This window comes from Clostridium sp. MSTE9, from assembly GCF_000277625.1.
GTDB classification, from domain to species: Bacteria; Bacillota; Clostridia; order Oscillospirales; family Acutalibacteraceae; genus Faecalispora; species Faecalispora jeddahensis.
On sequence record NZ_AKFU01000035.1, the window covers coordinates 1 to 57,671 of the forward strand.

General features: G+C 54.4%; 52 protein-coding genes (1 of these 52 running past the window's edge). 37 read left to right on the top strand and 15 right to left on the bottom strand.

The window, feature by feature from the left end:
• Positions 1-190: transposase (locus tag HMPREF1141_RS17105; protein ID WP_155863572.1), on the bottom strand; the 190-nt coding region annotated here is incomplete at its 3' end.
• A gap of 292 nt (positions 191-482) precedes the next feature.
• Between HMPREF1141_RS17105 and HMPREF1141_RS08870 the strand changes: the two genes are divergently transcribed.
• From HMPREF1141_RS08870 to HMPREF1141_RS08885, 4 genes are read left to right on the top strand one after another with little or no spacing between them, the layout of a single operon-like run.
• Positions 483-836: a CidA/LrgA family protein gene (locus tag HMPREF1141_RS08870; protein ID WP_009063610.1), complete on the top strand. Its 354-nt coding sequence runs from the start codon at positions 483-485 to the stop codon at positions 834-836.
• Entirely contained in the window at positions 829-1,533 is a 705-nt protein-coding gene (locus HMPREF1141_RS08875) for an LrgB family protein (protein WP_009063843.1), read from the top strand. Before HMPREF1141_RS08870 ends, HMPREF1141_RS08875 begins: the two co-directional genes overlap by 8 nt.
• 3 nt (positions 1,534-1,536) lie before the next feature.
• A complete protein-coding gene (locus HMPREF1141_RS08880) occupies positions 1,537-2,211 on the top strand; it encodes an HAD family hydrolase (protein WP_242824579.1) in 675 nt (224 codons plus the stop codon).
• A gap of 38 nt (positions 2,212-2,249) precedes the next feature.
• On the top strand, positions 2,250-2,966 hold the full coding sequence (locus tag HMPREF1141_RS08885; RefSeq protein ID WP_035316849.1) for a FadR/GntR family transcriptional regulator: 717 nt from the start codon (positions 2,250-2,252) through the stop codon (positions 2,964-2,966).
• Between the two features lie 102 nt (positions 2,967-3,068).
• On the opposite strand, the gene HMPREF1141_RS08890 is transcribed toward HMPREF1141_RS08885, so the two are convergent.
• The 11 genes from HMPREF1141_RS08890 to HMPREF1141_RS08940 form a co-directional block, all read right to left on the bottom strand.
• Positions 3,069-3,683 carry a V-type ATP synthase subunit D gene (locus HMPREF1141_RS08890; RefSeq protein WP_009064266.1) on the bottom strand — a complete coding sequence of 205 codons (615 nt, stop codon included), beginning with the start codon at positions 3,681-3,683 and terminating at the stop codon, positions 3,069-3,071.
• Positions 3,684-3,699: 16 nt separating this feature from the next.
• Positions 3,700-5,133, bottom strand: a complete 1,434-nt coding sequence (locus tag HMPREF1141_RS08895) for a V-type ATP synthase subunit B (protein WP_009063715.1) — start codon at positions 5,131-5,133, stop codon at positions 3,700-3,702.
• A gap of 31 nt (positions 5,134-5,164) precedes the next feature.
• Complete coding sequence (locus tag HMPREF1141_RS08900; protein WP_009063727.1) at positions 5,165-6,928, bottom strand: V-type ATP synthase subunit A; 1,764 nt, start codon at positions 6,926-6,928, stop codon at positions 5,165-5,167.
• A gap of 34 nt (positions 6,929-6,962) precedes the next feature.
• Positions 6,963-7,559: a V-type ATP synthase subunit E family protein gene (locus HMPREF1141_RS08905; protein ID WP_009064034.1), complete on the bottom strand. Its 597-nt coding sequence runs from the start codon at positions 7,557-7,559 to the stop codon at positions 6,963-6,965.
• Positions 7,560-7,589: 30 nt separating this feature from the next.
• Complete coding sequence (locus HMPREF1141_RS08910) at positions 7,590-7,898, bottom strand: V-type ATP synthase subunit F (RefSeq protein ID WP_009064315.1); 309 nt, start codon at positions 7,896-7,898, stop codon at positions 7,590-7,592.
• A 43-nt stretch (positions 7,899-7,941) separates the two neighbouring features.
• Positions 7,942-8,388 carry an ATP synthase subunit C gene (locus HMPREF1141_RS08915; RefSeq protein ID WP_009064131.1) on the bottom strand — a complete coding sequence of 149 codons (447 nt, stop codon included), beginning with the start codon at positions 8,386-8,388 and terminating at the stop codon, positions 7,942-7,944.
• 61 nt (positions 8,389-8,449) lie between these two features.
• Positions 8,450-10,402, bottom strand: coding sequence for a V-type ATPase 116kDa subunit family protein (locus HMPREF1141_RS08920; RefSeq protein WP_009063420.1), 1,953 nt, complete (start codon positions 10,400-10,402; stop codon positions 8,450-8,452).
• An 18-nt stretch (positions 10,403-10,420) separates the two neighbouring features.
• A complete protein-coding gene (locus tag HMPREF1141_RS08925) occupies positions 10,421-11,467 on the bottom strand; it encodes a V-type ATPase subunit (RefSeq protein ID WP_009063619.1) in 1,047 nt (348 codons plus the stop codon).
• 4 nt (positions 11,468-11,471) lie between these two features.
• Positions 11,472-11,783: a hypothetical protein gene (locus tag HMPREF1141_RS08930; RefSeq protein WP_009063877.1), complete on the bottom strand. Its 312-nt coding sequence runs from the start codon at positions 11,781-11,783 to the stop codon at positions 11,472-11,474.
• A 173-nt stretch (positions 11,784-11,956) separates the two neighbouring features.
• Positions 11,957-13,315 (bottom strand): PFL family protein, encoded by a 1,359-nt coding sequence (locus tag HMPREF1141_RS08935; protein WP_009064059.1) that lies wholly within the window; start codon positions 13,313-13,315, stop codon positions 11,957-11,959.
• Positions 13,316-13,388: 73 nt separating this feature from the next.
• Positions 13,389-13,658: an ACT domain-containing protein gene (locus tag HMPREF1141_RS08940; protein WP_009064282.1), complete on the bottom strand. Its 270-nt coding sequence runs from the start codon at positions 13,656-13,658 to the stop codon at positions 13,389-13,391.
• A 353-nt stretch (positions 13,659-14,011) separates the two neighbouring features.
• Here HMPREF1141_RS08940 and HMPREF1141_RS08945 point away from each other — a divergent pair, with 353 nt between their 5' ends.
• The 5 genes from HMPREF1141_RS08945 (at position 14,012) to spoIIR (ending at position 18,271) form a co-directional block, all read left to right on the top strand.
• Positions 14,012-14,827 (top strand): histidinol-phosphatase HisJ family protein, encoded by an 816-nt coding sequence (locus HMPREF1141_RS08945; RefSeq protein ID WP_009063495.1) that lies wholly within the window; start codon positions 14,012-14,014, stop codon positions 14,825-14,827.
• A gap of 53 nt (positions 14,828-14,880) precedes the next feature.
• On the top strand, positions 14,881-15,363 hold the full coding sequence (locus HMPREF1141_RS08950) for an Lrp/AsnC family transcriptional regulator (protein WP_009063729.1): 483 nt from the start codon (positions 14,881-14,883) through the stop codon (positions 15,361-15,363).
• On the top strand, positions 15,357-16,532 hold the full coding sequence (locus HMPREF1141_RS08955) for an aminotransferase class I/II-fold pyridoxal phosphate-dependent enzyme (RefSeq protein WP_009063808.1): 1,176 nt from the start codon (positions 15,357-15,359) through the stop codon (positions 16,530-16,532). The genes HMPREF1141_RS08950 and HMPREF1141_RS08955 overlap by 7 nt, the downstream gene beginning before the upstream one ends.
• Before the next feature lie 103 nt (positions 16,533-16,635).
• Positions 16,636-17,505, top strand: a complete 870-nt coding sequence (gene ispE / locus HMPREF1141_RS08960) for a 4-(cytidine 5'-diphospho)-2-C-methyl-D-erythritol kinase (protein ID WP_035316850.1) — start codon at positions 16,636-16,638, stop codon at positions 17,503-17,505.
• A gap of 133 nt (positions 17,506-17,638) precedes the next feature.
• Positions 17,639-18,271, top strand: coding sequence for a stage II sporulation protein R (spoIIR, locus tag HMPREF1141_RS08965; protein WP_009063502.1), 633 nt, complete (start codon positions 17,639-17,641; stop codon positions 18,269-18,271).
• 165 nt (positions 18,272-18,436) lie between these two features.
• Here the strand turns inward: spoIIR and HMPREF1141_RS08970 are convergent, their stop codons facing one another.
• Positions 18,437-19,144, bottom strand: a complete 708-nt coding sequence (locus tag HMPREF1141_RS08970; RefSeq protein ID WP_009064225.1) for a class I SAM-dependent methyltransferase — start codon at positions 19,142-19,144, stop codon at positions 18,437-18,439.
• Between the two features lie 387 nt (positions 19,145-19,531).
• Here HMPREF1141_RS08970 and HMPREF1141_RS08975 point away from each other — a divergent pair, with 387 nt between their 5' ends.
• The 24 genes from HMPREF1141_RS08975 (at position 19,532) to brnQ (ending at position 50,954) form a co-directional block, all read left to right on the top strand.
• Positions 19,532-22,882, top strand: a complete 3,351-nt coding sequence (locus tag HMPREF1141_RS08975) for a PD-(D/E)XK nuclease family protein (RefSeq protein WP_009063821.1) — start codon at positions 19,532-19,534, stop codon at positions 22,880-22,882.
• Positions 22,875-26,444 carry a helicase-exonuclease AddAB subunit AddA gene (addA, locus tag HMPREF1141_RS08980; RefSeq protein ID WP_009063474.1) on the top strand — a complete coding sequence of 1,190 codons (3,570 nt, stop codon included), beginning with the start codon at positions 22,875-22,877 and terminating at the stop codon, positions 26,442-26,444. The genes HMPREF1141_RS08975 and addA overlap by 8 nt, the downstream gene beginning before the upstream one ends.
• Positions 26,445-26,712: 268 nt before the next feature.
• The gene (gene infC / locus HMPREF1141_RS08985) at positions 26,713-27,183 is read left to right on the top strand and encodes a translation initiation factor IF-3 (RefSeq protein WP_020073183.1); all 471 of its coding nucleotides are present in this window, start codon (positions 26,713-26,715) and stop codon (positions 27,181-27,183) included.
• A 24-nt stretch (positions 27,184-27,207) separates the two neighbouring features.
• Positions 27,208-27,405, top strand: a complete 198-nt coding sequence (rpmI, locus tag HMPREF1141_RS08990) for a 50S ribosomal protein L35 (RefSeq protein ID WP_009063558.1) — start codon at positions 27,208-27,210, stop codon at positions 27,403-27,405.
• 57 nt (positions 27,406-27,462) lie between these two features.
• Entirely contained in the window at positions 27,463-27,816 is a 354-nt protein-coding gene (rplT, locus tag HMPREF1141_RS08995) for a 50S ribosomal protein L20 (protein WP_009063772.1), read from the top strand.
• A gap of 75 nt (positions 27,817-27,891) precedes the next feature.
• A complete protein-coding gene (locus tag HMPREF1141_RS09000; RefSeq protein WP_009064268.1) occupies positions 27,892-28,704 on the top strand; it encodes an RNA methyltransferase in 813 nt (270 codons plus the stop codon).
• Positions 28,701-29,999 (top strand): DNA-processing protein DprA, encoded by a 1,299-nt coding sequence (gene dprA / locus HMPREF1141_RS09005; protein ID WP_009064347.1) that lies wholly within the window; start codon positions 28,701-28,703, stop codon positions 29,997-29,999. Before HMPREF1141_RS09000 ends, dprA begins: the two co-directional genes overlap by 4 nt.
• A 167-nt stretch (positions 30,000-30,166) precedes the next feature.
• Positions 30,167-32,248: a type I DNA topoisomerase gene (topA, locus tag HMPREF1141_RS09010; protein WP_009064086.1), complete on the top strand. Its 2,082-nt coding sequence runs from the start codon at positions 30,167-30,169 to the stop codon at positions 32,246-32,248.
• Complete coding sequence (gene trmFO, locus HMPREF1141_RS09015; RefSeq protein ID WP_009063439.1) at positions 32,245-33,591, top strand: methylenetetrahydrofolate--tRNA-(uracil(54)-C(5))-methyltransferase (FADH(2)-oxidizing) TrmFO; 1,347 nt, start codon at positions 32,245-32,247, stop codon at positions 33,589-33,591. The genes topA and trmFO overlap by 4 nt, the downstream gene beginning before the upstream one ends.
• Positions 33,575-34,567 carry a phosphate acyltransferase PlsX gene (gene plsX, locus HMPREF1141_RS09020; protein ID WP_009064203.1) on the top strand — a complete coding sequence of 331 codons (993 nt, stop codon included), beginning with the start codon at positions 33,575-33,577 and terminating at the stop codon, positions 34,565-34,567. Before trmFO ends, plsX begins: the two co-directional genes overlap by 17 nt.
• Before the next feature lie 39 nt (positions 34,568-34,606).
• Positions 34,607-35,296: a ribonuclease III gene (gene rnc, locus HMPREF1141_RS09025; protein WP_009064051.1), complete on the top strand. Its 690-nt coding sequence runs from the start codon at positions 34,607-34,609 to the stop codon at positions 35,294-35,296.
• Positions 35,293-36,321, top strand: coding sequence for a radical SAM protein (locus HMPREF1141_RS09030; RefSeq protein ID WP_009063587.1), 1,029 nt, complete (start codon positions 35,293-35,295; stop codon positions 36,319-36,321). Before rnc ends, HMPREF1141_RS09030 begins: the two co-directional genes overlap by 4 nt.
• Before the next feature lie 206 nt (positions 36,322-36,527).
• Positions 36,528-40,103 (top strand): chromosome segregation protein SMC, encoded by a 3,576-nt coding sequence (gene smc / locus HMPREF1141_RS09035; protein WP_009063825.1) that lies wholly within the window; start codon positions 36,528-36,530, stop codon positions 40,101-40,103.
• A gap of 122 nt (positions 40,104-40,225) precedes the next feature.
• Positions 40,226-41,143, top strand: coding sequence for a signal recognition particle-docking protein FtsY (ftsY, locus tag HMPREF1141_RS09040; RefSeq protein WP_035316853.1), 918 nt, complete (start codon positions 40,226-40,228; stop codon positions 41,141-41,143).
• Positions 41,140-41,724, top strand: coding sequence for an XTP/dITP diphosphatase (locus HMPREF1141_RS09045; RefSeq protein WP_009063487.1), 585 nt, complete (start codon positions 41,140-41,142; stop codon positions 41,722-41,724). The genes ftsY and HMPREF1141_RS09045 overlap by 4 nt, the downstream gene beginning before the upstream one ends.
• Positions 41,725-41,742: 18 nt before the next feature.
• Positions 41,743-42,048 (top strand): YhbY family RNA-binding protein, encoded by a 306-nt coding sequence (locus HMPREF1141_RS09050; protein WP_009064123.1) that lies wholly within the window; start codon positions 41,743-41,745, stop codon positions 42,046-42,048.
• A 128-nt stretch (positions 42,049-42,176) separates the two neighbouring features.
• Positions 42,177-42,788 carry a nicotinate-nucleotide adenylyltransferase gene (gene nadD, locus HMPREF1141_RS09055; protein ID WP_009063878.1) on the top strand — a complete coding sequence of 204 codons (612 nt, stop codon included), beginning with the start codon at positions 42,177-42,179 and terminating at the stop codon, positions 42,786-42,788.
• Positions 42,781-43,353 (top strand): bis(5'-nucleosyl)-tetraphosphatase (symmetrical) YqeK, encoded by a 573-nt coding sequence (gene yqeK, locus HMPREF1141_RS09060; RefSeq protein WP_009063761.1) that lies wholly within the window; start codon positions 42,781-42,783, stop codon positions 43,351-43,353. Before nadD ends, yqeK begins: the two co-directional genes overlap by 8 nt.
• Before the next feature lie 35 nt (positions 43,354-43,388).
• Positions 43,389-43,748, top strand: a complete 360-nt coding sequence (rsfS, locus tag HMPREF1141_RS09065) for a ribosome silencing factor (protein WP_009063675.1) — start codon at positions 43,389-43,391, stop codon at positions 43,746-43,748.
• A gap of 12 nt (positions 43,749-43,760) precedes the next feature.
• Positions 43,761-46,169: a leucine--tRNA ligase gene (leuS, locus tag HMPREF1141_RS09070; protein WP_009064323.1), complete on the top strand. Its 2,409-nt coding sequence runs from the start codon at positions 43,761-43,763 to the stop codon at positions 46,167-46,169.
• A gap of 410 nt (positions 46,170-46,579) precedes the next feature.
• A complete protein-coding gene (locus tag HMPREF1141_RS09080; protein WP_009063872.1) occupies positions 46,580-47,890 on the top strand; it encodes an amino acid permease in 1,311 nt (436 codons plus the stop codon).
• A 332-nt stretch (positions 47,891-48,222) separates the two neighbouring features.
• The gene (locus HMPREF1141_RS09085; protein WP_009063548.1) at positions 48,223-49,029 is read left to right on the top strand and encodes an ADP-ribosylglycohydrolase family protein; all 807 of its coding nucleotides are present in this window, start codon (positions 48,223-48,225) and stop codon (positions 49,027-49,029) included.
• A complete protein-coding gene (locus tag HMPREF1141_RS09090) occupies positions 49,026-49,493 on the top strand; it encodes a hypothetical protein (protein WP_009063626.1) in 468 nt (155 codons plus the stop codon). Before HMPREF1141_RS09085 ends, HMPREF1141_RS09090 begins: the two co-directional genes overlap by 4 nt.
• A gap of 96 nt (positions 49,494-49,589) precedes the next feature.
• Positions 49,590-50,954: a branched-chain amino acid transport system II carrier protein gene (brnQ, locus tag HMPREF1141_RS09095; protein WP_035316856.1), complete on the top strand. Its 1,365-nt coding sequence runs from the start codon at positions 49,590-49,592 to the stop codon at positions 50,952-50,954.
• A 102-nt stretch (positions 50,955-51,056) separates the two neighbouring features.
• Here the strand turns inward: brnQ and HMPREF1141_RS09100 are convergent, their stop codons facing one another.
• On the bottom strand, positions 51,057-51,929 hold the full coding sequence (locus tag HMPREF1141_RS09100) for a DegV family protein (RefSeq protein WP_009063506.1): 873 nt from the start codon (positions 51,927-51,929) through the stop codon (positions 51,057-51,059).
• A 212-nt stretch (positions 51,930-52,141) separates the two neighbouring features.
• Here HMPREF1141_RS09100 and HMPREF1141_RS09105 point away from each other — a divergent pair, with 212 nt between their 5' ends.
• The 4 genes from HMPREF1141_RS09105 (at position 52,142) to HMPREF1141_RS09120 (ending at position 57,460) form a co-directional block, all read left to right on the top strand.
• Positions 52,142-52,510, top strand: a complete 369-nt coding sequence (locus tag HMPREF1141_RS09105; RefSeq protein WP_009063831.1) for a GntR family transcriptional regulator — start codon at positions 52,142-52,144, stop codon at positions 52,508-52,510.
• Entirely contained in the window at positions 52,510-53,208 is a 699-nt protein-coding gene (locus HMPREF1141_RS09110; protein ID WP_009063993.1) for an ABC transporter ATP-binding protein, read from the top strand. The genes HMPREF1141_RS09105 and HMPREF1141_RS09110 overlap by 1 nt, the downstream gene beginning before the upstream one ends.
• Complete coding sequence (locus HMPREF1141_RS09115) at positions 53,202-54,002, top strand: hypothetical protein (protein ID WP_009063819.1); 801 nt, start codon at positions 53,202-53,204, stop codon at positions 54,000-54,002. The genes HMPREF1141_RS09110 and HMPREF1141_RS09115 overlap by 7 nt, the downstream gene beginning before the upstream one ends.
• 299 nt (positions 54,003-54,301) lie before the next feature.
• Positions 54,302-57,460 carry an SH3 domain-containing protein gene (locus HMPREF1141_RS09120; RefSeq protein WP_009063617.1) on the top strand — a complete coding sequence of 1,053 codons (3,159 nt, stop codon included), beginning with the start codon at positions 54,302-54,304 and terminating at the stop codon, positions 57,458-57,460.
• 120 nt (positions 57,461-57,580) lie between these two features.
• Here the strand turns inward: HMPREF1141_RS09120 and HMPREF1141_RS17355 are convergent, their stop codons facing one another.
• Positions 57,581-57,671: the 3' portion of a hypothetical protein gene (locus HMPREF1141_RS17355; protein ID WP_009064021.1), read on the bottom strand. Its footprint extends 53 nt past the window's final position; the window shows 91 of its 144 coding nt (coding positions 54-144); its start codon lies beyond the right edge, outside the window — the gene reads right to left on this strand; the stop codon is at positions 57,581-57,583.

Sequence of the window (57,671 nt, forward strand, 5' to 3'; positions counted from 1 at the left end):
GGCATCCTGTGCGTAATACGTAAAAAATCCCTTCCAGCACTTTCCTTGGCGGTATCGGAGGACGGCCTTGTCCGGGTGCGTGTTTATACTTTTTCTGCGGGTCCCGCTTTTTTACTGGTATCTTATCCTTGATTTCTTCCCAAAACTCATCCGATATTGTCCATGACTGATAAGATTTCTTCTCTTTCATTCTTCTCTCACCAGTCCCTATTTTACACCTTGTTTTAATTTATGGATAGGCTCTAAGTCGGCGGCTGTTTTGTAATAAAAGGGCGGATATTCTCATTGAGTCCGGTCATATTCTTAGCTGAAACGCTTCCATAATGATTCAGAAAAGCGCTGGAATCGCCAAAAAACAGGATGCTTTTCAGGGAACGTTGTCTGTCCATGTCAATTGAAATAATTAGTAAAAAATGATATAGTAATTACTGGTATGACCATAATACCAATTTATTCTATCCAAAGAGGAGCGCAAATTTCCAATGAAGTATTTAAAACAATTGATGATCATCTTAGTTACCTATTTTGCAGGACAAGTGTTACAGACCCTGCTTCATCTGCCGGTTCCGGGCTCTGTTATCGGTTTGGTCCTGCTTTTTCTGGCGCTCCGCAAAGGAATTATCAAGGTAGAAATGATTGAGGATGTATGCGAATTTCTGCTGTCGAATATGTCTTTTTTCTTTATTCCGGCCGGAGTGGGCCTGATCACCTCATTTGCTGCCTTAAAGGGAAATTGGTTCGGTTTTATCACCATTTTGATCACTTCAACAGCAGTGGTTTGGATCATAACAGCATCTGTCATTCAATTATTCAGAAAAGGAAACTCCCATGAATGAAATTACCCACTCCCCGGTATTCGGCGTGTTACTGTCGTTAATCGCTTATGAAATAGGAATTTATATCAATCGAAAAATAAAGCTTTCCATCTTTAATCCTTTGCTGATTGCCATCGTGATCGTGATCGTTTTACTGACGAAGCTGGATATCAACTATGAAAGCTTTAATGCGGGCGGCCAATTCATCTCATTCTTTCTATATCCGGCGACGGTCGCTTTGGCCTTACCCATGTATAAAAGATTTGCTTTATTTCAAGAAAATGCCCTGCCGATCCTTACAAGCGTTCTATGCAGCAATATCTGCGGAATGACTTTTGTTATCCTGGGCTCAAAATTTTTGGGGATATCGGATGTACTGATCAGATCACTGATTCCAAAATCCATTACGACACCGATTGGAATCGCTGTTTCACAGCAGCTGGAAGGAATCCAGTCGGTCACCGTTGCGGCGATTATTCTTACCGGTATCATAGGCTCGATCTTAAGCCCTATTTTATATAAATTTTTCAAAATGGACGATAAAATTGCGTTTGGAATTGCCATAGGGGCGTCTTCCCATGCGATCGGCACGGCAAAGGCAATGGAATTGGGAGAAATTGAAGGGGCAATGAGCAGTCTGACGATGGCGGTTTCGGGAATTACCACTGTGTTTTTAGCTCCGGTCATATGGAATGTCTTTGTTGTATTCTTTCATTAAACCATGCGGAGGAATTTTAATATGAGTTACTCTGGAATTATTTTTGATGTAGACGGCACTTTGCTGGATAGCATTCAGGATCTGGCCGATTCTATGAATTTTGTATTGAGCAGACATGGATTCCCTGTACACGCCATAGAAAAATACAAGCAGTTTGTCGGGAACGGAATGAGAGTCCTGGCGATATCCGCTTTACCGGAAGAAGAACGCGATGAAGAAAAAGTAAACCGGTATTTGGATGAGCTTGAAAAGCAATATGAAAAAAGATGGAATCAGGCCACAAAGCCTTATCCGGGAATCGAGGAATTGCTCCGCCGTTTGGAGGAATCGGGAATACGGATGTTTGTGCTTTCCAATAAGCCGCATCACTTTACCAAAGAAGTGATTGATGAGTTTTTCGGATTAAAGCGTTTTGAACTGGTTTACGGCGCCAGAACAGGCATACCGAAAAAACCGGATCCATACTCTGCGCTTGAAATATCGAAGCTTTCCGGAATCCCTGTTTCCGATTTCCTGTATCTTGGTGATTCGGGGGTCGATATGAAAACGGCTGATGCGGCTGGCATGTATGCGGTCGGTGCAGCATGGGGATTCCGAAAAGCGGACGAACTATGGAAGAATGGAGCTAAAGCAGTGATTCAAGATCCTTTGGAGCTGATTGAAATCATGAAATTGTGAGCGAAATCCATAAAACTGATTTTCGGGAGGATTTTAAAATGTTTCGTGAAATTAAACCGACAAAGGTTTTCGAACAGGTGATAGAGCAGATAAAAGAGATCATTCAAAACGGGGAATTGAGATGCGGCGATCAATTGCCTTCGGAAAGAGATTTGTGTGAACAGCTCAATGTCAGCAGGACATCGATCAGAGAGGCCTTAAGGTCTTTAGAGATGCTGGGCATCATTGAGTGCAGACAAGGGGAAGGGAATTTTATCAAAGAATCCTTTGAGGACAGTCTTCTGGAACCTATTTCAATGACATTTATGCTGCATGGAAGCAAGACAAATGAAATTCTGGAATTGAGAAAAATCATTGAACCGGAAACAGCCGCTTTGGCGGCAAAGAACATCAGCGACGCCGAGCTTCAGGAAATAAAGGAACTGATGAGCTTACTCAATCATGAGGATGATTCCGCAAAGAGCGCTGAAATCGATAAAAAAATACACTATAAAATTGTACAGGCCTCGGGAAATGATCTTATCACCAATGTGATGTATGCGGTTTCCAATCTGATAGACAGGTACATTGAAGACGTGGTGAGCAATCTGTTCCAGAGTCCGGAGAACAGAAATATCGTCAAGGAGCAGCATGAAGCGGTTGTCAGGGCAATTGAAGCCCACGATGCTTTGAAGGCCGCTGCAGCAATGCGAAAGCATCTGGACTATACAAATGATTTTATCAGCAGCTCGATCATTAAAAAGCAAGGCGATTAAAATGAAAAAAAAAGAGCCGTAGGATTTTAAAATCCTACGGCTCTTTTTTCTTACAGGGAAAGACATTCTGATAGGAAATGACCCATCTGGAAAGTGTTTCGGTCAGCCGGCAGTTTTCTGCCGCTTGATTACCTTCAGGCGAGAGAATTCCTCTCTGTCCTTTTCTTCCAGCGCGTCGGTAATGAACTTCACGGTTTCCTCAAAACGCGGAATCATGATGTTCTTCAGCGCGTTTGCGCGCTTCTGTGTCTTTTTCACATTGTCGGCCAGGCGGTAAACGCTGTTTTCCACCTCGGCCAGCTCTGCGGTAAGATACTTTACCTCCCGGAATTTCAGGTAGGCGTCATCCATCATAGCGTTTGTGTCCATCAGGCCGTAGCTGAGCGTGGGAGGCGTACGTTCCAGAGACACCATGGGGATTTCTACACCCATAACGCTGCGGTACGCCACATTCAGGTTGTCGTCGTAGGGAACGGTCTCCGCGATCTTATCACAGATACCCAGCGTAACGTTGGCCATCTGCAAAGCTGCGTAGGCTGCGTCATACGTTCTGTCGATCTTATCCTGAAGCTCGTTGGCCCGCTCGATCAAAGCCATCATTTCGCGGATCAGAATGTTGCGCTTACGGTCCATCAGCTCAAAGCCGGTGCGGGCCAGACTAAGCGATTTCTTGGTGGCAAGAAGATTGCCCTTGGTTGGTACGATTTGAATCGCCAATGCCGCTCACCTCGCCTTAGTTATTGGTGGTTCCGTCTGCTTCTTCGTCCAGTTCATCTGAATCCTTCGCTGCGGTTTCCGGCTTGTAGAACTGGCTCAGAACCGCATCGTCCACACGATCCAGCTCAGAACGGGGCAGGGTAGACAGCAGTCTCCAGCCCAGATCCAGGCTCTGGTCGATGGTTCTGTTTTCGTTGTGCCGCTGGGTCAGGAACTGCTGCTCAAACAGCTTGCCAAAGTGCAGATACTGTTTGTCCACAGGGGAGAGCTCTTCCTCGCCGATAACAGAGGCCAGTGAACGTGCGTCCATTACCTTCGCATAAGAGGCGAACAGCTGGTTCGAGAGCGCGGAGTGATCCGCGCGGGTAAAGCCTTCGCCGATACCGTCCTTCATCAAACGGGACAGAGAGGGCAGAACGCCGACGGGCGGGTAAATCCCCATGCTGTCGAGCGTACGGTCCAGAACGATCTGGCCCTCGGTGATGTAGCCGGTCAGGTCAGGCACGGGGTGCGTTACGTCGTCGTTGGGCATGGTCAGAATCGGGATCTGCGTGACAGAACCGGTTTTGCCCTCTACCATGCCGGCGCGCTCATACAGAGAGGCAAAGTCCGAATACAAGTATCCGGGGAAGCCCTTTCTGCCGGGAATTTCGCCCTTGGAGGAACTGAATTCGCGCAGCGCTTCCGCATAAGAGGTCATGTCGGTCATGATGACCAGAATGTGCATGTTCAGCTCGAATGCCAGGTATTCCGCGGTGGTCAGCGCGCAGCGGGGAGTCAGGGTACGTTCAATAATCGGGTCGTTCGCCAGATTGACGAACATGACAACCTTCTGCAGAACGCCGGATTCATCGAACGAGCGGCGGAAATATTCCGCAACGTCGTTCTTAACGCCCATAGCGGCGAACACGATCGCAAAGTTATCGCCCTCCGCGCCGGTGATCTTTGCCTGGCGGGCGATCTGCACGGCCAGCTCATTGTGAGACATACCGGAACCGGAGAAGATCGGCAGCTTTTGTCCGCGAATCAGAGTCATCAGCGTATCGATGCTGGAAACGCCGGTGTTGATGTAGTTGACCGGGTATACGCGCGACACCGGGTTGATCGGGGTGCCGTTGATATTCATGCGCTTCTGCGGGAAGATGTTGCCCAAACCGTCGATCGGCCGGCCGGAGCCGTCGAACACACGGCCCAGAATCTCGGGGGAAAGGGGCATCTCCATGGGGCGGCCGCGCAGACGTGTACGGGTATTGCCCAAAGAAATGCCGCGGGTTCCGTCAAAAACCTGAATGACCACGCGCTTGCCGTCCATCTGAACGATTCGGCCCTGGCGCATGGTGCCGTTGTCCAGACGAATGTCAACAATTTCTTCAAAAGAGGCATTTTCCACATCGTCCAGCACAATCAGCGACCCGTTTATTTCTTTGACGCCAATATAATCAAGAATCATAAAAAAACCGCCTTCTTTCCGTGGGGCTCAATCAGTTGTTGATGATATCCGCCACGGTGTTATCAATTTCTGCAATATAGTCATCAAACAAGTCCAGCTTGTCGTTCGGTACATCGTACTTGATCTTCACCAGCTTGTCAAACAGACCGGCCTGCATAATGCTGGAAATGGGAACGGACGCTGCGATGAGCTGCCGCGCTTTCTGGTACAGGTGCAAAATGACCTTCATCATCAGCTTCTGCTTCTCCAGCGGCACGAAGGTATCTTCGGCGTGGAACGCATTCTGCTGCAAAAAGCCAACGCGGATCAGACGCGCAATTTCGATGACGAGCTTCTGATCGTCGGGCAGAACGTCCGAACCGATCAGCTTTACAATTTCCATCAACTTGCTTTCTTCCTGAAGAAGATTGTTGGTCTGTCTGCGGTACTCCAGGAATTCCTCGCCCACATTCTCTTTGAACCAATCCTGCAGGTCGGCGGAATATTCGCTGTAGCTGGTCATCCAGTTGATCGCCGGATAATGTCTTGCGTAGGCAAGGTTTTTATCCAAAGCCCAGAAGCAGCGGGTAAAACGCTTGGTGTTTTGGGTAACAGGCTCGGAGAAGTCCGCGCCTGCCGGGGAAACCGCGCCGATGATCGTAATGGAGCCATCGGTGCCGTTCAGGTTTTTCGTATAGCTGGCACGCTCGTAGAATTCCGCCAGACGAGAGGGCAGATACGCCGGGAAGCCTTCTTCTGCGGGCATCTCTTCCAAACGGCCGGAAATTTCACGCAGAGCCTCCGCCCAGCGGGAGGTGGAGTCAGCCATCATGGCCACGTGGTAGCCCATGTCGCGGTAATACTCAGCCAGGGTAATGCCGGTGTAGATGGACGCTTCACGAGCGGCCACAGGCATGTTCGAGGTGTTCGCGATCAGGGTGGTACGGTCGGTCATAGGCCGGCCGGATTTCGGGTCGATCAGCTCTGAGAATTCCTGCAGAACCTGGGCCATTTCATTGCCGCGCTCACCGCAGCCGACGTAGATGATAATATCTGCGTCGCACCACTTGGCAAGCTGGTGCTGCGTCATGGTCTTGCCGCTTCCAAATCCGCCTGGGATAGCCGCGGTGCCGCCCTTGGCTACAGGGAACAGGGTGTCGATGACACGCTGACCGGTAACCAGCGGAATTCTGGGCTGCATGCGCTCCGTAACCGGGCGCGGTGTACGGATGGGCCATCTCTGGCAAAGGGTCAGCTCATGCTTGTTTCCCTTTGCGTCGGTGAGCTCAACAACGGTATCGTTCGCACGATATTTTCCGTTTGCAGCCACCTTCGTCACGGTGCCGCTCAGCGAGGGCGGTACCAGGCATTTGTGCCGTATGATTTTTGTCTCCGGGCATTCGGCGTAAATAGCGCCGCCTTTAAGCTCGTCACCCACCTGAACGGTGACGGTGACCTCCCAGAGCAGGTCGGGATCAAGCGCGGGCACGTTGCTGCCGCGGGAGATAAACACAGAACCGGAATCGTCTGCGATCTTCTTCAGCGGGCGCTCGATTCCGTCGAAAATATTATCCAGAATCCCTGGGCCTAACGTAACATTCATGGGGCTGCCGGTACCGAATACCGGCTCGCCCGGACGCAGTCCGGTGGTTTCTTCATAGACCTGAATGGTGGTCACTTTATCGGTAATGCCGATGATTTCACCCACCAGACGTTCCTTGCCGACGAATACCATTTCCATCATGGAAAAGCTGCGCGAATTTTTAACTGTTACGACCGGCCCGTTAATACCATAAATTACATCTTGGTTCTCCATCTTCAATCATCTCCGTTATCGTTGGTATTACGGCTCAGACCACAGACATTCCAGAGGTTTCTTCAAACCACTCCTGCTGTGATTCCAGCATCGTGTCCAGTGTTTCATCGGCCATGATGCCCTTTTCGGCATGAAAGGCGCGAACACCGCCGATCAGAATATCCTGATCCGCCTGGACAGTGCAGTCTTTTGCAAATGCCTGCCGGAGCAGATCCTCATATTGCAGATCATCCTTTTTCACGCAGAGAACCGTGCCGGATTCCGGGAACAGCTCGGAAAGGCCGCGGGTATACTTCTGCAGCAGGGAAGGATACTGAGCGGATTTGGTGTAATCGATCAGGCGGTTCTTCGCCTTGTCAAACACCTCGTTTTCAATATTCTTTCTCTTCTCCAAAAGCTGCTTGCGGGCGTCCATTTCACGGTGCGCGATGTCACGCACGATTTCATCCCGCATGGCAGTCATTTCGCCCTGAATGAGCTGGTATGCCTCGTGCAGCACTTGGCGCTCCGCTTCTTCCAGCTGAGCCTGCTTGTACTCGGCAATTTCCTGTTCGATTTTTTCCCGCTGTTCCTGCGCGTAATGGTTGATTGCAGAACTAAATTTACTTAATTTTTCATCATTAGAAGCCATAGTAACCCCCCGTTCCGCCGCCTTGGCGGTTTAAATTTTTACTCCGATTGCCTCGCGGACATAGCGGGTAATAGAATCCTTGGTACGGCCATTGCCGTGACGGTCGGGTATTTCAACGATCAAAGGGCGTTTCAGGTTCAGCTTTAAATCGTAAACCAGCTCGGGGCACATGGAAATCAGGCGTTCGGTCATCAGAATCACCGCAACGTCCTTCATTTCAATAGCGTCGTTCAAAGCCTTGCGAACCTCACCGACATCGTGCGCCAAAATTCCCGGAATACCGGCCAGGCGCATTCCTACCAGCGTGTCTGTGTTGTCGCTGATTAAGTAAAATCGCATGTCAGCACCTGCTTTCCTTTGTTTCAAACTCTGAAAAGACTGCTTAAATCTTGTTCAGGATCAGGATGGAAATCAGCAGGCCGTACAGAGCAATACCTTCACCAAGCGCAACGAAGATCAGGGATTTACCGAAGGATTTGGGGTCTTCTGCAGTAGCGCCGATTGCAGCAGGGGAAGCAGCGCCAACAGCGATGCCGCCGCCGATGCCAGCCAGACCGGTTACCAGGCCGGCAGCCAACAGGCCCAGGCCTTCTTTACCGGCATTTGTGCCGTCGTCTGCAGCAGAGGTGGTGGTAGCATTTGTGGAATCATCGGTAGCAGCACTTACAACCATGGGAACAGCAATGGTAACAGCGCATACGATCATGAAAGCAGCGAGTTGAGAAACAAGGGCTGTCTTGGCCTTTTTACCGTGTTTGACTGCTCTGATGGCCAGGAAAACAGAGAGAATCAGTGCCGCAACAGGGAGAATTAACAATACGTAGTTCATAAGATTTGCCTCCAAAATATAGTGTTTTTTAATTTATTTACCGCTTGAAGCAGAATCAGGCTTATGCCTGATTCTGCTCCTGGCGAGCGGATACAGGATGGAAGGGACGGCCGTTGCCGTCGAAGAATCGGCTGAACATTTCATAGAATTCCAGCCTCAATACCTGAATGCCGGCCAGAAGGGCCTCCAGCGCCATGACAAAGATATTGCCCAGAATAAGAATCAGAACATATCCAATCCCGGAGGACATCTCGGCCAGAGTAAATACCACCATCATCATGCCCGCGTGAACCAGAACAAACGCGCCGACACGAAGGAAGGACATGGTGTTGCTCATGTAGCTGAGCAGATACTCGAATACTTCGAAAAAATTCTGTGTGATAAATTCGCCCCAGCTGGCAGGCTGCCAGTCCTTGCGGCCCTCCAGAATCTCACTCAGAATCTCCTGGAAGAACATGAGCAGCAGCGGGAAGATCATAAAGCAAAGAACATACGGCGTGGTGACAATCTGCCAGCCCATCGCGATCTGTCCGCCGAAGCCGATCACGATCGAACCGTAAAACAGCAGTCCGGCCAAGCCGTTCGGGCTGAACAGCGCGTTGCCGTATTTCTTTTTCTTGATGCTCGAGTAAATGTTGATCAGCATGGCGATCATCACAAGGGATACGCCGATGCCGACAGCCGAATAGATAATGATGTTGGTGGTAGCGGGGTGCATTACCTCTACGGGCTTGTCTTCAAGGCCGAACAGTGCGTGGTAAACAGGGTTGAGCGCATGCTCAAAGCCAAATACCGAGCCGAAAATAAAGCCGAATATTGCGGAGGAAATGCCGCAGGGCATCAGAATTTTGCCGAGCCGCATGCGGGATTTTTTCCACATGAACAGACCGACCAAAGAGACGCACAACCCTTGCCCCAAATCGGCGAACATGATGCCGAACATGATAATATAGGTGATTCCCACAAAGATGGTGGGGTCAACCTCGTTGTAAGAGGGAAGTCCGAACATTTCCACAAAGAACTCAAACGGACGGAACAGCCTGGGGTTCTTCAGCTTGACGGGCGGGGAATGCTCCAGCTGTGCTTCCGCGTTTTCGAAAGAATATTCTACCGACTCCAGCGGTTCCAGTGATTCCCTGAATTCTTCCTCGCCCTTCGCGGGGATCCACCCGGTGAGGACAAAGCTTTCGTGGTAACGGGCGCCGTAATGGCGGATGCCGAAATAGATGCTCTTTTCTCTCAGGTGGTTAAAAATCCGCTGGCAATTGTCTTTCTCTTGCTGCCAGTGAGCACTCAGCTTTTCGTTCATTTCGTTGACCAAAGCTGTAGCCTCATCGTGCTGCTGCTGGAGACGCTCGATCATTTCTTCCGGCGTTCCCTGGTAGCCGGTCAGGCTGATCCGCTTGAAAAACAGGCTGGAGAAAACCCGGTCTATTTCATCAATCTGCTCTGTCGGGGCAAAGTAGGCGCCCCAATAAGAGGTCGCATCGCTGGAGTTGGGGAAAAACATCATATAAGGATTGTCATTGTAAACAGAAAGCTTGTCGTAGCTTTCTTTTGGCAAAACGCCAAACCGCACCTGAACAAATTTGCAGTCCGTCACCTTTTCCAGGTTCAGGTCCATCCCTGCAAAGTGAGACAAATCCCGAAGCGAAGCATTCAGCTCTTGAATTTTCTGTTCCGCGTCGTTTTTCCGTTTCAGGCATTCTTCGATATAAGAAGTAAATTTCTCCACGTATTCCAGCAAAACACGATCTTCTTCCTCCGACTTGCAGTCGGGTGCGCCCTCAAAGCTGAGGGGATGCTCGATCTTTTTGCAGGTATCCGAAAGCTTTTGCAAAGGAGCCGTATAGGGGTTATCCTCCCCAATCGGAACAAAGGGCGTTGTATCGGAGTAGAATGAAAGAACGTTGTCGGGATGGAACATTTCAGATTGGCCACATCGAAGCGTCACCTCATCCAGTTCGTTCATTCGGCCGATAATACTGGCCATTTTTAGTTTTTGTACAGCCAAATAGCACCACTCCTTTCGTTAAAAATCAGAAAAAGCAAGCAGCTTTTTTATTTCTTCCGGCGGGAGATGATAGCGGATTCCCTCTACAATATTAATGATGTCCATCAGCTCGATCTGCAGATAGAAGATATAAGACAGCATAACAACCGATGCGTATACAGAAAAATGAACGCCGCGGCGGCAAACATTGTACAGCGCGCGCTCCGCCAGCTGATCGGCAAAATTGTATTCGATTTTGCTGGTCTTTTTGCCGATTCTTGTTTTTGCCAGAAGCGTGCGTACCTCCCCGGCATCCCGGGCCTGAATCATTTTTTCAATTTGGTCCTTGTTGAGAGAGCCGAACGGAAGAAGATTGCTGCGAATATAATCCGGGCCGGCCTGAAAATACGTTTTAAAGCGCAGAATACGGGCAAAGTTGTTCAGATCGAGATAAAGATCGACAATCTGCCGCAAATCCTGTTTCATGCCTTTGTACCGCAGATGCTCGATGGTTTCGTACAGCTGGCTGTACAAATAGGTGTTCAGCGCATTTTCTGCGGCGGTAAAGTCGATGGGATTGTCGTAAGTGGGGCGGAAAGATTCCAGCAGCATCTGGTACGGCGTGTGAGCCAGAGCGGCAATAATGCTGTCGAAATTGTCTGCGCCCGAAAGCCGGACAAGGTCTATGTGCGAATGAACGGCCAGAGTGGCCGGCATGGAGAAAAAGTATTCCTTTGTCCTGTCGGCATTCAGGTGCAGCAGAGCATTTAAAATCTGATCCACCTCGCTGCGCTGCAGCAAATAAGCGGCCAACGCGTCACTGATGGAGATTTCATAACGGCACAGGGCCGCCGAATCCGCAAGCAGCTTCTGCTTGAGCCGGTTCTCCAGCTGACCGCGATGCACTTCTCTATCATTGATTCCCGCAAGCACCTTGTCATAATCGGTGTTTGTGGCAAGGTACCGGGCGATTTCTGTGACGTTTTTGCAGTTGAGCATTTCCTGGTAATTCTGAGCAGTCAGTCTGCGTCCGTACATCGCGCGGGCCTTTGCCGAAACTACGTTGGAAGAGAGATGGGAAAGCATGAAATCACTCTCCTATCACATTGCTGACGATCGTATCGACCCATTTTTCGCCGCTCTGCGCATACTGCTGATCCAGCTGTTCCACCAGAGCATGGTAGTGATGCTCTTTGACCTGCCATGTTTTTTCCGCCGCGGCTTGCTCAAGAGGTCTGTTTTTCTCGACTCTGGCTCTTGCTCTGGCCAGATAACGGCTCCGAATATCCTCCCGCGTTCTGGAAATTTCTTTTTCCGTGTCGATTTTCTGTTTCTGGGCGGCGTCCGTGATCTGCCTGGCTTTTTCGTCCATTTCGATGATCTGCTTCAGCATATCGTTCATAATGACCGCACCTCCTTGATAAATAAAATCTATGTTACACAAAATTCTCAGAAATCACATGCACAATTATAGCTCGCTCGTCACAAATATACAACTGATTTTTTGACAAATTTTCCGTCTGTGACACATTACCTCAAGAAAAATCAAAATGTTTTGATATTTTTTAGACACAGTCAATTTTTCAGGCTCTGAAGCGGAGCCGGAATGCGTCCTCCGCGCTGAATAAAGCGCTGCGGAGAGTAACGATTGACCTCCATGACGGGGCCGCCGCCCAAAAGACCGCCGAAATTCAGTTCCTCGCCCACCTGCTTGCCGATCGCGGGGATCAGGCGCACGGCGGTGGTTTTGCTGTTGACCATGCCGATCGCCGCTTCGTCGGCGATAATGCCCGAAATCACCTCGGCCGGGGTGTCGCCGGGAATGGCGATCATGTCGAGACCGACGGAGCAGACTGCGGTCATGGCCTCAAGCTTGTTGAGCGTCAGAGAGCCGCGGCGCGCGGCTTCGATCATGCCGGCGTCCTCGGTAACGGGGATGAACGCGCCGGACAGGCCGCCGACGTGGGAGGAAGCCATAATGCCGCCCTTTTTCACGGCGTCGTTCAGCAGGGCCAGCGCGGCGGTCGTGCCGTGGGCGCCGCAGGCCTCAAGGCCCATTTCCTCCAGAATGTAGGCGACGGAATCGCCGACGGCGGGGGTGGGGGCCAAAGAAAGATCGACGATGCCGAAGGGGACAAACAACCGGCGGGAGGCCTCCTGCGCGACCAGTTGTCCCATGCGGGTGATCTTGAATGCGGTCTTTTTGATCAGGTCGGCAATCCCGGTAATATCGCAGTCTTCCGCCTTTGCCAGCGCGGCTCTGACCACACCGGGGCCGGATACGCCCACGTTGATCACGCAGTCCGGCTCGCCGGGGCCATGAAAGGCGCCCGCCATAAAGGGGTTATCTTCCGGCGCATTGCAGAAAACCACCAGCTTAGCCGCTCCAATACAGTCGCGGTCGGCTGTTTTCTCCGCGCATTCGCGGATGACGCGTCCCATTTTGCCGACAGCATCCATGTTGATTCCCGCCTTGGTGGTGCCCACGTTGACGGAGGAGCAAACAAAACTGGTGGTGCTGAGAACCTCGGGGATGCTTTCAATCAATGCGTAATCTCCCGGGCCAAAGCCTTTGTGTACCAGTGCGGAATAACCGCCGATAAAATTGACGCCCACCTCTTTCGCAGCGCGGTCCAAAGCCTGAGCAAAATGTGCCGGACTTTTTGAGGGACACGCCGCTGCAATCATCGAGATGGGTGTAACGGATATGCGTTTGTTGATAATCGGGATGCCGTAATCTTTGCTGATATCTTCGCCGGTCTTGACCAGGTTGCTGGCATAGCGGCAAATTTTATCGTACACCTTGTCGCAGGCAGTTTTTTGGTCGGAATCCACGCAGTCCAGCAGAGAAATACCCATGGTAATGGTGCGTACATCCAGATTTTCGTTATCAATCATATTGATTGTTTCGAGAATATCGTGGGAATTAATCATGAAAGCGGTCCTTTCTATATATAATAGTGCTTTTCAGGTAGGGCTTTCTGCAGTCAGAGAACCCGGCCCGCGCTTAAATACGATGCATAGAGTTAAAGATATCCTCGTGCATGGTGTGGATCGTCAGATTCATGCTGGTTCCCAGTTCGGTCAGGCGATCAGCCAGATCACTGAAGGGAATGGTGCTTTTCGAAATATCCACCATCATAATCATGGCGAACATGTCCTGCAGAACAGACTGGGTCACTTCGATCACATTGACTTGGTTTTCGGCACAGATGGCAGAGACGCGGGCAAGAATACCCACCATATCTTTGCCAAGTACGGTAATTACAGCGCGCATGCGGCAGCCTCCTAAAATAAAGAAATTCCAATAAAAACTGGGTATTGATGCATTTTATTATGAAGTAGAAACATTGGTATGTCAAGTCGTTTTCGGCATCAAGCGCGTTAAGAAAAAAACTATTAAGACTAAATTTCGACTTTGAAAAAATTTAGAGGAAAAACTGTCTTTTTTGATTGATTTATGCTAAGATAATAAAAATCGCCAAGAAGTATCCCTGTTGTCCGCGAGGAAAAAGGGAAGCACAGGTATCTTTCTCCCGCTGCAGGCGGGAAAGATACCAAATCCTTTGCCTGTTTTGATAGAAGATAAGCATCAGATGCGGGCAATCAGAGACTGGAGGCAGCAGAGTTTTGAAATACAGATATTTTTCCGATTGTCATCTGCACAGCGATTGCTCCCGCGACGCGGAAGACCCGGCCATGATGATGTGCGAGGCTGCACAGCGCCAGGGCCTGTATGCCGTTGCCCTGACGGATCACTGCGAGTGCAATGAATATTATAAGGAAGAATACGACCGTTCCGTGCGCCAGTCTTACTTCGAGGCCAAAAAGGCCGCCGCGGTTTTTCAGGGCCGTCTGCGGGTGTACGCGGGCGTTGAGCTCGGCCAGCCCCTGCAGGATGTAAAGGCGGCACAGGATGTTCTGACTACCTGCGGTTTTGACTTCGTTCTGGCCTCTCTCCATAATTTGGCCGGGATGGAGGATTTTTATTTCCTCGACTACGATCATCAGGATGTCAACGAGCTTCTCACACGTTATTTTGATGAAATCCTTGAGATGGTGCGCTGGGACGGTTTTGATTCTCTGGCACATCTTACTTACCCCTACCGATACATTACGGGCGATAAGGGCATTCCGGCCCAGCTTTACCCGGATCACGGCGAGGTCATCGACGAAATCCTCAGTCTGCTGGTTCAGAACCATAAGGCGCTGGAGCTTAACACCTCCGGCCTGCGGCAGAAGCTGGGGCAGACCCTACCGCCGCCAGATGTGATCCGGCGCTTTCGCCAGATGGGCGGAAAGTATGTGACCATCGGCTCCGACGCGCACCGCTGGGGGGACATCGGCGCCGGGGTGGAAACCGGGCTGTCTCTGCTTTTGCAGGCCGGGTTTGACCGGTTCACCATCTACGTTGGGCGCGAGCCCGTATTGCTGCCAATCGAATAAACAGCGCAGGGTCAATCCCGCGAACTGTTCAGAAAATTTAAGGAGGAACTATAATGGAAAAATTGTTAGCTCTTTTAAGTGAAAATGCCAGACTGACCCCTGCGCAGCTCGCAGCAATGCTCGACACAACGCAGGAAAAGGTCAATGAAGCAATCGAACAGTATGAAAAGCAGGGTGTGATCAAAGGCTACCGCGCGCTGATCGACTGGGAGAAGGTCGACCAGAATAAAGTTACGGCTCTGATTGAGCTGAAGGTCGTGCCGAAGCCGGATCGCGGCTTTGATGAGGTTGCAGACCGCGTGATGAGCTTTGATGAGGTAGAGAGCGTCTACCTGATGTCCGGCGGGTATGATCTTGCGGTGATTGTTCACGGAAAATCAATGCAGGAAGTGGCGCTGTTCGTCATGAACCGCCTGGCTGCGCTGGATTCTGTTGTTTCCACGGCCACCCACTTTATTTTGACCCGGTATAAAGACGGAGGGGTTGTTCTTCACTCCGGAGAAGACAAAGACCAAAGAACGGGGTGTGTATGGTGATCGATTATCAATCTGTGATGAATCAACAGCTGCAGTCGCTCAAGCCTTCGGGAATCCGGAAGTTTTTCGATATTGCAAGTGAAATGGACGACGTGATTTCCCTTTCCATTGGCGAGCCTGATTTTTCCACCCCATGGCATGTGCGCCAGGCCGGGATTCAGACACTGGAAAAGGGGAAGACCTGGTATAGCCCCAACCGCGGCTTTATGGAGCTGCGTCAGGAAATCTGCAAGTGGGTCGCTCGCAAATACCAGGTGGAATACGACCCCGCAACGGACGTTGTTGTCACCGTCGGCGGCTCCGAAGCGATCGACGCGAGCCTGCGCTCGCTCGTGAACCCCGGCGACGAGGTTCTTATCCCCGAGCCGAGCTTTGTCTGTTATGTGCCGCTCGCACAGATGGCCGGCGGTGTTCCGGTGATTCTTGAAACGAAGGCGGAAAATGATTTCCGCTTAACCGCCGAGGAGCTGCGCGCCAAGATCACCCCGAAGACAAAAGTCTTGGTTCTGCCTTTCCCGAACAATCCCACCGGCGCCGTCATGCGCCGCGAGCATCTGGAAGAAATCGCGGCGGTTGTCAAAGAACATAACCTGATGGTGATTTCCGATGAAATTTACAGCGAGCTGACCTATGGCGATACGCCCCACGTCAGTTTTGCCGCTATCGACGGCATGAAAGAGCGCACGATCCTGATCAACGGCTTCTCTAAGGCGTATGCCATGACCGGCTGGCGCCTCGGCTTTGCCATGGGGCCGACGGCGATCATCGCCCAGATGACAAAGCTGCACCAGTACGGCATTATGAGCGCGCCCACCATGTCGCAGTATGCGGCGATTGAGGCGCTTAAAAATGGCGACGACGATATTGAGGAGATGCGTTCCCAATACGATATGCGCCGCCGATTGATCGTAGACGGCCTCAATTCGCTTGGCCTGACCTGCTTTGAGCCCGAGGGAGCGTTTTATGTGTTCCCCTGCATCAAGAGCAGCGGCCTCAGTTCAGAGGAGTTCTGCGAGCGCCTGATTTACGCGGAGAAGGTTGCGATTGTACCCGGCAACGCGTTTGGCGACTGCGGCGAGGGCTTTGCCCGGGTTGCTTATTCCAACTCGATTCCGAATATCACCGAGGCCCTCAAACGGATCGAGCGCTTTTTGGGTACGCTCAAATAATTCTGCTTGTGTGGAATCATCCAACGGTTTTGCGCGCGGCTCCCGCCTTACGGGTGCGGCGGGCAAAGCCGTCTTTTTGCGGGGAAGAATGGGGGAATACTTCATGCAGACGGGGCGGCCGATTTGTGTTTATGCAACGGCAAAGCTGAATCTGACACTCGATATACTGGGACGCCGTGCGGACGGCTATCATCTGCTGGATATGGTGATGCAGACCGTTTCCGTTTATGATACTTTGCTGCTCACGCCGACCCAAACTCCGGGAGTTGATCTGCTCTGCGACCGGGCGGGGATTCCCTGCGGGGAGGAAAATACGGTGCAAAGGGCTGCGCACCTGTTCTATCAAGCGGCGCATCTGCCAAACGGCGGAATTCAAATTCGGATGTTAAAACGGATTCCCGATCAGGCGGGGATGGGCGGGGGCAGTGCCGACGCCGCCGCCGTGCTGCGCGCGATGAATCGGATCTACGATGCCGGCTTTACAATGGATGAGCTGTGCGCGCTGGGCCTGAAAATTGGGGCAGATGTTCCGTTCTGCCTTCGGGGCGGCACCATGCGGGCCGAGGGGATCGGCGAGGTTTTAACTCCTCTTTCCCCGATGCCGCAGTGCTTTTTTGTTGTGTGCAAGCCCTCTGTCAGCGTCAGTACCGCCGCGGCGTTTGCGCAGGCGGATCGCGACGGCGCATCCTATCCGCGCTATACCCCGGCGATGATAAAAGCACTGGAGACTGGCGAACTGCCCCTGATCGCGGGCAGCCTCGGCAATTCGTTTTCGCTGGCGCTGCCGGAGCCGCAGATCGAAGAGCTTCGGCAGGCCCTGCTGCGTATGGGAGCGCTTGGCGCCTGCATGACCGGGAGCGGCTCGGCGGTGTTCGGCGTTTTTTCAGAGCGTGTGCCGGCGGAGCAGTGTCGGGAAGAGCTGCGAAAAAAATATCGTCATGTTTTTGTCTGCGAGCCAGTCGGTGCTGAATAAAAAATCTATGTCAGGTATCTTTCCCCTAAAAGGTGGGGAAAGATACTATTTTTTATTTTTTTCTTGGCTCGTGCGTATAAATCGAAAAAAAGAGGACAATCCTTTGGTTAACATAAAGAAGGAGATGACCCTTTTGAATACCACTCAGAGTTCTCTGAAATTAAAGAACATAGAAAAAGCGCTGATCATCGCGTTTGTACTTACTGTTGCCTGCTCCTTTACTTCCTTTTTTTCCTTTGCACGGCAATGTGAAGATATCCCGAACCATGTTCTGCGCCTGCATGTGCTGGCCAATTCCGATACATCCGAGGATCAGGAGCTGAAGCTCTATGTACGCAACCGCATTTTGACCGAATCCGCCGGGATGCTCGACGGCATTACCGACCGAAAAGAAGCGGAACAGGTAGTGCGGCAGAATATGCCCCGGCTCAAAGCCGCGGCCGCTGAGGAAATCGCACAGCGCGGATATCAGTACCCGGTGGATGTCGAACTGGAAAACATCTATTTTACCACGCGGCATTATCAGCAGGTTACGCTGCCGGCCGGCACCTACGATGCGCTGCGCGTGACGATCGGTCAGGCGCAGGGGAAAAACTGGTGGTGCGTGATGTTCCCGCCCATGTGCCTGCCCGCCGCTGAAGAAAAAGAAGAGCTCGACGATGTGCTGAACCCTCAGCAGATGGAGATCGTCACCGGGCAATACGAAATCCGTTTTAAATCACTCGAGCTGTACGAACAGTTCAAAAACTGGGCAGCCGGAAAATAAAGGACAGACCTTTCGGTAACCCGGTGAATCGCATCGATCGGAAAACTCGGTTTGCCGGATTCCTTCAAAAAAGCATTCCCTTGCAGCTAGCTGAAAGGGAATGCTTTTTGTCGTTCTATTTTCAGATGACACGTCTGTAAAAAAGTAAGGAATCCATATGAAATTTCATGATTTGTGCGTAATCGTATCTTCCGACCCTTTGACACAGCAAAAGCACCCCATGGAGCCGACCGCGGTTACCGTTACCTCGGCATATCGTTGTTTCATCCTGTTTTCGAGGCTGGCTGCGGTTTCAAACGGCGGGGTGAAGAAGCCCTTCGGCACGTACAGCTTCTCAATAAACCAGTCGGTTCGGCTTTGCTCGCCCTGAATGTAAAAGCAGCCGCAGAAAATTCCGCCGGGCTTTAACACCCGGAAGGTTTCGCGGTAGGCCGCTTCCTTTGAGGGGAATGCGTGAAAGCCATTCAGGGAAAGCACAAGATCAAAGGTGTTGTCGCTGAACGGGAGGCTTCCGACATCGCCCTGCGTAAAATGAACGTTGGAAAGCCCGGCCGCGGCCGCCCGGCGCTGCGCGGTTTCCATCATGGCGGTGGAATAATCCAGGCAGGTGATGTCCGCTTTGGGCAGCGTCCGGTACACCGGCATGGTCAGAATGCCGGTTCCCACCGGAACCTCCAGCATTCTGCCGGAAAAATCCTCCGGTATGCCCGAAAGAGCCAGATCCAGATAATGATCATTCCGGGGCTTGTTCATCTTCCATACCAGCCCGCAGATCAGCTTGCCGGGCAGGGTAGAGCAGGTGATCATCCCGTCATACAGGGTCGCCTCTTTGCCCAAAGATTGATAAGCTGTTTTGATTTCTTCATGTCTCATATTGCTTCTCCTTTCCCAATGCGGCTGCCGAATCAATCGGACCGCGCGGAAGTTCGTTTGCCGATTTTTACTCAGAGCAGATACAGCGGGAGCGAATCGTCCTCTTTTAGTTAGCGGTATCTAACTAAAAGAACTGCTGCATCGAAATAGGTTCCCGGGTATCCGTTGTTTGGTAAATCGTGGAAGTACCATTTGTACCTTACTGCGTTCCAAAGATTTTGTCAACAGTGAATGGAATGTTTCAAAGAAAGCTTCGGGGCTTCTTTCGGTGTGGGCGGTTTACGATCTTTCACACGCTTTTTTTCAAGGCTCTTTTATGCTATAATCAATATTTAAATGGAAAGTGCTCCTTCTAGCAGGCCGCACTTTACGAAATGGGGGATTGGGTTGCTTCATCTGCTGTTCGGGCGCTCCGGGAGTGGAAAAACACATTTTGTCCGGCAGGAGCTGCACCGGCTGGCCGGGCAGGGAGAACAAAAGCGGATGCTTCTGGTGCCGGAGCAATTTTCTTTTGAAAGCGAGCGCGCCATGCTGCGCCTTTTGGGGCCGCGTCGTGCCGCGAAGGTAGAGGTCGTCAGCTTCACCCGTCTGGCGGACGCGGCGTTCCGTCGTTTTGGCGGGTGCTGCGGCAAACGGCTCGACGACGGCGGCCGCAGCATTCTGATGAGTCTTGCGCTGGAACAGACGGCGGATCACCTGCCGCTGTACCAGAAACATACCCAGACTCCCGAGCTGGTCAGCATGATGCTGACTGCTTCGGCGGAGCTGAAAATGTGCGCCGTCGCTCCGCAGGAACTGTCCCGCGCGGCGGAGCAGATGGAGGACGGCACCCTGCGGGAAAAGATGAAGGAGCTTTCGCTGATTCTGTCGGCATATGAAGCACTCGTAGCGCAGAGTTACCTGGACCCGCAGGATGATCTGACCCGGTTAAAAGAGGTACTGCGTGCTCACCGCTTTTTTGAGGGTTACACCGTGTTCGTGGATTCCTTCAAGAGCTTTACCGCACAGGAGCTGGGCATTCTGGAGCTCGCGCTCTGTCAGGCCAAAGAGGTAACGGTCGCCCTGTGTGCCGACGGGCCCCGACAGGCGGATGCGGAAATGAGCCTGTTTACCCCGGTGTACCAAACGGCGCGCAGCCTGATGCGCCTTGCGCGGCAGAATTCCGTTGCGGTGGCGGCTCCTGTTACGCTGGAGCCGGGCGTTCGCTTTCACGGCGCGGGGATTCGCGCGGTGGAGGAAGGCGCATACCGCGGCCGCCGTATCCCTCTGCGGGGGGACACAGGCGATGTGGCTCTGTATGCCGCCCGCAGTACCTATGATGAAGCGGCCTATGTCGCGATGACCATCCGCCGCATGGTGATGGAGGAAGGGTACCGTTATCGCGATTTCACCATTCTGGCCCGCTCGCCTGAGGCATACCGCAGCAATCTGGATGCTGCGCTCGAGCGGTGGGACATCCCTTATTTTATGGACGACCCCCGTGCGATCGATACCGAACCGCTGATGCGCCTTGTGCTGTGTGCGTTCCAGGCGGCGCGTTCGGGATACCGCTCCGACGATGTGTTTGCATGCCTGAAAACAGGGCTTTGCGGGTACACGGCGGAAGAGATTTCACTAATCGAAAACTATGCCTTTTTGTGGAAGCTTTCCGGCAGGGAGTGGCTCGAGCCTTGGTCGCGGCACCCCCGCGGCTTTGCCGGCGAGCTGACGGAGCAGGATGCGCAGCAGCTTTCACAGATCAACGAGCTGCGGGAGCGCATCATCGCGCCGCTGCGTCAATTTGCCGATTCCGTACGCATGGCGGACGGAGAAACGTCGGCCCGCGCGGTATACCGTTTTCTGCTGGCGCTTGATGTGCCGGAGCATGTCAAACAGATGTGCCGCAGGATGAAAGAGATGGGAGAACCAGAGCTGGCAGACCGGCAGTTCCGGCTGTGGGAGCTTCTGATGCAGATCCTCGACCAGATGGCGCTGGTGCTGAAAGGACGGGTTCTCACAGCGCAGCGCTTCGGCGAGCTTCTTCGCCTTGTGATCGCCTCCGGCACGATCGGGAGCATCCCGCAGGGGCTTGACGAGGTCACGGTGGGGGCGGCGGACCGTTCCCGCCCGGCCGACCCCAAGGTCGTGTTCCTTTTGGGCGCGGTGCAGGGGGAATTCCCGCGCAACCCGTCGCCAGACGGCGTGTTCAGCGACGAGGAGCGCCGCGCTCTGATTCAGATGGGCCTGCCGCTCAACGGCACGATGGAGGACTCCTCCATGGAGGAGCGGCTGATGGCTTACACCGTCATGGCCGCCCCGACCGAGCGGCTGTTCGTCACCTACCCGGCGGCGGATATGGACGGCGCGGCGAAGGCGCCGTCGTCCATCGTGAGTGAAATCCGCTCCATATTGCCGGATGTACCGGTTCAAAGCCGCTACCTGCTGCCGGAGGAATCATTCGCCAACAGCGAGCAGCCCGCCTTTGAAATGACGGCGCGGCTCTGGGGACAGTCGTCCGTGCTCTCCTCCACATTAAAAGAGCTGTTTTCTCGTCGGGAGGGCTATACCGAACGAATGGCCGCTCTGCGGCGGGTACACGAGCGCGCACCCGCTGCCTTTGAAAATCCCGTGCGTGCGCGGATGCTGTTTGAACAGATGCGCCACATTTCCGCCACGCAGATCGAATCGTACCATCTGTGCCGGTTCCAGTATTTCTGCCGCTACGGCCTCGGCGCAAAGGAGCGCCGCCCCGCGGAGCTGAACGCGCTGGAATACGGCAGTTTGATCCATTACCTGCTCGAGCATCTTCTGCGGGAGCAGGGAGCCCACGCCCTTTCGGTATTCGGCGCGGAAGAGCTGAAACAGCTCATTTTATCCTGCATCGAGCGCTATGTAGAAGAACAGCTCGGCGGCGCGGAGGATAAAAGCCCCCGCTTCCGCTTTTTGGTCGCCCGCATCGCGGATTCCGCGCAGGTGGTGATTTCACACATCGCGAAGGAGCTGGCGCAGAGCAAATTCCAGCCCGCGGCGTTTGAGCTGGAGCTGAAAGAGGGCGGGGAGTTTCCGCCGCTCAAAATCACCTTGCCGAATGGCGAAACGGCAACCGTCGAGGGGAAAATCGACCGTGTGGACGTCATGGAGCTCGACGGGGTGAAATATGTCCGCATCATCGACTATAAAACAGGGAAAAAGGAGTTCCGCCTGTCGGATGTGCTGTATGGGGTCAACCTGCAAATGCTGATCTACCTTGCGGCACTGATTCAGAACGGGCGCTTTTGCCCTGCGGGGATTTTGTACATGCCCGCCGTGCGCCCTGTGATTTCCGCAGCGAAAGGACAGTCGATCGAAGCACTTACAGCGGCTGTCGAAAAGAAGCTGCGCATGAATGGTCTTCTGCTCGACGATTCCCGCGTGATTCAGGGGATGGAGGAGCAGGCAGAGGGCAAATATATCCCCGTTGCGCTCAAAGACGGCAAGCCCGTGAAAACCGAATCGATTGTAAATGCTCCGCAGCTTGACGGAGTGATGGAATATATCAAAGACCTTACGGGGCAGATGGTGCAGACCCTGCACGGGGGCGACGTTGCCGCTCTTCCGCTGACAGGTGAGCACAACGCCTGCCAGTACTGCCCGTATTTTGCCGTGTGCGGCCATGAGGATGCCGACGGCGGGCGGGACTGCCTGCGGCTGGATAAGGCGGAAACGCTCCGGCAGATTTTAAGAGAAGAAACGGGGAAGGAGGGGAACGAAAATGGCTGAACGAAGCTGGACGCCCGCGCAGGCGGACGCGATTCACGCCAGAGGCGGCACACTTCTGGTATCGGCTGCGGCCGGTTCCGGCAAAACAGCCGTGCTGGTGCAGCGGGTGATCGAGCGCATTACGGACGAGCAGCACCCCAGCGACGCCGACCGTCTTTTGGTCGTTACCTTCACCAAGGCTGCTGCGGCGGAAATGCGCGAGCGGATTGCCCAGCAGCTTTCCCGCATGCTGGCGGAGGACCCCTCGAACACGGCGCTTCAGCGGCAGCAGATCCTGCTGGGCGGCGCGCACATCAGCACGGTACACAGCTTTTGCAGCGAGCTGGTGCGCGAAAATTTTTATAAGCTGAACATCTCGCACGATTTTCGCATTGCCGACGAGGGGGAAATGTCTATCCTGCGCGGTGAAGCGATCACGCAGGTGCTGGAAGACTGCTACGCCGCAGCGAATCCCGATTTTTACGAGCTGGTCGAAGCGTTCAGTTCCGACCGCGACGACAGCCGCTTGATCCGCGCGGTGAATCAGTTATACGATTTCATCCGTTCCCATCCATTCCCGGAGCGCTGGCTGCGCGAAAAGGCAGAAATGTATTCCGGCGCTGTTCCGGTACAGGATACCCCCTGGGGGGCGTGTCTGCTCTTTTTTGCACAGGAGGCCTGCGATTACTGCCTTTCGCTGGTGCGGGATTCGCTGGAATCGATGCAGGCTGACGAAAAGCTTTCGGCAGCATATACCGAAGCGTACCAGTCCGATCTTTCGGGCCTTTCCGCTTTGTACCGCGCGGCGCAGCAGCGGGAATGGGACAATGTGGGCGAGCTCGCCGCGAATTTCGCGTTTGCCCGCTTAAAACCGGTGCGCGGCTACGCGGAGGACCCTTTGAAGCTGCGCCTTTCGGCCTGCCGCGACGAAGTGAAATCCACCGTGAAAAAGCTTGTGGCGCTGTTCTCCGCTACTTTGCAGGACTGCGCCGACGATCTGCGCGCGCTGTCCCCCGTTGTGGAACAGCTGTTTGCCGTTGTGACGGCATTTTCGCGTTCGCTTGACCAGATGAAAGCGGAGCGCCGCCTTGCGGATTTTGGTGATCTGGAGCACTGGGCGCTGCGTCTTCTCGTGCGCGAGACGGAAAACGGCTACGAGCGAACCGAAGAAGCGCTGGAGCTTTCCCGCCGCTTCGATGAAATCATGGTGGATGAATATCAGGATACAAATGAGGCGCAGGATCTATTGTTCCGTGCGATATCTCAAGATGAAGCGAATCTTTTTATGGTCGGCGACGTCAAACAGAGCATTTACAGCTTTCGCCAGGCGATGCCCCGCATCTTTCTGCAGAGGCGCGCCGATTTTGCCGAATACGACCGCGAGCAAAACCGTTACCCGGCCTGTATTGTGCTCGACCAGAATTTCCGTTCCCGCTCCACCGTGACCGACGCGGTGAATTTTGTGTTTGGGCAGCTGATGTCCTCACAGGCCGGGGATGTGGAATACAGCGGCAAAGAGCTTCTCGTGGCCGGTGCGTCGTACCCGCTGCAGGAGGGCTGCGAAACCCGGCTCGATATTCTCGACCTGTCGATGGGCGAAGGCTCTGACGATGCGATGGAGCTGCTGGAAAGCCGCCATATTGCCGAAACCATTTTACAGCTGATGGCACAGGGGTTTCAGGTAACGGAAAACGGGGTGCGGCGGAAAGCGGTGTTCCGCGACTTCTGCATTCTACTGCGCAGTGCCAACCAGTATGCCGCCCGTTACGCGCGCGAGCTGCAATTGTGCGGGGTGCCCGCCTGGGCGGATTCCTCCAGCGGATTTTTTGAAGCGCCGGAGATTTCCGCGATTCTATCCCTTTTGCGTGTGGTTGATAACCCGGTGCAGGATATCCCTTTGCTTTCGGTGCTGATGAGCCCGATCTACGGCTTTACGCCGGATGAGCTGAGCGCGGTGCGCCTGCGCCTGCCAAAAGCTCCGCTGTATCTGGCGCTGAGCGAGTGCGCCAAATCGGGAGAAGCCCGTGCCGCCGGGGTCATCGAAGAGCTCAATGGTTTCCGTTCCCTCGCGGCCACGCTTCCGTCTGACCGTCTGCTGAACGCGATCTACCAGAAAACAGGGTATCTTACGCTGGTGCAGGCCATGACGAACGGCGAGCAGCGCCTTTCTAACCTTCAATTGCTCATGGAGTACGCGAAAAAATACGAGGCGTCAGGCTATAACGGCCTTTCGGGCTTTATCCGCTTTATCGACCGGTTGCAGGAGCAGAACGGCGATCTGCCCGGGGCTTCCACGATTTCGGAAGCCTCAAACGTGGTGCGCATCATGAGCATCCATAAATCGAAGGGGCTCGAATTCCCCGTGTGCATTCTGGCCGGGTGCTCGCGCCGCTTCAATAAGGAGCGCGGCGACGCTCTGCTGCACCCGGAGCTGGGCCTTGGCATCAAGCGCAAGGAGCAGGGCGGGCTGGCCCGTGTGACCACTTTGCCTCGGGAGGCGATCGCGCTCGAGCAGGAGCGGCAGTCGATGTCCGAAGAGCTGCGCGTGCTGTATGTCGCCATGACCCGCGCCCGGGAGAAGCTGATCCTGCTGACCACGGTGCGCGACCTGAACACAACGCTGGTGTCCCTTGCGCCGCAGCTCACGGCGCAGGAGCGGATTTCGCCCTATGTGGTGCGTTCGGCGTCGAGTATTTCAGACTGGATTCTCTCCTGCGCTCTGCGTCACCCGAGCGGCGGGGCCCTGCGAGACCGCGCTTTGTGCAGCGGTGAGCTGATCGCGGACTGCCCCGGCCAGCCGTGGGAAATCCGTATTTTGCCCGCGCCGGATTTGGAGGAAGGCCCGGAGCAGGAGGAATCCGTTTTGGCGGTTCCACCGCCGGATCCGGAGCTGCTCGCCCGCATCACTCGGGAAATCGATTTTGCGTACCCCGACGCGGCGCTGTTCGGAGTGCCGGCCAAGGTGTCCGCTTCTGAGCTTGCGGCAGAGAGTGCGGGGGAGGATTACGAAATCCTGTCGCGCCCCGCATTTTTGGGGAAAGCGGGACTTACCCCGGCGGAGCGTGGTACGGCACTGCACCATTACATGCAGTTTGCCGATTATTCCGCGGCAGCCGAAAGCCCGCAGCAGGAGCTGGAGCGCCTGAAATCCGGCGGCTTTTTGTCGGAGGAGGAAGCGAACGCGGTGGATTTGCGCCACGTGTCTACGTTCTTTCAAAGCCCGGTCGCAAAGAGGATGCTCGCATCCGAGCAAAGCTACCGCGAGCTTCGCTTTACGGTGGAAATTCCCGCCTCTCTGCTGAAAGCGGATGTTCCCGCAGAGCAGCAGGTGATTTTGCAGGGCGCGGTGGACTGTGCGTTTGTCGAGCCGGACGGCGCCGTGATCATCGATTACAAAACAGACCGCGCCGCTTCCCCGGAAGAACTGTGGAATCGCTACCGCGTTCAGCTGGCGCTGTACCGGCTCGCTGTGGAGCGTGTGCTGGAGCTGCCGGTAAAGGAGTGCATGCTGTACTCGTTCTCTTTGGATCGGATAGTAACGGGCGAACTGAACGCGCCGGGGGAAACCGGCCTTGCGCTCTGAACTAAATTTTTCTTGACAAAAGAAAATACGGTTGCTATAATATTGTCTGTAAACAAAGCAGGGCAAAATTTTGTCCTCACCTATGGGGTTTCGTCCGTCATGGGTCAATACATCGGTGCTTTTCCTTTGGGGAAAGCGTGTGATTTGGTATTGATGCGCGGATGGAGAATTCTGTCCGCGCTTTTTGTTAGCCTGAAACGTATTTTGGAGGTGCTTACCAATTAGCAACAAGGAACTGCAGATCAACGAAGAGATTCGGGATAAAGAAGTGCGTGTCGTAGATAAGGACGGCGCTCAGCTGGGTGTTATGCCGATCGCGCAGGCCATGGCAAAGGCGGCGGAAAGCAATATGGATCTGGTGAAAATTGCACCGCAGGCTAAGCCTCCGGTGTGCAAGATCATCGATTACGGCAAATTCCGCTTTGAGCAGGCCAAGCGTGACAAAGAAGCGAGAAAAAATCAGCATGTCGTAGATATTAAAGAGATTCGCCTTTCTCTGAATATCGATACCCATGACTTTAATACGAAAGTGGGCCATGCAACCCGCTTTTTACAGGATGGGGACAAGGTAAAGGTGTCGATCCGCTTCCGTGGCCGTGAAATGGGCCACCCGGAACAGGGGCATCAGATCATGCAGAAATTTGCGCAGGCGTGTTCCGAAATCGCGAACGTAGAGAAACCGTCTAAGCTCGAGGGGCGCAATATGCTGATGTTCCTTGCTCCAAAACCCACGAAGTAATTATTTTAAGGAGGGGCAACTGTTATGCCTAAAATCAAGACGCATTCCGGCGCGAAAAAGCGCTTCAAAATTTCCAAAAACGGAAAAGTGATCCGCGGTCACGCGTTCAAATCTCATATTTTGAACAAGAAGTCCACAAAGCGTAAGAGAGTTCTGCGCCAGACCACTGTGACCGACGTTACCAATGTGGCGAAGGTTAAGAAAATGCTGCCCTATAAATAAGGAAGCAACCCTAAGAAAAGAATCTTATTTTGACCATATATTTGGAGGTAACAGATCATGGCTCGTGTGAAAGGTGCGTTGGCAACACGCAAAAGAAGAAAAAAGGTATTAAAGCTTGCAAAGGGCTACTGGGGTGCGAAGAGCAAGCATTTTAAAATGGCCAAACAGGCCGTTATGAAGTCCGGCAATTACGCCTACATCGGCCGTAAGCATAGAAAAAGAGATTTCCGCCGCCTGTGGATCACCCGTATTTCCGCCGCCTGCAAAATGAACGGCGTGAATTACTCCTCTTTTATGAACGGCCTCAAAAAAGCGAACATTACCCTCAACCGCAAGATGCTGTCCGAAATCGCTGTTTCTGATGAAGCGGCCTTCCAGGCTCTGGTAGAGAAGGCGAAAGCGGCCTTATAATAAGCTGTGATTGCGCCCGGGTCGTGACCCGGGCGCATATTTTTGATTTCAAATAATTTGATCTGGAGAATAGAAATGATGCCCTGCCAGGTGATTACCAGCCGAAAAAATGAAATAATAAAGACTGCTGCAAAGCTGCGGGATTCCGCTTCCTTTCGCCGGGAGCAGAACACCTTTCTCGCGGAAGGTGCGCGTCTGTGCGCCGATGCGGCCGACAGCGGCCTTTTGATCCATAGCGTGTTCTACACGGAACGGGCGGGGGAAAAGTACGCTTCTTACCTGGAACGGATTTTCCCGAAGGCGGAGCAGATGTATCAGATTGCCGATTCGGTGGCGGAGCTTTTAAGCGATACCCGCCAGCCGCAGGGCGTGTACTGCACGGCGGAGCTGCCTAAGCGTACCGCCGCGGCAGAGCTTGGGCAGAGCGGTTGCTACCTTGCGCTGGAGGAAATTCAGGACCCGTCGAATCTCGGGGCGGTTCTGCGCACAGCGGAAGCGCTCGGCGTTTCGGGGGTGGTGCTGGCCGGTTCCTGCTGCGACCCTTACGGCGCGAAGGCGCTGCGCGCCGGTATGGGCGCGGTGTTCCGTCTGCCTCTTTATTTTGAGGAAGACCTTGCACTTTGCGTGCGCCGTTTGCGTGAGCAGGGCTTTTTTACCGCCGCAGCCGTTCCCGCGGAGGATGCTTTACTGATCACCCGGGTTTCTTTTCCTCCCGCCGTTCTGCTGGCTGTGGGGAACGAGGGCGCGGGACTGTCACAGGAGGCCATTGCCGCCTGCGAAGCGCGCGTTACCATCCCGATGCTCGGAAGAGCGGAATCCCTGAACGCGGCGTCGAGCGCCGCCATCCTGATGTGGGAGATCATGAGAACGCGGGGGAGATTGGAATGAGTTGCGAAACAGCTTTCTGGGTGTGGCTTCAGCATGGCCTTGGCGCGGGCAGCGGCAAGGTCAGCCGTGTGCTTTCCTGCTGTACCGGCTTGCGGGAATTCTGGGAGGCCGGCCCGCAGTTCTGGAAGCTTCAGGGCTTTTTTACCGCGCGGGAGCTGAGCGCTCTGCGAACCTTTACCCCGCAGGACGCCCAGCAGATCGTCGACCGCTGTGAGCAGTCGGGCATCCGTCTGCTGACGCCCGAAGAAGAGGAATATCCCCGCTCTTTATGGGAGATCGCAAACCCGCCCTGTGTTTTGTATGTCAAAGGACAGCTTCCCGCGGTGGACGAGACGCCTGCTATCGCGATGGTCGGCACGCGCGACGCGACCATCTCCGGCAAGAAAATCGCTTTTTCCCTTTCCTATCAGCTGGCCCGCGCGGGTGCAATTGTCATCAGCGGCGGTGCGCGCGGAATCGATACGGCGGCCCACAAGGGCGCGCTGCAGGCGCAGGGCAAAACAGTCTGCGTGCTGGGCTGCGGCCTGGATTATCCGTATCTGATGGAAAACGCCGGCCTGCGGGACTGGATTGCCGAAAGCGGCGCGGTGATTTCAGAATACCCGCCAGACACACCTGGCTCTAAAGCCGCGTTCCCGATCCGCAACCGGATTATCTCCGGCCTTTCCTGCGGTGTTCTGGTGGTGGAGGCTGCCGCAAAAAGCGGTTCTTTGATCACGGCGGACTTGGCCCTGGAGCAAGGGCGCGATGTTTTCGCGGTTCCCTGCGGAATCGATAACCCAGTTTCGCGCGGGGTCAATACGCTGATCAAAAACGGTGCGGTGCCGGTCAGTAGCGCCGCAGAGCTTTTGGAGCAGTACCTTGACCGTTTTCCGGGGAAAATCCGGATGCCCGGCCGCGAAAATCCCGACGTGCCGTTTGCCGTGATTCCCGAGCGCCGTCCTGCACAGGCGGTACAGCCTGCCGCGGCGAAACGGAAGGCTCCACAACGGCAGAAAGCAAACGCTTTTTCCGAGCTGATTTCCGAGGATATCCCCGATTTGCTTTCCGATCTGCCGGACGGTTCTTTCGATCGTGAGTTACCCGAACCTCAGCCGAAACTGCCGCTGACGGCGGCAGATGCGTCGGAAGACGCTGTTCTGCTCGATTCCCTGCTGACGAAGGAAGCGGTTCATCTGGCTGTTCTGGGGCAGCAAAGCGGACTTGCCCCGCAGCGCGTACTGGCAGCCCTGACGGAGCTGGAGCTCCTTGGCCGTGTGCGTCCTCTTGGCGGCGGAAGGTATTGCTGCTCGTGACAAATTAATTTATTTATGGTAAGCTTTGTGAAAACCGTCTGATTTCAGCCGGCTTTCACAGTGCTTAATGGTCTGTAGGTGGCAGTAATTTCCATTTATTTTTGTCTGCCCCCTTGCGTTAATCCATTTGAGTGGATACAATCTTAAAAGAAAGAGGTGGTTTCTATATGTCAAAACTGGTGATTGTTGAGTCACCTGCCAAGGCAAAAACAATCAAAAAGTATTTAGGCTCCGGTTACGAAGTCGTCGCATCGATGGGACATGTTCGCGACCTGCAGGAGAACCGTTTGAGCGTGGATATAAAGAACGACTTTAAACCCAAGTATGAGATTATCAAAGGAAAGGAAAAGCTGGTTCAGGAGCTGAAGAGCGCGGCGGAAAAAAGTGAATCCGTATTGCTCGCAACCGACCCTGATCGTGAGGGAGAGGCAATCTCCTGGCACCTTGCCTATATTCTGGATCTCGATACCACTCTGCAAAACCGCATTACCTTTAATGAAATCACAAAGACCGGCATCACAAATGGAATGGAGCATCCCCGCTCCATCGATCTGGATTTGGTCAACGCCCAGCAGGCCCGCAGAATTCTGGATCGCCTGGTGGGCTATAAGCTCAGCCCGTTTTTGTCGCAGAAAATCCGTCGCGGGCTTTCCGCGGGCCGCGTGCAGTCCGTCGCTGTCCGCCTTGTCGTTGACAGGGAAGAGGAAATCCGTGCCTTTGTGCCGGAGGAATACTGGAGCATCGACGCAAAGCTGATCCCGAAGGGAGAGCGAAAAGCGTTTGCTGCGGCCTTCTATGGGGATGCCAACGGAAAAATCAAGATCACCAATCAGCAGCAGGCGGATGAAATCCTGAAAAGCCTTGAAAACGCGGAATTCTTCGTCTCTAAGGTGAAAAAGGGTTCGCGCAAAAAGTCCCCCGCGCCGCCGTTTATTACCTCCACCCTGCAGCAGGAGGCCTCGCGCAAGCTGGGCTTTCAGGCTCGCCGCACAATGAAGGCGGCTCAGGAGCTGTACGAAGGCGTTGAGATCGAGGGCATGGGCGCCATCGGTCTGATCACCTATATGAGAACGGACTCGCTGCGTATTTCGGAGGATGCGATCCACGATGCCACGGCCTATATTGAAGAGCGATGGGGCAAAAAGTATCTGCCGGATGCCCCCCGTCACTTTAAAACAAAGGCCAATGCACAGGACGGTCATGAGGCGATTCGCCCCTCTACTCCCAGCATTACGCCCGAACAGGTCAAAAACAGCCTGACCAATGACCAGTATAGACTATATAAGCTGATCTGGGAGCGCTTCATCGCCTGCCAGATGGCCAACTGCCTGCAAAGCACAACGCAGGCGGATATTACCGCTGGGGAGTACCTCTTTAAGGCCTCCGGTTATACTGTCACGTTCGACGGCTTTACCGTGCTGTACGAAGAGGGCAAGGATGAAGAAACCGAGCAGGGCGGCGCGCTGCCCGTGCTGACGCAGGATATGCCGCTCAAAAAGAAAGAGCTTGCGGGCAACCAGCACTTTACCCAGCCGCCGCCGCGCTATACGGAAGCGTCGCTGATCAAGGCGCTGGAAGAAAACGGAATCGGCCGCCCGTCTACCTACGCCGCGACCATTTCCACCATCACGAGCCGCGAATACGTTGTGCGCGACGGAAAAGCGCTGCACCCCACCGAGCTGGGGGAGGTTACCACGCAGCTGATGCGCGAGCGCTTCCCGAAGATCGTCAACGTCAAATTCACCGCGCAGGTGGAAAAGGATCTGGACACCGTTCAGAGCGGCGAAACCGATTGGGTGCAGACCCTGCACAATTTCTACGGCGATTTTGAAAAGACCCTGAAAAAGGCCAAAGAGGATATGGAAGGGGTCAAGATTCAGCTCAAAGAGGACGAAACCGACGTCATCTGTGAAAAATGCGGACGGCATATGGTGGTCAAGGTGGGGCGTTACGGCAAGTTCCTGGCCTGTCCCGGGTATCCCGAGTGCAAGAATGTAAAGAAGCTCGTCGTGGAAAACGGCGCGGAATGCCCCAAGTGCGGCGGCAAGGTCGTCGTGAAGAAGACCAAAAAGGGCCGTGTGTTCTATGGCTGCAGCGAATACCCCAAGTGCGATTTTGTTTCCTGGGATGAGCCCACTATGGAGAAGTGCCCGCGGTGCGGCAAAACGCTGCTGCGCAAAAAGGGAAAAACACCGAAGCTGTATTGTGTAACGCCTGACTGCGGCTATGAGAAAGTGGAAGAACAATGAAAATATCTGTCATAGGGGCCGGTCTGGCCGGTTGTGAGGCGGCCTGGCAGATTGCCTCCCGGGGAATCAAGGTGGATTTGTACGAAATGAAGCCGGTTCACTATACTCCCGCCCACAAAAATCCCGGCTTTGCAGAGCTGATTTGTTCCAATTCGCTCAAGGCCGAGCGGGTTTCCAGTGCCGCCGGTCTGCTGAAAGAGGAAATGCGCCGCCTAGGCTCTTTGCTGATGCAGTGTGCGGACAAGGCCCGCGTGCCGGCCGGCGGAGCGCTGGCGGTGGATCGCGACATCTTTTCCGAGCTTGTTACCGAGCAGATCCGCAGTCACCCTTTGATCCGCGTTCACACGGAAGAGGTGCAGAGCATCCCGGACGGCGGCATCCGCGTGGTTGCTACCGGGCCGCTCACGGCGCAGGCCCTTGCGGATGACATTGCGATCTTCTGCGCCGGCAGCCTCAGCTTTTACGACGCTGCCGCGCCCATTGTCACGGCAGAAAGCCTTGACATGGACGCGTGCTTTTCCGCCTCGCGGTATGACAAGGGCGGCGACGACGCGTATCTGAACTGCCCGATGAACAAAGAGGAATATGAACAGTTTTATGACGCGCTGGTATCCGCTGAACGCGCGCCGGTGCACGGCTTTGATGTGGCCGACCCCAAGGTGTACGAGGGCTGCATGCCGGTAGAGGTGATGGCCGGGCGCGGGCGCGATACGCTGCGCTTCGGGCCGCTCAAGCCGGTCGGTCTGCGCGACCCCAAAACGGGGCACCGCCCCTGGGCGGTGGTTCAGCTTCGCCGCGAGAACGCCGCAGCAACCCTGTATAACCTGGTGGGCTTTCAGACCAATCTGAAATTCCCGGAGCAAAAACGGGTGTTCGGGCTGATCCCCGCGCTGAAAAATGCCGATTTTGTCCGCTATGGTGTGATGCACCGCAACACGTTTGTCAATTCGCCGAAGATCCTGTACTCCGATTTCAGCCTGAAGGCGGACCCGAATCTGTTTTTCGCGGGCCAGCTCACCGGAGTGGAGGGCTACATGGAATCCGCGGCCTCCGGGCTGATGGCCGGGTGGAACGCCGTACAGCGTCTGCTGGGGCAGGATACCGTGATTCTGCCGCGCGAAACGATGATCGGTGCGCTGAGCCGGTACCTGGTGGAATGCGATCCGGCGCATTTTCAGCCCATGGGGGCGAATTTTGGGATTCTTCCGCCTTTTGAAAAACAAATTCGTGATAAAAGAGAACGGTACGAGGCATTGGCACAGCGATCTTTGGACATGCTTCTACCATATATCAAGAAAGACGTTGCTGTGATGGGAGGTTTTTCCGATGAAAATCATTGTTGATGCGTTCGGGGGCGACAATGCGCCGCTTGAAATCCTGAAGGGCTGTGAGGCTGCTGTCAAAAGTCTGGACATCGATATCATTCTCACGGGCCGGGAAGACGAAATCCGACAGGTTGCCGAAGAAAACCAGATTTCTCTGGAGCGCATGGAAATTTTTGATGCCCCTCAGGCGCTTACGATGGAGGACCATGCGGGCGCGATCATGAAGGAAAAGAAAGATTCCTCCATGGCGGAGGGACTGCGCCTGGTTGCCGAGGGTAAGGGCGACGCCTTTGTGTCCGCGGGCAACAGCGGTGCGCTGGTGGTTGGCGCCACCATGATCGTCAAGCGCATCAAGGGGATCAAACGCGTTGCCTTTGCCCCCATGGTACCCGGCAGCAAGGGCTTCTTTATGCTCATCGACAGCGGCGCCAATGTAGACTGCCGCCCCGAAATGCTTTTGCAGTTCGGCATTATGGGCTCCATTTACCTCGATAAGGTGATCGGCGTGAAAGATCCCCGCGTCGCGCTTGCGAATGTCGGCACGGAGGATCATAAGGGCGGCGAGCTGCAGCATCAGGCGTTCGCCATGCTCAAGGAGTCCAAGCTGAACTTTATCGGCAACATCGAGGCGCGTGATATTTCGAACGACGGCGCGGACGTTGTGGTGGCGGACGGCTTTACCGGCAACATCATCCTGAAAATGTTTGAGGGTGTTGTCTCGATGGTCATGGGTAAGTTTAAGGAAGTGTTCACCAAGAACCCCAAAAACAAAATGGCGACGGCATTGCTGCTGGGGGACATGACCGCGCTGAAAAAATCCATGGATTACAATGAATACGGCGGCGCGCCGGTGATCGGTGCATCGAAGCCGGTGTTCAAGGTGCACGGCAGTGCCAAGGCGCGCACGGTGGAAAGCGCCCTGCGTTTGACTAAGGCCTATGTGGAAAAGAATGTAACAGAGGAAATCAAGCGTGCCATCTCCGATCAGGAGTAGTACGATATCTCAAAGTAGGATGAGGGAAGGAGTGTGCGTATGCAAAGGCCGAGCTTCAAAGATTTAGAAGAAAAACTGCAATACCATTTTCAAAACCCGCAATATCTGATTACCGCCATGACCCATTCCTCTTATGCAAATGAGGTGAAATCGGGCGGACACAGCAACGAGCGCCTGGAGTTTTTGGGCGATTCCGTGCTGAGCATCGTGGTGGCGGATTACCTGTTTAAGCACTGCCCGAATCTGCCGGAGGGCGAGCTGACGAAGAACCGTGCGGCGTTGGTGTGCGAAAAGGCGCTGTGCGGATTTTCCCGCCAGCTGGGGCTGGGGGAGTATCTTCTGCTCAGCCGCGGCGAGCAGAATTCCGGCGGGCGCCAGCGGTCGTCGATTCTCGCGGATGCGTTTGAGGCCCTGATCGCCGCGATCTATCTGGATGCCGGATTGGAAAAAGCGAGGGAATTCATTTTGCGCTTTGTTCTGCCGGTTCTGCAAACCTCCCGGCCCAAAGCGTTTAAGGATTATAAAACCTCTTTGCAGGAGATCATCCAGCAGAATCCCGAAGAGCAGCTCGAGTATGTGCTGATCGGCGAAAGCGGCCCCGACCATGACAAGCACTTTACCGTTGAGGTATGTCTCAACAGCAACGTGATCGGCAAGGGCGGCGGGCGCAGCAAGAAAGAGGCAGAGCAGCAGGCTGCCCGCGAAGCGCTGGAGCTGATGGGCTATTGAAGCACGCAAATGTAGCGATCTTTGTTCCCCATGCGGGCTGTCCGCAGCGCTGCTCCTTCTGCAGCCAGAACAGCATCACGGGCCAGGAACGGCTTCCCACACCGGATGAGGTTCTTAGAACCCTGAAAACAGCCGAAGAAAATCTGAAAGAAAAAAGCCGTTTTGCAGAAATCGCTTTTTTCGGCGGCAGCTTTACAGCAATCGACCGAGGCGATATGCTCGCTTTGCTGGAAGCCGCCGCTCCTTCTGTCAGGGATGGGGTTTTCTCGGGAATCCGCATTTCCACCCGGCCCGATGCGATTGATGAAGAGGTGCTAGAGTTGCTTTCCCGGTACGGGGTCACGACGATCGAGCTAGGCGCGCAAAGCATGGATGACAGCGTGCTGCAGCGCAACCGGCGCGGCCATACGGCGCAGCAGGTACGCCAGGCATCCAGATTGATTCAAAGCGCGGGCTTTTCCCTTGGCCTTCAGATGATGACGGGCCTTTGGGGCGACACTGCCGCGGGCGCGATGCAGACGGCATGGGATTTTGCCGAGCTTCGTCCGGACTGTGTGCGGATTTACCCCACCGTTGTGATGAAGGGAACGGAGCTGGCTCTTAGATACCAGTCGGGCGAATATGTTCCGATGGGTCTGGAAGAAACCGTGGAGCTGTGCTGTGATCTGCTCGAATTTTTTGGGGAACATTCCTTCCCGGTGATTCGTCTGGGGCTTCACAGCTCGCCCGAAATGCAGCGCGACCGCGTTGCGGGGCCTTGGCACCCGGCGTTCCGCGAGCTTTGCGAAAGCAGGCTCTTTCTGCGCCGGCTTCTTGCTTTTCTGGAACAGGAGCGAATTTTGCCGGGGTGTGTCGAAATCCACGTCTCACCGCAGTGGGTTTCCAAAGCGGTGGGGCAGAGCAGATGCAATCTGCTGGAACTCTCCCGACGAGGCTACCAGGCGCGTGTGGTGCCTGACCCGTCAGTAAGCCCATCTGAATTTCTGGCCTTTTCTCAGGATAACCAGTTTCCGGCGAAAGAGTAAAACATAGAATGAAGAACCGCTTTGAAAAAGCTGCCGATTTCTTCCGCGCCGCAGGCGGAGAAGAAATCGCCGTACTTCATCATCAGGCTATTTGAAATGAATTGACCATAATATCCTTGCTCTGCCGAAAGCGGAGTGGAATCAGCAAGCATTGAGTTGCGGTCATGATGAAAGATCAGGATCAATCCGAAAGCAGGTGAACACGAGTGCTGTTAAAGTCTTTGGAGCTTCAGGGCTTTAAGACCTTTCCCGATAAAACGGTTTTACAGTTTGACCGCGGCATCACCGCCGTGGTGGGGCCGAACGGCAGCGGAAAAAGCAACGTCAGCGACGCCATCCGCTGGGTGCTGGGCGAGCAGTCTGCCCGTGTGCTCCGCTGCTCGAAAATGGAGGACGTGATTTTCGGCGGAACCCCGGCGCGCAAGGCGCAGGGCTATGCGGAGGTCACTCTTACCTTTGACAACGCCGACCGCCAGCTGGAGTTTGACAGCGATCAGGTCGCCGTTACCCGCCGGTACTACCGTTCGGGGGACAGCGAGTACCTGCTCAACAAAAACACCGTGCGCCTGCGCGATATTCACGAGCTGTTTATGGATACCGGCATGGGACGCGACGGCTATTCGATGATCGGGCAGGGCAAGATCGACAGCATCGTTGCCGCCCGCAGCGAAGACCGGCGCGAAATTTTTGAAGAAGCCGCGGGGATTTCCCGCTTTCGGTACCGAAAGGGCGAATCGGAGCGGCGGCTGCAGCAGGCTCAGGAAAATCTGGTGCGCCTGCACGACATTTTCTCTGAACTCGAAGCCCGGGTCGGCCCCCTGCGCGAGCAGGCGGAAAAGGCGAAACAGTATTTGGAATTCGCCGAGGAAAAGCGGACGCTGGAAATCGGCCTGTGGCTGAATACGCTGGGGCGCTCCGGTCAGATTCTGCGCGACTACGAAGATAAGCTTCTTCTGGCCCGCGGGCAGCAGGAGGAAATCGATAAGCGCGCCGCGGAGCTGGAAAAACAAATTGAAGAAAACTATCAGGCAGTCAACGCCTGTACCGCCCATATGGACGAGGCGAGAACACTCGCTTCTTCCAAAGAAGAGGAAGCCGCCCGAAAGGACGGCGAGGCGGCCGTTTTAGAGAACGACCGAGAACATAACCGGCAGAATCAGGAGAGGATTCTGCACGAGCTGGAAAACTCCTTCCTTTCCGATGAAGACCTGCGGAAAGAGATCGAAGAAAAACAGCGTCAGATCGAAGAAAAAGATCAATTTGTACTGGGCCGGCAGGAAGAGGTCACCGGCGTCTCTAAACGGCTGGAGGAGCTGCGCGGCTCGATGGAGCAGTATTCCGGCCAGATGGAGGAGCAGACCCGCCGCCTGACACAGCTGACAGCGGATGTATCCCAGGCAAAAATCCGCGAGATGACGGCGGTTACCGCCATTTCTGAAATCGAGCTGCGCCGCGCTACCGTACAGCAGGCCCTGCAGTCGCGGGAGCAGCAGAAACAGGAGATGGAGTCGGAGGAGCACGAATGCGCCGGCCTGCTGCAAAAAGCGGAGGATACCATCGCCGCGCTGACCAACACGGCCCGCGGCTTTGAAATGCGGCTGGATTCCCGGCAAAAGCGGCTGGAAGAAGCCCGCGGAAAAAGCGAGAAGCTCCGGCTGGACGCCGGGGAGCAGGCCCGGCGCGTCAAGCTACTGGAAGAGATGGAACGCAATCTCGAGGGCTTTGCGCACAGTGTCAAAACGGTGATGAAGGAGGTCGGGCACGGCAGCCTGACTGGAATTCACGGTCCGGTTTCGCGGCTGCTGCAGGTTCCCGCCGAGTACGCCACCGCGGTGGAAACGGCTCTGGGGGCCGCCATGCAGAATATCGTGGTGGAAACCGAGCAGGACGCAAAACGTGCGATCAACCTCTTAAAACAAAAGGATTCGGGGCGCGCCACCTTCCTGCCGATCTCGACGATTCACGGGAACCTTCTGCAAGAGCAGGGGCTTTCCGATTGCTCGGGGTTTGTCGGCGTCGCGTTCTCCGTTTGCGGGTGCGACTCAAAGTATGAGGGTATCATGCGCTCGCTTCTGGGGCGCATCGTGATTGCGGAAGACCTCGACAGCGCCGTCGCGATTGCGAAGCGTTTTTCCTACCGATTCCGCGTGGTCACGCTGGACGGTCAGGTGGTCAATACGGGCGGCTCGCTCACCGGCGGTTCTCTGGCGAAAAACGCCGGGCTGTTAAGCCGTACGGCGCAGATGGAGCAGGCCAAAAAACAGGCCGCGGCGCTGTCGCAGAAGGCAGAGGAGGCCGAGGCCGCGCTCAAAGCGGCGCAGGCGGAGTTTTCCGCCGCGCAGGCATCCCTGTCCGCTTCGCAGGCCGAGTTGAGCACAGCCAAAGAGGACCGTGTGAATCTGCAGGCCGAATACGGGCGGGTACGCGCCGAACGGCAGTCGCTGGAAAGCGGCGCAAAGGAGCTGGCGGCGGAGCAGCAAAAGGCCGAGCAGCGCCTTCTTGAGCTGCGGCAGCAGAAAGAGCAGGCTCTGCGAGACGCCGAAGCGCTGGAAGAGCAGATCACTGCCCTGCGCCAAAGCGTCAGTCAGATGACCGGCGACCGCGAGGAGCTGGACAAACGCTATCAGGCTTTGACGGACGCTCTGCAGGAGGCGCGCATGACAGCGCTTTCCGCCGAGAAGGAAAAAGAGGCGCTCGCCGCCGCCGCACAGGAATTGGAGAACCGCCGCCTGAATTACGCCGGGCTGGCGGAGCGCCTGAACCAGGAGCTTTCGCAGCTTCGGGAAAAAGACTGCGCGCTCGAACAGCAGGCGCAGCAGCTTCGGCTTCAGGCAAAGGAGCTGCGGGATTCCGCCGCCGATTCCCGCGAGAGCGTGGAGGGTATTGCCAAGCAGCGGGCTGACTTGGAAACACAGGCCGCACGACTGCGGGCCGAGGAGCGCGAGCAGTCCTCCGCGCGGGATACCATCGGGCAGGAGATGGCCCGATTGGAAGAGCGGCGCGCCAACGTGCAAAAGGAATATGATGAAATTATTTCCCGTTTGTGGGAAGAATACGAACTGACCCGGCGGGAGGCCGAAGAGATCAGCCCGCGCCTGGAGGACGTTTCTACCGCGAAAAAACGCCTGAACGAGCTCAAGGGCAAGATCAAAGCGCTCGGCACGGTGAACGTGGCCGCGGTAGAGGAATACAAAGAGGTCTCGCAGCGGTATGAATTCCTGAAAGAACAGATCAAAGACGTGGAGAAATCCCGCGACGAGCTGCGGCGCCTGATCGGTGAGCTGACCCAGAAAATGCAGGAGCTGTTTTTGCAGCGCTTTGAAAAAATCCGGCAGAATTTCTCCGAAACGTTCCGCTCGCTGTTTGGCGGCGGTACTGCTCAGCTGACGCTGAGCCAGCCAGAGGATGTGCTCACCTCTGGAATCGAAATTTCCGTTCAGCCGCCGGGGAAGATCGTCACGCATCTGGAGTCGCTTTCGGGCGGCGAAAAGGCGCTGGTGGCCATCGCGCTGTATTTCGCCATTATGAAGGTCAATCCGCCGCCGTTCTGCGTGCTGGATGAAATTGAGGCCGCGCTCGACGACGTGAACGTGGACCGCTTTGCGGGCTACCTGCGCGGCATGAACCAAAACACGCAGTTTATTGTCATTACGCACCGCCGCGGTACCATGGAAGAAGCGGATGTGCTGTACGGTGTGACCATGCAGGATGAGGGCGTTTCAAAGCTTTTGGAGCTGCGTGCCTCTGAAATTGAGCAGAAGCTTGGAATCAGGCAGGGATAGTGGATTCCATTGAAAGCAATTTTATATTAGAATAGTGGTGTCTTCCCACGCCTGTTGCGTGGGAAGACACCAACGAATTGTTTGAAAAGGAAGCAGTATTACAAGATATAAAGGAGTTTGCGATGGGATTTTTTGATAAGATCAAAGAAGGACTGAAAAAAACACGCGACAGCATCACCGGGCAGATCGACACGATGCTGAACAGCTTTACGAAAATCGATGAAGAGCTGTTCGAAGAACTTGAGGAGCTGCTCATCATGGGGGATGTCGGCACCACCACCTCCGCCAAAATCTGCGAAGAGCTGCGTGTCCGCGTGAAGAAGAACGGCGTGACAAACCCCTCTGAGGTGCGCGGCCTGCTGCAGGAAATCGTGTCTGAAATGCTCAGCGGCGGCCAGGAGCTGCAGCTTACGACCAAGCCGTCCGTGATCCTGATCATCGGCGTGAACGGCGTGGGCAAAACGACCACCATCGGCAAGCTTGCCGCAAAGCTTTCGCGCGAGGGCAAGAAGGTCATTCTCGGCGCGGCGGATACGTTCCGAGCAGCGGCGATCGATCAGCTGCAGGTGTGGGCAGATCGCGCCGATGTGCCGATGGTCAAGCACGCGGAGGGCTCCGACCCCGCGGCCGTGGTGTTTGATACCATCGCGGCGGCCAAGGCGCGCGGTATGGATGTTGTGATCTGCGACACCGCTGGACGCCTGCACAATAAAAAGCACCTGATGGATGAGCTGTCGAAGATCAGCCGCATTATTGACCGCGAACTGCCGGACTGCGACAAAGAGGTTCTGCTTGTGCTCGACGCCACCACCGGGCAGAACGCCGTGAACCAGGCAAGAGAGTTCCAGAACGCGGCGGGTCTGACCGGCATTGTGCTCACAAAGCTCGACGGCACGGCGCGCGGCGGCGTGGTGCTGCCCATTCGGCAGGAGCTTGGCCTGCCCGTTAAGCTGATCGGCCTTGGCGAGAAAATAGACGATTTGCAGCCGTTTGAGGCGGACGAGTTCGCCGCGGCTCTGTTTGAGAGGGAAGCGGAATGACATTTGTAATCGCGACACATAACGCAAAAAAGCTGAAAGAACTCAAAAGAATCCTGGAGCCCCTGGGCTTTGACGCCGTGATCCGGGAAGACCTGCCAGAGGTGGAGGAAACCGGTACAACCTTTGCCGAAAACGCTCTGCTCAAAGCGGAATCCGCCTGCAAAGTAACCGGTATGCCCGCGATTGCGGATGACTCCGGCCTTGTGGTGGATGCGCTCGGCGGCGCGCCCGGCGTTTACTCCGCGCGCTACGCGGGCGAGGGCGCGACCGACCGGCAGCGGTACGAAAAGCTGCTGGAGGAGCTTCGCGAGGTTCCTACAGAGCAGCGCACGGCGCGGTTCGTCAGCGCGGTCTGCTGTGTGTTCCCGGACGGAAAGATCCTCACGGCGGAGGGCGCCTGTGAGGGCATCATCGCATTCGGGCCGAAGGGTGAGGGCGGCTTTGGCTACGACCCGATTTTCCTTGTAGGGGAACGCTCCTATGCGGAGATGACGGCCGAAGAAAAAGACAGCATCAGCCACCGCGGCCGCGCGCTTGCAAAATTGGCGCAGGAGCTGGAAAACTGGAAGAAAAATGGTTAAAATAAAGGAGTATACTACATGATCACAAGTAAGCAGCGGGCGTTTCTGCGCTCTATGGCAAATCCGCTCGACACGATCCTGATGATTGGCAAGGACGGCATGAGCGATGATATTATGAGGCAGGCGGACGACGCGCTCACCGCCCGCGAGCTGATCAAGGGCAAGGTGCTGGAAACCGCGGGGATCACCGCGCGTCAGGCGGCGGATGAGCTGGCGGCTCCTCTTTCGGCCGAGGTGGTGCAGGTCATCGGCGGAAAGTTCGTGCTGTACCGCAAAAATCAGAAGGAACCCAAAATCGTTCTGCCAAGGCCTGCGAAAAAATAATGGAACGCAGCGAATTCCATACGCATTCACGATGCAAAAACGCTGAAAAGAGTTCTCTCTCTATTACCGGAGGCGGAGAAGAAAGAAAAAATCAGAGCTTTTGCTTCCATTCGGTATCAGGAGGACTCATGAAAAAGCTGGCGATATTCGGCGGAACCTTCAACCCGGTTCATAACGGGCACCTGCATTTGGTGCAGGGCTTTCGCGAGCGTCTGGGGCTTGACCGCGTGCTGCTGATTCCCTCCCGTGTGCCGCCGCATAAAGCCGCGGCCGATCTGGCGGATGCGAAGGACCGGCTCGAGATGTGCCGTCTGGCGGCGCAGCCGTACGGCCTTGAGGTATCGGATTTAGAGCTGCTGCGGGAGGGCCCGAGCTATACGGTAGATACCCTGCGGCAGCTGCATCAAACGAACCCGGACGCCGAGCTGTACCTTTTGATGGGTGCGGACATGTTTTTGACGCTGGAGCATTGGTACCAAAGCGAGGAGCTATTCCGCCTGGCCCGCATGTGCGCGGTGCCGCGGGATGAAAACGGCCGCAGCGAGCTTTTGGCCTATGCAAAACACCTCGAGAGCCTTGGCGTGAAAACGCATGTGGAAGAGCTTTCGCTTCTTCCCATTTCCTCCACGCTGGTGCGCGAGCGCATCGGGCAGGGGCTTCCCATCACCGGGCTGATTCCGAAGGCCGTAGAGGAATATATCACGGAGCATCATTTATACGGGGGGATTTCCAATGGATGAGAAACAGTATGAAGAAATTGTCCGCGGCCGCTTGTCCGACAAGCGCTTCCAGCACAGCGTGAATGTTGCAAAGGCGGCGCAGGAGCTGGCGGTTCTGAATGGGGTCGATCCTAAAAAAGCCAGGCTGGCCGGGATTCTTCACGACATCATGAAAGAGGCCCCGCCCGAAGAGCAGTTGAAAATCATGGATGCTTCTGGTATAATGCTCACAGACGTGGAGCGCTGCGCGCCGAAGCTGTGGCACGCCATGGCGGGTGCGGCTTATCTGCGGTGTGTTCTGGGCATTGAGGATCAGGAGATTCTCGACGCCGTGCGATACCACACCACAGGGCGCGCCAATATGTCCTTATTAGAGAAGATCGTGTTTGTGGCGGATTTTATTTCGGATGAGCGGGATTACGAGGGCGTACAGGAGCTGCGCGAGGCGGCCCGCCACGGTCTGCAGGAAGCCGTAATGGCCGGTCTGATTTTTACGATTCAGGATTTATCACAGAACCAAAAACCGATTCACCCCGACAGTTTGGCCGCGTATAACGCAGAGATCGTTTCCCGCGGCGAGAAATAAACATTCAAAATTTGAGTAGAAATGGTGGTTACCAGATGACATCATTAGAGCTGGCCCAAAAGGCCGCAGCGATTTTAGACAACAAAAAAGCCGATGAGCTGAAAGTGCTGGGAATCCGGGAGCTGTCTGTGCTGGCGGATTATTTTGTGCTGGCGACAGGTACCAGCAGCACGCACGTAAAGGCTCTGGCCGATGAGTTGGAATTCCAGCTGAAAGAAACGGGAACTATGCCCGATCATGTGGAAGGATACCGTTCCAATTCCTGGATTCTTCTGGATTACGGTCATGTCGTCATTCACGTTTTTACCGCAGAAGCACGCCGGTTTTATGATCTGGATCGCCTGTGGCAGGACGCGGAAAATATAGAGCTCAACTTTTTGAGCAAAGCGGAATGAGGGGGAGCACCAGTGAAATACGAACATAAACCGATTGAAGAACGGTGGCAGAAAAAATGGGAGGAAGCAGGCGTTTTTCACGCATCCACATCTACGGACAAGCCGAAATTCTACGCCCTGATTGAATTCCCTTATCCCTCCGGGCAAGGCCTGCATGTCGGGCATCCCCGCTCTTACACGGCGCTGGATATTGTATCCCGCCGCCGCAGAATGATGGGCTATAATGTGCTGTATCCCATTGGCTGGGATGCGTTCGGTCTGCCAACCGAAAACTTCGCGATCAAAAATCACGTGCATCCGGCTATTGTAACTGAGAAAAATATCGCCCGTTTCAAGCAGCAGCTGCAGGCACTGGGCCTTTCCTTCGACTGGTCCCGCGAGGTCAACACGACAGACCCGTCCTATTACAAGTGGACACAGTGGATCTTTTTGCAGATGTTCAAGCACGGGCTTGCCTATAAAAAAGAAATGTCCGTCAACTGGTGCACCTCGTGCAAATGCGTTCTGGCCAATGAAGAGGTTGTCAACGGCGTCTGTGAGCGCTGCGGCAGCGAGGTCGTGCACAAGGTCAAATCGCAGTGGATGCTGAAAATCACCGAGTATGCCCAGCGCTTGGTGGATGATCTTGATCTGGTGGATTACCCCGAGCGCGTCAAGGCGCAGCAGAGGAACTGGATCGGCCGTTCCACCGGCGCCGAGGTCCGCTTTCAGACCAGCCACGGCGAAGAGCTGACCGTTTACACCACCCGGCCCGACACGCTCTACGGCGCAACCTATATGGTTCTTTCGCCGGAGCATCCGTACCTCGAAACCTGGGCCGACAGCCTGCGCAATCTGGATGAAATCCGCGCTTACCAGCAGGAGGCTTCCAAAAAGTCCGACTTTGAGCGCACCGAGGTGGCCAAAGAGAAAACCGGTGTGCGTCTGGACGGCGTAACCGCTACGAATCCGCTGACCGGGAAAGAAATCCCGATCTTTATTTCCGATTATGTTCTCGTGTCCTACGGTACCGGCGCGATTATGGCGGTACCCGGCCACGATACCCGCGACTGGGAATTCGCGAAGAAGTTCAATCTGCCGATCATCGAGGTCGTACAGGGCGGCGACGTGGAAAAAGAAGCGTTTACCGACTGCGAAACCGGTGTGATGGTCAATTCCGGCATTCTGGATGGCCTGACCGTTGAGGAAGCAAAGAAGAAGATCATCGAGTATCTTGCGGAGCAGGGCATCGGCGAGCAGAAGGTCAATTTCAAGCTCCGCGACTGGGTGTTCTCGCGCCAGCGTTACTGGGGTGAGCCGATCCCGATCGTTCACTGCGACAAATGCGGCTTTGTAGGTCTGCCGGAGAGCGAGCTGCCGCTGACTCTGCCAGAGGTCAAATCCTACGAGCCGACCGACAACGGCGAATCCCCGCTGGCACATATGACAGACTGGGTCAATACCACCTGCCCGCACTGCGGCGTCCCCGCCAAGCGCGAAACAGATACCATGCCCCAGTGGGCGGGTTCCTCCTGGTACTTCCTGCGCTATATGGACCCCCACAACGACAAGGCGCTGGCCGGCAAAGAGGCGCTCGAATACTGGTCGCCGGTCGATTGGTACAACGGCGGAATGGAGCATACCACGCTTCATCTGCTGTACAGCCGCTTCTGGCACAAATTCCTGTATGACATCGACGTTGTTCCCACGCCCGAACCGTATGCCAAGCGCACCAGCCACGGCATGATTCTGGGTGAGAACGGCGAAAAGATGAGCAAATCCCGCGGCAACGTCGTCAATCCGGATGAGATTGTCGAGGAGTACGGCGCGGATACCATGCGCCTGTATGAGATGTTCATCGGCGACTTTGAAAAGGCCGCCCCGTGGAACACCGCAAGCATCAAGGGCAGCCGCCGCTTTTTGGAGCGCTACTACGCGCTGACGGAGCGTCTGGTGCCGGGTGATCAAATCACTCCCGCGCTGGAGCAGCCGTTCCACAAGACGATCAAAAAGGTCGGCGAGGATATTGAAAACCTGAAATTCAACACGGCGATTGCTTCGCTGATGGCCCTGATCAACGATATTTCCGACGTCGGTTCCATCAACCGTGAGGAGCTGCGCGTCTTTACTCTGCTGCTGAATCCCTTTGCCCCCCATGTAACGGAAGAGGTGTGGGCGCAGGCAAAGCTCGGCACCGGGCTTGTAGCAGAGCAGAGCTGGCCGGAGTACGACGAGGAAAAATGCAAAGAGAGCATGGTCGAAATTGCGCTGCAGGTCAGCGGCAAGGTGCGCGCTCGTATTGAAATCCCCGTGGAATATACCAAAGAGCAGGCGATTCAGGCGGCGAAGGATCAGCCGAAGATCGCCGCGGAGCTTTCCGGCAAGCAGATTGTAAAAGAGATCTACGTACCGGGCAAGCTGGTCAATATTGTGGCGAAATAAAAAGTTCAAGCGCCGGGAAACTGCGCAGTCGCAGAATGGGGACTGTTTTGCTCCCCTTGTTGCTGTGTATGCCTTTGAAAAGGGCTGTTCCCCCAAAGAGTTGGCATGTGCCGGCAGGAGCGTTACGCTTGCAAAGTTCGGTCACATACCTGAAAACACGCTCGCTTGTTTTTGCAGATTTTTCAGCAGCACCAGGGTCGTTTTTGCGGCCGGGGTGCTGCTGTTCCTTTGCCGGTCTGCGCTTGAAAAAACAGAGTTCTTTTTTGAAAAAATGCTTTTCTATTTTTCATGCAGCGTGTATAATAGTACAGAATCGCAGGACAAGGATTGCGGCGGCAGAAGGCGATCCCACGCGTCCTGTGGCACCACATAAGCCAAATCTGGAGTATAGTAAGGATTGTGGAACAGTTATGGAAAAAAGTACATTGAAAAAATCAGTTACTGTTGTAGAAGCAATGGCGATCGTTGTGGGAATGATCATCGGTTCCGGTATCTTTCTAAAGCCCGGCATTGTTCTGGGGAATGCGGGCAGCCCCGCCATGAGTATTGCGGCCTGGATCGCGGGCGGCATTATCACGCTGGCGTCCGCGCTGTCTGTTGCGGAAATCGCGTCGGCCATCCCGAAGTCCGGCGGGCTTTATACGTATCTGGAAGAGCTGTACGATGAAAGAGCCGGCTTTTTGCTGGGCTGGGTACAGACGGTGATTTCCTACCCGGCCTCCGTCGCGGCGCAGGCCATCGCGTTTTCAATTTATGCCGCTTATTTTATTCCAATCAGCGGTATACAGCAGAAGCTTTTGGCTACGGGCGTTCTGATCTTTATTCTGGTCATGAACATTTTGTCCACCAAATGCGGCGGCATCATTCAGACCTTGGCAACGGTCGGCAAGCTGATCCCGATTGTGGCGATCATCGGCGTCGGCCTGCTTTCCCCGAGCCTTCCGGGCTTTGCGGGTTCTTCGCAGGAGGCGCTGCAGGGCGCGGGCTTCGGCGCCGCGATTCTGGGCACTCTGTGGGCTTACGACGGCTGGATCGGCGTCACCAACATGGCCGGCGAGCTGAAAAATCCCTCCAAAACACTGCCGAGGGTCATTTCCATCGGCGTGCTGTTTGTCATCGTGATCTATGCCCTGTTTAATCTGGCCATTTTCCGCGCGCTCCCGCTCGATCAGATCGTGGCTTCCGCCACGCCCGGCGCAGATGCGGCGAATGTTCTGTTCGGTGAAGGCGGCGCCACCTTTATTACCGCGGGCATCATGGTTTCGGTATTCGGCGCTCTGAACGGCTATCTGATGACGGCCGCGCGTGTACCCCAGGCGATGGGCGAAAGAGGACAGCTGCCGTTTTCCAGAATTCTGGGCGCGGTTCATCCGAAGCTGCGCACCCCTGCCAACGCTCTGATTTTCCAGAGCCTGCTGGCACTTGTGTATATTTTCTCCGGTACGTTTAATACTCTCACCGATCTGCTGGTGTTTGTTCTGTGGATTTTCTTTACCATGGGCGTTTTGGGCGTCTTTATCCTGCGCAAAAGGCAGCGCCCGGAGGAGGGGAAATACAGAGTTCCTCTGTATCCCATCACTCCCATCATCGGCGCGGTGGGCGGCGTTTATATTTTGATCAGCACACTGATCGACGCCCCGTTTCGCTCCGTTATTGGGCTTGCGATTACCCTTTTGGGTTTGCCGGTGTACCAATGGATGAAAAAGAAAAAAGAACAATAAAGTACGCTTTAGCAGAATCAAGAGTCTGATTTGTTTCGGCTAAAATTGTGCCTTTCTGCACCCAAAATGCCCGGAATACGGCAGGGATTCCTGCGCGGCTTTCTCCGGGCGCAATTTTATTCCGAAAATCTATCGGTTTTTATTTACACACAAGGACTGGGGCGGCGCGCATCTCTGTCGGATGCGCGCCGTGTCTCCTAAGTGAAAAGGTGCGGCAATACCATTTTGAAAAAATGGTTGATTCCTTCCCCGCCTAAGGCAGAGGAAGAAATCGCTGTACTTACTTTAAGAACATTTTTAGATTGAATTGACGATAAAAAGGGGGGAGTAGTGTGGATGGAGCTCTTCTGGGCGATATTGCCGGTTCCCGTTATGAGTTCAGTAAGCCGAAAGGGTTCAATTACAAGACCATCTCTCTGTTTGAAAACGGCTGCTTTTACACGGATGACACCGTGATGACGGTTGCAACCAAATATGCTCTTCTCAACGGAATCCCTTATCGCGACGCTTACGTCATGTTTGGCAAACGTTACCCTTATGCAGGGTATGGGCCGATGTTCAAGGAATGGATCTACGATCATCTGCATTCCCCTTACCACAGCTACGGCAACGGCTCCGCCATGCGGGTGAGCTTTGTGGGGGAATATTTTGAAACCCTCGAAGAGGTGGAGCGCGAAGCGAAGAAGAGTGCCGAGTGCAGCCATAATCACCCCAAGGGAATCGCCGGGGCGCAGGCGGTGGCGGTCAGTGTGTTTCTGGCGAGAAACGGCTTTTCCAAGCGCGAAATCAAAAAGCAGATCACGTCCCGTTACGGGTACTCCCTGAACCGCTGTCTGCTGCTGCATCGGCCGTTTTCCAAGTTCGACATGAGCTGCGAAGGTTCGGTTCCGCTCGCCATCCGCTGTTTTCTGGAAAGCGACTCCTGGGAGAGCAGCATCCGCAATGTGCTGAGCGTCACCTGCGACACCGACACGGTTGCCTGCATCACGGGCGCGATTGCGGAGGCGTATTATAAAGACACCGGCTTTGACAATGCCCGTCTGCTCAAGGAATATTTGTTTGATCCGGCTGTTTCTGATGAGGAACAGCTGTTATATCACTGGGCGACTGCAGAAAAGAATAAGGAGGATCGTGAGTGATTATCTACACCTACCAGTCTGTGAGAGTGCTGCGGATTTTGAAATCCGGCGAAATTTACCGTGCGCATCCCAGCCAGAAATACGGGCGGGCGTACGACTGCCTGATCGATATGCTGGGGCTGCACTGCGAGTGCCCGATTTTCGGCAATCTGAGGTTCCACCGGAAGAATACGGGAGGGAGCACATCCAGCAGCGTCAAGCTGATTTTGAAGGTGCCGAAGGAAAACGTCTGGCTGACGGAGTATTCCGAATGGGCAGACTTTATGTATATGGTTCAGTTTACCTCGCCGAAGGATTACTACGACCTGATCGCGGGAGAGGTGGACGACATCACCCGGGAAAAGCTGCACAAGACGATCGAGTCTTTAAAGCTGCAGCGCAGCCCCTGGGCGTATCGGGTTCCGCAGGCGATTCTGGAGGAGATTCGGCCCGAATGGCTGACGGAATATAAAGTAAAGCTGTAACAGGCCGAAATAACTTGTATGGCATCGCGGACTATGAAATTGTTGTAGCCTTCGCTTTCGTACGAAATGAATGATTATGGGGAAGAGGAAAAAAACATGGATAAAAAGCTGTCTTTTTCATCCTATCTGCTGGTTGGTTCCATGCTGTTTGGGTTGTTTTTCGGGGCCGGTAATTTGATTTTTCCGGTTCATATGGGTCAGATGGCCGGTGCGTCGACACCGCTGGCTACGGTCGGTTTTCTGGTAACGGCAATCGGTCTGCCTTTTCTCGGCGTCATCGCCGTGGGAATCTCCGGCAGCTCGGGCCTGTTTGATCTGGCAGGGCGGGTGCATCCTGTTTACGGATATGTGATGACGATCCTGCTGTATATGACCATTGGGCCGTTCTTTGCGCTGCCCCGTACCGCAACGGTATCGTTTGAAATCGGCCTTGTGCCTTTTCTTCCGCAGCCGATGCAGCGGGTAGGGCTGGCCGTGTTCACGGTGGTGTTTTTCGCCGCGGCGCTGGCGTTTTCGCTGCGCCCCAACAAGCTCCTGGTCTGGGTGGGGAAGGTTCTGAATCCCTTGTTCCTGGCGGTGCTTGCGGTTTTGATTATTCTGAGCGTTGTTTCGCCGATGGGCGCTGTCTCCCAGATTCCGGTAGCGGAGCCTTACGCTGCATCTCCGTTCTTCAAGGGTTTTCTCGAGGGCTATAACACCATGGATGCGCTCGCGTCGCTGGCGTTTGGAATCATTGTGGTGAACAGTCTGAAAGAGCTGGGCGTGGGCAGCCCCCGCGGCGTCGCGCTGGCGACCATCCGGTCGGGCGCGATCAGCGTGCTGCTGATGGGCCTGATCTATGCCTTTCTGGCGTATATGGGCGCTTCCAGCGCCGGGCAGTTCGCCGTTTCTGAAAACGGCGGCATTGCGCTGGCCCAGATCGCCCGGCATTATCTCGGGACGGGAGGGAGCGTCCTGCTGGCGGTGATTGTGACGGTGGCCTGCCTGAAAACGGCGATCGGCCTGATCACAGCCTGCTCGCAGACCTTCTGTGAGCTGTTCCCGAATCATTTGAATTATCGCATTTACACCGTACTCTTTACGCTCGTTTCGCTTTTGGTTGCTAACATCGGCCTGACACAGATCATTTCCCTGTCGATCCCGGTGCTGATGTTCCTGTACCCGCTGGCGATCTCGCTGATTCTGCTGGGAATTTTAAGTCCGCTCTTCCACAATCGGCGCTGTGTGTATCTGATTCCCACCATCTTCACACTGTTTGCCGGCGTGGGCGATTTTTTGAACGCCCTGCCGCAACAGGTGACAGCGCAGCCGGCAGTGCAGGCGATTTTGGGCTTTTACCGTGAATCGCTGCCCTTCTTCTCGCTGGGGATGGGCTGGGTGATTCCGCTCGCGGCAGGACTTGTGCTCGGCTTTGTGGTCTATCAGTTTACAAAACAAAAGAAATCTAGCCAAAGCGCCTGATTCATTGGAGCTGCTGCAAAACGGCTTGGTGAAAATATCATAAAAAAATGCGTCTTGAAAGGGTTCAAAAACCCAATCAAGACGCTTTTTTACTTTTCAAAATCAGCGATGAACGCCCAGGAAAAACAGTGCGATGGTTCCGGGGCCGGAATGAGCGCCGATAACCGGGCCAACATAATTGATGACGACACCCTTTACCGAAAAACGCCGGAGAACCTCGTCGCGCACCCATTCGGCATCCTCCAGGCAGTCGCCGTGGCTGATGTAAATCATCTGCTTTTCCGGGTCGATCACGGTCTCTTCCATCTGATCGATCAGAGCGATCAGCGAAGCCTTGCGCCCGCGGGCTTTCCCAACGTTGATCAGGTGGCCCTCGTCGTCCACGTGCAGAACAGGCTTAATGCCAAGCACCGTGCCGATTAAAGCCGTAGCGGAGGAAACCCGGCCGCCCCTCTTTAAATGGTTCAGGTCGTCCACAGTGAACCAGTGGCAAAGCTTCAGCTTGTTTTCTTCGAGCCAGTCACGTACTTGATCGATGTTTTTGCCGCTCTTTTGCAGCTCCACCGCATGTTGAATCAGCAGGCCCTGTCCCAAAGAGGCGCACAGGCTGTCTACGGTATAAAGCTTGCGGTCCGGATATTGTGCGATCAGCTCCTGTGCCGCAAGGTGCCCCGCATTATATGTGTTGCTCAGGCCGGAGGAAAACAGGATGCAGAGCACATCCTTTCCCTGTTTTAGCAGAGACTCCATTTTCTCCTGAAAGGTCTCCATGTTGACCGCAGAGGTGGTGCATACCGCCTCCTGACGGAGCTGGTCGTAGAAATCATGAAAGCTGATGCTTTTTCCATCCAGGTCGTTTAAATATTCCTGATCGCCCAGATGAACCGAAAGGGGAAGAACCTCAAGTCCCCATTCACGCGCAAGGTCGCCGGGAAGATCACAGCAGGAATCCGTGAGAATTACAAAATCATTCATGGAAAAAATCCCTCATTTCCAATTCTTTGCTTTCTTTCCATAAAAACAAATTGCCTAATTTTGGGATTATTATATCATAACATCCCCGATTATGCAAATTGTCTGTTCTGTAACAATGAAAAAATCCAAAAGAATCGCTTGACAAACGGAATGTAACATTGTATTATTGTATTAATCCACTAGTACAATCATACAGACGGAGGTGAAGATGGATGAATTGGGATCTGAAGTCTGACAGACCCATTTACTTTCAGTTGATAGAACAGATTGAACTGAGAATTATTTCCGGCATATATCCGCTGGGGAGCCGGCTGCCGTCGGTGCGCGATATGGCAACGGAAGCTTCGGTAAATCCAAATACGATGCAGAGAGCGCTTGCTGAGCTGGAAAATCAGGGGCTTTTGTATTCACAAAGAACAAGCGGCCGGTTTGTTACGGAAGATGAGGAGGTTATCAAAACCATGAAATATTCTCTTGCGCAAAACATTATCAAGGAATTTATGGAGAAGATGAATTCTCTGGGCTACGATTTCCGGCAGACCATTACATTGCTTGAGCAGATAGAGGAGGAGAAGAAATAATGGAACCGATTTTACAGTGCAAAAACCTGACAAAGGTTTTTCCCGGCAAGGTTGCGCTGTCTGGAGTGAATTTAGAGATCGGCCGTGGCAGAATCGTTGGCCTGCTTGGTCCGAACGGCAGCGGTAAAAGCACGCTGATCAAGATGTGCAACGGGCTTTTGACTCCCACGAACGGCGAGCTTTTCATTGACGGGAATACCCCGGGGATTGAAACAAAGAGGATTGTTTCGTATTTGCCGGAGCGCACCTACCTGAACGACTGGATGACTGTGCGGAATCTGGTAGATTTCTTTGACGATTTTTACACGGATTTTGATAAGGCGAAGGCATACGATATGTTCCAGCGGCTGGATATTAAAAGTGACGCCAGGCTGAAGACCATGTCGAAGGGTACAAAGGAAAAGGTTCAGCTGATTCTGGTGATGAGCCGCGATGCTTCGCTGTACCTGCTGGATGAGCCGATCGGTGGCGTAGACCCGGCGGCCCGCGACTACATTCTGAACACGATCATTTCGAACTACAGCGAGAATGCAACCGTAATGATTTCCACCCACCTGATCAGCGACGTAGAGAGAATTCTGGACGACATCATTTTCATCAACCAGGGTTCGATCGCGCTGGTTTCCTCGGTGGAAGAAATCCGCGAGAAAAACAATAAGTCCGTGGACGAATTGTTCCGGGAGGTGTTCCGATGCTAGGGCGTTTGCTGAAATACGAAATCAAGTCAACGGCTCGCATTTACCTGCCTTTATATCTGCTGTTGTTTTTGATGGCAGTCATCAATAAGGTTTTCATTTCAATCAATTCCGGATCAATCGATTCCGGAAAATTCGGAATCCCGATCGCGATTTCCATGACGGCATATGTGACCATTGTTGCGGCTATTATTGTGATCACCCTGGTGATGACGATTCAGCGCTTTTACAAGAATCTTCTGCAGGACGAAGGCTACCTGATGTTTACCCTGCCGGTCAGCGTGGATGCCAATATCCTCAGCAAGCTGCTGGCAGCGGTACTTTGGAACATTGCAAGCTTAGTGATTTCGTTCTTCTCCGTGCTCGTGCTGGCGCTCGACCGCGACGCGATGACCGCAATCGTCGAGGGATGGAGAGAGATTCAGGCTTTTCTGGCCACACAGAATGCTATGGTGTATGGAATCCTCTTCCAGAGCATTTTACTTCTTCTGCTGTCACTGGCGGTTGGGATTTTGAACCTGTATGTGGCGATGGCGATCGGTCAGCTGCTGACAAAGCATCGGGTTGCTGGCGCGCTGGGTGCGTTCTTCCTGATCGGGCTGGTAGAGCAGATTATCGCAACAGTTTTCATCAGTGCCGCTGCGAACAGCGGATGGTTTGACTTCTTTGAGGCGATGCAGCCGGTTGAGTTGACGAATTGGGTTCTGACTGCGCTCAACATTGGGCTGGTAGTTCTCGGCGCAATCTACTATTTCGCCACAAAATATATTCTGAAGAACAAACTGAACCTCGAATAAGCAGCAGTTTGATTCCCCTCCCCTTAGTGGGAGGGGAATTTTTTGTGTTTTTAGCTGAAAAAAGAGGATGGTCAATTCTGGTAGAATTCTTAAGTTTTTCCTGTTTTGGTTGCGAAAGGGCTAACCATGCGGTATAATCGAAAAGAAAGTGGCATTTTGCCACAATTTGTCTGTATGATTCAGATCGATGGATCGCAAAGGCGCACAAAAGCGCACAAAAGCGCGGTACGAATGAATGGTTGAGGAATGAAGAATTTGAATCAGAGAGGGATTAAAAAATGAAGCGAATGAGGCCGTCTGTGACCAAACGTTTTTTTTCGGCAGTACTTTCCGCTGCGGTAACCACTGCGGCGTTTGTCAATATGATGCCGGTGGTAATGGCAGCGCAGGCTACTACAACAGATAAGCTGAATATCAGATCCGGACCGGGAACAAGCTATGAAATCGTGAAAACGATTGATAAAGGAACCGCGGTGGAAACGCTGGATTCCGGGAGCTCCGGGTGGTATAAGATCAAGCTTGCCGACGGAACGCAGGGGTATTGCAGCTCGCAATATCTGCAGGTTTTGTCTTCCGGCAGCTCGAGCAGCTCCGGCAGTTCCGCGTCCGCCAACACCAGCGGGTCATCTTCCACCTATGGCACTTTGACTCTTGATACCCGCAGCTATACCATGGCCCCAGGCAATATTTATGATTTTCGGGCAAAGGTAGAGGGCATGGGTCTGACGCAGGCCGATGTAAACGTGTATTCCTCCCGTACCGGTATCGCAACCGTTACGCGTGTGGCGGGAACGGATAAATACCGGGTAACCGCCAAGGGAGAGGGCGTTTGCTATGTGGTGGCGGAGGTTGCCGGGGTGCATGCCTCCATTAAAATCACGGTGCAAAAGGGTGTAAAGGCGTGGGGAGAATCCACTCGTTCCATCTCCCTGCTGGGGGATCATCCGGACAGGCCGTCCGGCGGGGATACCCCTTCCGGCGGGCAGACCAGCGCGATCACACTCGATACAAAGAGCTATCAGTTTGCCTCCGTTGGTAAGGTCTATCAGTTTTTGGCAAAGGGAATTGCAAGCGGAAGCAGCCCCACGGTGACTTCCTCCAATCCGTCGGTTGTCAGCGTTTCTTTAAAGAACGCCAATGATCCCCGCGGGTACTTATATGAAATCAAGGCGGTTTCGGCGGGCTCTGCCGTGATTACCGTCAGCAGCGGAAGCGCTTCCGCGCAATTGACCGCTACCGTGCCGGGTTCCGGCGGCTCCGGCGGGCAGACCGGTGTGATCACACTCGATACGAAAAGCTATCAGTTTGCCTCCGTCGGCAAGGTCTATCAGTTTTTGGCAAAGGGAATTGCAAGCGGAAGCAGCCCCACGGTGACTTCCTCCAATCCGTCGGCTGTCAGCGTTTCTTTGAAGAACGCCAACGATCCCCGCGGGTACTTATATGAAATCAAAGCGGTTTCGGCAGGCTCCGCCGTGATTACCGTCAGCAGCGGAAGTGCTTCCGCACAGCTGACCGCTACCGTGCCGGGTTCCGGCGGCTCCGGCGGACAGACCAGCGCGTTTACCCTGGATACATCAAGCTATGCCTTTTCCTCTGTCGGCAGTGTGTATCAGTTCCTGGCAAAGGGAATTGCAAGCGGAAGCAGCCCGACAGCCACTTCTTCCGATTCCTCGGTCGTCAGCGTTTCCCTGAAGAACGCCAACGATTCCAGGGGATATCTGTATGAGATCAAAGCCGTTTCGGCGGGTTCCGCCGTTATCACCGTTACCAGCGGCAGCTTTACCGCCTTTCTGACGGCGACTGTGTCGGACTCCGGCGGCTCCGGAGGCGGCAGCACTGAAATCACGGGCGCCAGAACCACAACCGACGTGAATCTGCGCAGCGAGCCGAATACCAACTGCTCGGTGCTGGTGACTCTGAGTCCCGGTGTAGTCGTAACGGTTTTGGACACTGCTTCTTATCCTGACTGGACAAAAGTGAGAACGGCCGACGGTAAAGTGGGTTACCTTTACAATGACTACATAGAGTATTTGTACGGCAACGATGGCACTCAGGTTTCCGGCCTGACGCTCTCGCACACCTCGGGGACGATTCCAAAAGGAAAGAGCTATTATGTCAAAGCTTCGGTGTCCCCCACGGGCACTGCTGTGACATGGACCTCCAGCAACACCAATGTTGCAACCGTCAGCAACGGCTTTATTTACGGCAATCAGCCCGGCAGTGCGGTTATCACCGCGAAAGCGGGTTCCAAAACAGCAACCTGCAATGTAACCGTCACAGCGGCGGACCCGGTGAAAACAGCTTATACCACTCCCAATGTGGCCGGGATCGGCCAGCAGGTCGAGCTGGTGGCGGTAACGGATAACACCCGTTCCTCCGTGCGTTTTGTGGTTTCCATGAACGACGGCACGACGAAAACGCTCGATGTCGGAAACTACACGACCGAGAACTCCACCAACGGCAATCTGGCCCCGAACTACACCCGCGTTTGGAAAACGGCGGTCACGTTCTCTTCTCCCGGTACCTATCAGGTTGCGGTTTATTCCTCCACGGGCGGCTCCAGTTACAGTAGCACGGGAGCAACCACCAGCAGCTTTGTCGTCAGCACACAGGAGAAAACCTCCTCCACGCGCGAAAACCGCCGTGTCAGTGACGAAATGCTTGCGCTGATCGGCAAGTGGGAGGGTTATAGCGCCGCTGTTTACCCTGATACACTGGCGAACAATATTCCGACCATCGGCTATGGACAAACCTTTGGCGCAGGTGCGCTGTTCTATAACAACCAGACAAAGACAGAAGCCTGGGCCCAGCTGCTTAATTCTGTCAACGGTTCTTATACGCAGGCGGTCAATACCTTCCTCGCGAATAATAACATCAAAGCCAATCAGCAGAACTTCGACGCGATGGTCAGCTTCTCGTACAACGTGGGGGCGGGCTACTGGAGCGGCTCCAGCGCGTTTGACATCCGAGAGATCATGCTGAACTCTGTGGTTCCTCCGACGATTCCCGCAGGCGGACTTTCCGCATCGGCTACTTTGAATTTTGATCTGTTCCCTTCCGCCAGTTCGGGGGGCGGGCGGCTGACGGAGGTAGCGGCCTCCACATCCCTGCAGGTGCTGCAGACGACGGTGGATGCTTCCACGAAGTCGGTTTGGTATCAGGTGCAGACGCCGGACGGAACCGTTGGCTGGGCGCGCTCCGGAGCGATCCGATTCAGCAATGCAGCCAGCATGCAGCGTGATCTGAGCTATACCGACGCCTATGCAATGGCGACGGAATGGCTGCGCTGGAATCAGGCGGGCGGCAAGGTCTACGCAGGCCTGGTGTACCGCCGTCTGGGAGAAACAAAAGTATTCTCCTTCGGCAACTATACGGAGGCTGACAGCGCCAATGCCAATTACAAGAAGAACACCTACGGCTACACATACCCGGTTTCCGCCCAGCCGTACGAGCAATAAAATAATCCGATGAACAAAACAGCCCTGCCGGACTTTCTCCGGCAGGGCTGTTTTTAGGATCGTAAAAAAGGAAGAGTGTTGAGTTTACAGCACTCTTCCTTAGTTTGTTCAAAAATCCATTTATCGCAATAGTTCCGCTGAATAACTTACTGCGCTGCGAAGCGATTCAAAACCGGCCTGAATCGAATTCGCGATCAGGATACCGGCAATC

Excerpts from the sequence above, each read along its gene's own strand:
- HMPREF1141_RS08870 (WP_009063610.1), top strand. The coding sequence starts at position 483 with ATGAAGTATTTAAAACAATTGATGATCATCTTAGTTACCTATTTTGCA.
- HMPREF1141_RS08875 (WP_009063843.1), top strand. The coding sequence starts at position 829 with ATGAATGAAATTACCCACTCCCCGGTATTCGGCGTGTTACTGTCGTTA.
- HMPREF1141_RS08880 (WP_242824579.1), top strand. The coding sequence starts at position 1,537 with ATGCGGAGGAATTTTAATATGAGTTACTCTGGAATTATTTTTGATGTA.
- HMPREF1141_RS08885 (WP_035316849.1), top strand. The coding sequence starts at position 2,250 with ATGTTTCGTGAAATTAAACCGACAAAGGTTTTCGAACAGGTGATAGAG.
- HMPREF1141_RS08895 (WP_009063715.1), bottom strand. The coding sequence starts at position 5,133 with ATGATTCTTGATTATATTGGCGTCAAAGAAATAAACGGGTCGCTGATT.
- HMPREF1141_RS08900 (WP_009063727.1), bottom strand. The coding sequence starts at position 6,928 with ATGGAGAACCAAGATGTAATTTATGGTATTAACGGGCCGGTCGTAACA.
- HMPREF1141_RS08905 (WP_009064034.1), bottom strand. The coding sequence starts at position 7,559 with ATGGCTTCTAATGATGAAAAATTAAGTAAATTTAGTTCTGCAATCAAC.
- HMPREF1141_RS08910 (WP_009064315.1), bottom strand. The coding sequence starts at position 7,898 with ATGCGATTTTACTTAATCAGCGACAACACAGACACGCTGGTAGGAATG.
- HMPREF1141_RS08915 (WP_009064131.1), bottom strand. The coding sequence starts at position 8,388 with ATGAACTACGTATTGTTAATTCTCCCTGTTGCGGCACTGATTCTCTCT.
- HMPREF1141_RS08925 (WP_009063619.1), bottom strand. The coding sequence starts at position 11,467 with ATGCTTTCCCATCTCTCTTCCAACGTAGTTTCGGCAAAGGCCCGCGCG.
- HMPREF1141_RS08930 (WP_009063877.1), bottom strand. The coding sequence starts at position 11,783 with ATGAACGATATGCTGAAGCAGATCATCGAAATGGACGAAAAAGCCAGG.
- HMPREF1141_RS08935 (WP_009064059.1), bottom strand. The coding sequence starts at position 13,315 with ATGATTAATTCCCACGATATTCTCGAAACAATCAATATGATTGATAAC.
- HMPREF1141_RS08940 (WP_009064282.1), bottom strand. The coding sequence starts at position 13,658 with ATGCGCGCTGTAATTACCGTACTTGGCAAAGATATGGTGGGTATTCTT.
- HMPREF1141_RS08950 (WP_009063729.1), top strand. The coding sequence starts at position 14,881 with ATGGAAAAATTGTTAGCTCTTTTAAGTGAAAATGCCAGACTGACCCCT.
- HMPREF1141_RS08955 (WP_009063808.1), top strand. The coding sequence starts at position 15,357 with ATGGTGATCGATTATCAATCTGTGATGAATCAACAGCTGCAGTCGCTC.
- ispE (WP_035316850.1), top strand. The coding sequence starts at position 16,636 with ATGCAGACGGGGCGGCCGATTTGTGTTTATGCAACGGCAAAGCTGAAT.
- HMPREF1141_RS08970 (WP_009064225.1), bottom strand. The coding sequence starts at position 19,144 with ATGAGACATGAAGAAATCAAAACAGCTTATCAATCTTTGGGCAAAGAG.
- addA (WP_009063474.1), top strand. The coding sequence starts at position 22,875 with ATGGCTGAACGAAGCTGGACGCCCGCGCAGGCGGACGCGATTCACGCC.
- rpmI (WP_009063558.1), top strand. The coding sequence starts at position 27,208 with ATGCCTAAAATCAAGACGCATTCCGGCGCGAAAAAGCGCTTCAAAATT.
- rplT (WP_009063772.1), top strand. The coding sequence starts at position 27,463 with ATGGCTCGTGTGAAAGGTGCGTTGGCAACACGCAAAAGAAGAAAAAAG.
- HMPREF1141_RS09000 (WP_009064268.1), top strand. The coding sequence starts at position 27,892 with ATGATGCCCTGCCAGGTGATTACCAGCCGAAAAAATGAAATAATAAAG.
- dprA (WP_009064347.1), top strand. The coding sequence starts at position 28,701 with ATGAGTTGCGAAACAGCTTTCTGGGTGTGGCTTCAGCATGGCCTTGGC.
- topA (WP_009064086.1), top strand. The coding sequence starts at position 30,167 with ATGTCAAAACTGGTGATTGTTGAGTCACCTGCCAAGGCAAAAACAATC.
- trmFO (WP_009063439.1), top strand. The coding sequence starts at position 32,245 with ATGAAAATATCTGTCATAGGGGCCGGTCTGGCCGGTTGTGAGGCGGCC.
- plsX (WP_009064203.1), top strand. The coding sequence starts at position 33,575 with ATGAAAATCATTGTTGATGCGTTCGGGGGCGACAATGCGCCGCTTGAA.
- rnc (WP_009064051.1), top strand. The coding sequence starts at position 34,607 with ATGCAAAGGCCGAGCTTCAAAGATTTAGAAGAAAAACTGCAATACCAT.
- ftsY (WP_035316853.1), top strand. The coding sequence starts at position 40,226 with ATGGGATTTTTTGATAAGATCAAAGAAGGACTGAAAAAAACACGCGAC.
- HMPREF1141_RS09045 (WP_009063487.1), top strand. The coding sequence starts at position 41,140 with ATGACATTTGTAATCGCGACACATAACGCAAAAAAGCTGAAAGAACTC.
- HMPREF1141_RS09050 (WP_009064123.1), top strand. The coding sequence starts at position 41,743 with ATGATCACAAGTAAGCAGCGGGCGTTTCTGCGCTCTATGGCAAATCCG.
- nadD (WP_009063878.1), top strand. The coding sequence starts at position 42,177 with ATGAAAAAGCTGGCGATATTCGGCGGAACCTTCAACCCGGTTCATAAC.
- yqeK (WP_009063761.1), top strand. The coding sequence starts at position 42,781 with ATGGATGAGAAACAGTATGAAGAAATTGTCCGCGGCCGCTTGTCCGAC.
- rsfS (WP_009063675.1), top strand. The coding sequence starts at position 43,389 with ATGACATCATTAGAGCTGGCCCAAAAGGCCGCAGCGATTTTAGACAAC.
- HMPREF1141_RS09080 (WP_009063872.1), top strand. The coding sequence starts at position 46,580 with ATGGAAAAAAGTACATTGAAAAAATCAGTTACTGTTGTAGAAGCAATG.
- brnQ (WP_035316856.1), top strand. The coding sequence starts at position 49,590 with ATGGATAAAAAGCTGTCTTTTTCATCCTATCTGCTGGTTGGTTCCATG.
- HMPREF1141_RS09100 (WP_009063506.1), bottom strand. The coding sequence starts at position 51,929 with ATGAATGATTTTGTAATTCTCACGGATTCCTGCTGTGATCTTCCCGGC.
- HMPREF1141_RS09105 (WP_009063831.1), top strand. The coding sequence starts at position 52,142 with ATGAATTGGGATCTGAAGTCTGACAGACCCATTTACTTTCAGTTGATA.
- HMPREF1141_RS09110 (WP_009063993.1), top strand. The coding sequence starts at position 52,510 with ATGGAACCGATTTTACAGTGCAAAAACCTGACAAAGGTTTTTCCCGGC.
- HMPREF1141_RS09115 (WP_009063819.1), top strand. The coding sequence starts at position 53,202 with ATGCTAGGGCGTTTGCTGAAATACGAAATCAAGTCAACGGCTCGCATT.